The following is a 46,968-nucleotide window of genomic DNA, read 5'->3' on the forward strand; positions in this document are numbered from 1 at the left end:
CTACCGATCCGCGGCGGCCGTCGCCGTTTCCGGGTCAGGCCGCGGCGCCGGGGAGCACCCCGCGCAGGACGTCGTCGAGTGTGGAGGCGGTGACGCCGAAGGTGGTGCGCAGCGCGGCATCGTCGGCGACGAATTCGCGGTGCGACATGTGCTTGGTCTCGAACAGTTCCGCCCAGAACGGGTCGTCCTTGGCCAGCGCGGTGATCTCGGCGTCGGACAGCACGGCCAGCTCGGGCTCGGGCGCACCGGCCAGGGCCGCGAGCCTGCTCGCGACCGCGCGCACGGTGGTGGTGATGACCGGCGCGTGCCAGGCGCGGCCCCACGCGCGGTCGTCGCGGGCCACGGCGACCAGGGCAGCCGCCGCGTCGTCGATGGCGGTGAACGAATGCGCCAGGTCCAGTTCCTGCGGCACCTTCGCCTGCGCGCCCGCCAGTACCGCGGGCTGCACCAGCAGGGAGAAGATCGACACCGCGCCCGCGCCGAGGAACTGCCCGGCGCGCACCTCGGTGACGCGCAACCGGCCCGCCTCGTGCGCGGCCAGTGCCTCGGTCCACATCCTGGCCCTGACCTCGCCCTTGCCGCCGGTGGCTGCCAGCGGGGTCGTCTCGGTGACGACGCCGTCGACGGGTCCGTAGCCGTAGAGGTTGCCCATCATCACCAGGTTCGCGCCGACGGCTTCGGTGGCTGTCAGGATCGAACCGAACAGTGGCGGAACGGTTTCCGGCCATGTGTGGTAAGGCGGCATGGCCAGGTTGAAGACGGTCGCCGCCCCGGTGGCGTGCCCGATCAGGGCGTCGGTGTCGAGGGCGTCGAGCGCGACCAGGTCGACGCCGGAGTGTTCGGGGCCGAGTCCGCTGCGGCTGATCACCGTCACGTGGTCGCCGGACTCGGCCAGTGCCAGTGCGGTGGCGGACGCGGTGCCGCCGCGACCGATCACGACATGCTTGGTCATGCGAATTACCTTTCCCAGCAACATATTTCATGCTCCCTCCGGCGACCTCGCCGGGCACACAGGAAACAATGCCGCGCGGGCGGGGGCTAGACTAGTGGCCGGAATGCCAGCTATCCCAAGGATCAGGCCATGAAGACTGTTGCCGTCGTCGCCGTGCCGCCGGTGAAGTCGTTCGATCTGGCGATGCCGGGCTCGCTGATGGAGTCGGTGCTGGTCGACGGCGAACCCGCCTACCGGGTGCTCGTATGCACCGCCGACCCCGGTGTGGTGCTTGCCAATTCGGGTGGCTTCGATGTGGTGATCCCGCACGGGCTCGACGTGCTCGAGTCGGCCGACACCGTGATCGTGCCAAGCACCGGCAGCCGGACGGGCGCCGACCCGGTGATCCTGGCCGCCCTGCGCGCGGCGGTCGAGCGCGGCACCCTGGTCACCTCGATCTGCAGCGGCGCGTTCGTCCTGGCCCAGGCCGGACTGCTCGACGGGCGGACCGCGACCACGCACTGGGCGCTGGCCGACGAACTGGCACGTGCGCACCCGTCGGTCCGCGTGCGCACCGACGCGCTGTTCGTCGAGGACGGCCCGGTGACCACTTCGGCGGGCGCTGCCGCGGGAATCGACCTGTGCCTGCACCTGATTCGCGTGGACTACGGCGCCACCGTGGCCAACGAGGCGGCGCGGGCCGCCGTGGTCACCCCGGTGCGCCCCGGCGGGCAGGCCCAGTTCGTCGACACCGCACTACCGCCCGACGACGACCTGTCGCTCTCGGCCACCCGCAGCTGGGCGCTGGCCCGGCTCGACACTCCCCTGTCGCTGCGGGAACTCGCCGAGCACGCCAACACCAGCGTGCGAACGCTGACCCGGCGATTCCATGAGGAGACCGGGCTCAGCCCGCAGAAATGGCTGCTGCATCAGCGCATCCACCGGGCCAGGGAACTGCTGGAATCGACATCACTGCCGATCGATCAGGTCGCCAGGCACAGCGGCATCGGGTCGGCGGAATCGTTGCGCCAGCACATGATCCGTCAGCTGGGTGTTCCGCCGAGCGTTTACCGGGCGAACTTCACCACGGCCCGTTAGCCTGCGGGCCGGGATACGGCTGGAAGCCCGGCGGCAGGGCCGGGGCGAAGTAGGCCTTGGACTTGGGGTTCCACAGCAGGATCACCGCGGCCAGGCCGATGACGACGCCGACCACGGTGAAGGCCAGTGACTGCAGGTCGGCCTCGGGCGCGGCGAGCGTGCTGATCACGGCGACGACGGAGAACAACACATTGATGCCGAAGAACACCGTGCCGGTGACGCGGGCCCAGTTCTTTCCCGCACGGCAGGCGAAGGCCAGCCACACCCACAGCCCCGCCGTCACCAGTGAGGTGAGGATCCCGGCCGCGAGACCCGCGTACACGAGGATGTCGAGGTCGTCGCCACGGAACACCCCACCCGACGCTTCGAGCGCGTCCGAGCGGATCTGATCGATCGTGGTCAGCATGTAGGCGGCGCCGAGAACCGTGACCACCGCGCCGGTCAGCATCACGTAAAACGCCATCAGCACGTTCTGGGGCACGACCCGGGGACCGGCCTCGACCGGGACTCCAGGCGCCGCCGGATAAGGACTGCCGAGCGGGTTCGGCTGGGCGCCCGGATAGGCGCCCGCCTGCGGATAGGGCGACGCCCCGCCGGCCGGGCCTGGCATCGCCTGCGACGCCGCCGCATTCGAGTACGGCGCCCCAGCCGCACTCGGGTACGACGGCTGGGACGCGGCCGGATTCGGGTACGGCACTTCGCTCGCCTGCGGGTACGGCGGCTGGGGCGCGGCCGGATTCGCGTACGGCGGCTGTGGCACCACCGCATTCGGGTAGGGCACCGGCACTCCGGCCGCGTGCGGATACGGCGACTGGGGCGCGGCCGGATTCGCGTACGGAGCACCAGCCGCGTTCGGATACGGCGCAGGCCCCCCAGCGGCATTCGGATAGGGCGGTTGCGGCACCGTCGAGCCCGGGTTAGGCGGTGGCTGCGGAACCGCGTCGGGATATGACGTCAGCTCATCATCCTGCTGCCGCGGGATTCCGTGATCTGCGGACGAATCTGGCACGGTGTCTGCCCCCTCCATGTGAAGTCGGGCCAACTCTAGTCGCCGTGACCGAAACCGACCGGTCGACTATCCGAGCGTTCACCGGCCGGACAGCGCGAGCTCAGCGCACCTCGGCGCGCACCAGTTCCTGTGCGGCCGTGCGGTATCGGTCGGCGATCAGCCGGACCACCGCGGGATGCACACCGATCGGCTCGGCGACACCGTCGGCGCCCGCGTCGTGCAGACGCTGGTGGAACAGTCCGTGCGCGAGCAGGTACGAGGCGATGAAGACCCGCCCGGAGCCGGATTCCCGCAGGGACGCGACGACTTCGGGAACCCGCGGGGTACCGGTCGCGACATAGGCGATGCGCACCGGCGCACCGAGCTGTTCGGCCAGCATGCCCGCCGCGCGGCGGACATCCTGGCGTGCCCGCGCGTCCGAGGAACCCGCGGCGGCGAAGACCACCGCGTCACCGGGCCGCCAGCCCGCGGCGCGCAACCGCACCGCCATGATCCTGGTCAGCGCCGGATCCGGGCCCATGGCCGCGGTGACCGCGACCGAGGGATGGCCGCTCTCTTCGACCTCACGCGGCACATCCTGATAGACGTGATAGCCCGAGGCGAGGAACGCGGGCACGACAACCGCCGGTCCGTCGAGATCGCGCAGTACCTCCGACGGCGACGGCCCGAGCACGTCGACGAACGCGGTGCGCAGGGCCGTATTGGGCGCTGCCCCTTGCGCTTCGGCGCCGGGCTCGGACACCGTGGCGCCGAGTTCGGCCGCCACCGCGTCGGCGAGCGCGGCGATCATCTCGACGCCACGCGCGCTGCGGGTGCCGTGCGCGACGAGCACCAGAGCCGGATCACCCGGCCGGGCGGTGCTCACCACACCCCGATCGGTTGCGCGGGACGCGGCGAGCGGGCCGGCGTGCCGATGCCTGCCTGGTGCGGCGGCTGCACCGGCGGACGGGCCGGGGTGTCGGCGCAGTCGGCGGCGTCGAGCGCGAGCCGGTAGCCACGCTTGACCACGGTCTGGATCGCCTTGGGCGTGCCGAGACCGGCCCGCAGTCGCGCGATCGCGGTCTCCACCGCGTGGGTGTCGTCACCGCCGCCGGGCAGCGCCGACAGCAGGTCCTCGCGAGAGACGACCCGGCCGGGCTGACGGGCCAGCGAGCGCATCAACGCCATCGGCGCCGGCGCCAGCTGACGCACCTCACCGTCGACGACGACACAGCCACCACGCACGCTGATCAGATGACCGGCGGCGTAGATCCGGCTCGCCCGGCGCGGCAGTTCCTCGGCGACATGGCGGGCCAGCGCACCGAGGCGCGCGCGGCCGGGCATGGTGGTCGGCACGCCGAGTTCTTCCAGCGGCGCCGCGGTGATCGGGCCGACGCAGGCCGCGAGCACCCGCCCGCGCAGTGCGTGCAGCACCGACTCGAGCAGGCCGGTCTCCTTGGCGCGCATCAGCAGCGAGGCAACGGCGGGGGCGCTGGTGAAGGTGACGCAGTCGAGGCTGCCGGAGATGATCGACTCGATCATGGCGTCCATCGGGCCGCGATCGGCGGGCGGCTCCCAGCGGTACACCGGCACCGGGACCACGTCGGCGCCCGCGCAGCGCAGCACCTCGCAGAAGTCGGGAACCGGCTCCCACTCGGTGGTCGCGCCGTGCAGCTGCACGGCGATCCGCACGCCTTCGACGCCCTCGGCGAGCAGGTGATCGAGCACCTCGGCCGAGGACTCCGAGGCGGGCGACCATTCTTCGCGCAGTTCGGCGGCGCGGATCGCGCCCTTGGCCTTGGGGCCACGGGCCAGCATCCGGGTCGAGGCCAGCGTGTCACGCAGCACCTCGGCCAGACCCCAGCCCTCGGCCGCTTCCATCCAGCCGCGGAAACCGATGCCGGTGGTGGCGACGGTGATCTGCGGCGGATCGGCGATCAGCAGCTCGGTGACACGTTCGAGCTCGGTGTCGTCGGCCAGCGGGATGATGCGGATGGCGGGGGCGGACACCACGTTCGCGCCCTTGCGGGTGAGCAGAGTGCCGAATTCCTCGGCACGGCGGGCGGCGGTGACGCCGATGGTGAAGCCGGCAAGGCAGGGGCCACTGTCGGTGGGAGCAGTCATGGAATCAGCCGTCCGAGGATTCGAGGGCCGCGACCTGCACGGGCTCGTTGGATACCGCGACGACGCCACCGTCGAGCTGCACGGCGTAGACCGGGATGGACTGCGTCTCGTCGTCGAGACAGCGTCCGTCGATCAGCGAGAAAGCCTGCTTGAGCAGCGGCGACGCGACGACGGGGACACCGCCACGGTCACCGACGATGCCGCGCGACATCACCGCGGCCCGGCCGAACGGATCGATGTTGCCGACGGCGGCCAGCGTGCCGTCCGTGAGCAGGAACAGCGCGGCCTGCCGGCCACCCTGGAGTAGGACAGCAACGCCGCGGCCCGGGATCAGGAAGTCGAGTCGGCATGCCTGGGTCCAGGTCGCCGTCTCCGTGGTGATGGTGGGTGTGTCGATAACGGTCATCGTCGGTTCCTCCTCCGAACGCCTTACCTATTGGTACAGGCGCCCTGTTTCCGCAGGGTTAAGCGCTTATTTCCCGGCTGCTGCTGTGTCCGAGGCAACACCAACCGGCATGCCGGGCAGGCCGAGAAGCACGGGAACCTTGCGCTCGCCGCTGTCGTCGAACGAGATGGTCGGGTCGGCTTCGTCAGGGGCATTGACGAAGGAGACGAAGCGCGAGAGCTTGTTCTCGTCCTCGAGCACGGCTGCCCACTCGTCCTTGTAGCCGTCGACATGCTTGGCCATCGCGGCTTCCAGGTCCGCGGCGATGCCGAGGCTGTCGTCGCAGACGACGGCCTTCAGGTAGTCCATGCCACCCTCGAGCGCTTCCTGCCACGGCGCGGTGCGCTGCAGGCGGTCGGCGGTGCGGATGTAGAACATCAGGTAGCGGTCGATGTACTTGATCAGCGTCTCGTCGTCCAGGTCGCCGGCCAGCAGTACCGCGTGCTTGGGGGTCAGACCGCCGTTGCCGCCGACGTAGAGGTTCCAGCCGTGCTCGGTGGCGATCACGCCGACGTCCTTGCCGCGGGCCTCGGCGCACTCACGGGCGCAGCCCGAGACGGCCAGCTTCAGCTTGTGCGGCGAGCGCAGGCCGCGGTAGCGCTTCTCCAGCAGCACGGCCATGCCGACCGAGTCCTGCTGGCCGTAGCGGCACCAGGTGGAACCGACGCAGCTCTTGACGGTGCGCAGCGACTTGCCGTACGCGTGGCCCGACTCCATGCCCGCGTCGACCAGGCGCTTCCAGATCAGCGGCAGCTGCTCCACGGTCGCGCCGAACAGGTCGATGCGCTGGCCACCGGTGACCTTGACGTAGAGGTCGAACTCCTTGGCGACCTCACCGATGACGATCAGCTGCTCGGCGGTGACCTCACCACCGGGCATCCGCGGCACCACCGAGTAGGTGCCGTTCTTCTGCATGTTGGCCAGGAAGTGGTCGTTGGTGTCCTGCAGGGCCGCCTGCTCGCCGTCGAGGATGTGGTCGCTCGAGGTCGACGCCAGGATCGAGGCGACGGTCGGCTTGCAGATGTCGCAGCCGGTGCCCTTGCCGTGCTTGGCGATCAGCTCGGAGAAGGTGCGGATACCGGTGACGGCGACGACATCGAACAGCTCGGCGCGCGACTGCTCGAAGTGCTCGCAGAGCGCCTTGGACATCGCCACGCCGGACTGCTCGAGCAGCTTCTTGATCATCGGCACACAGCCACCGCAGGAGGTACCGGCGTTGGTGCAGCTCTTGATGCCGGGGATGTCGCAGGCGCCCTCGGCGATCGCGCCGCAGATCGCACCCTTGCTGACGTTGTTGCAGGAGCAGATCTGGGCATCGTCGGGCAGCGCGTCGGCACCGAGTTCGGCGCCGGCCGGGGAGATCAGCGCGGCGGCGTCGGCGGGCAGCGGGCGACCGACCAGCGGGCGCAGGGCCGCGTACTGGCTGGCGTCACCGACCAGGATGCCGCCGAGCAGGGTCTGCGCGTCGTCGGAGACGACCAGCTTGGCGTAGGTGCCCTTGGCCGCGTCGTGCAGCACGACCTCGAGCGCGCCCTCGGTGGTGCCGTGCGCGTCACCGAAGGACGCCACGTCGACGCCCATCAGCTTCAGCTTGGTGGACATGTCGGCGCCGGGGAACTCCCCCGCGCCGCCGAGCAGGCGATCGGCGACGATCTCGGCGGTGGTGTAACCGGGCGCGACCAGGCCGTAGCAGACGCCCTCGACCGCGGCGCACTCACCGATCGCATAGACGCTGGGGTCCGAGGTCTGCAGGCTGAGGTCGGTCAGGATGCCGCCGCGGGCGCCGATCTCCAGGCCCGCCGCCTTGGCCAGCGCGTCGTGCGGGCGGATACCGGCCGAGAACACCACCAGCGAGGCGTGGATCTCGGACTCGTCCGACAGGTGCAGGGTGACGTTGTTCGCCCCCTCCTCCTCGATCGAGACGATCTTGGCGGTGCCGACGCCGGTGTGCACGTTGAGGCCGATGTCGGTGACCAGCTTCTCCAGGATCGCGCCACCACCGGCGTCGACCTGGGCGGGCATCAGGCGGTCGTTGTACTCGATGACGTGCGGGGTCATGCCCATCAGCCGCAGCGCGTTGGCGGCTTCCAGGCCGAGCAGACCACCACCGACGACGACGCCGTGCGCGCCGGGACCGGCCGCGTCGGCGGCGGCACGGATGCCGTCGAGGTCGTCGATGGTGCGGTAGACGAAGCACTCGGGCAGATCGTGGCCGGGCACCGGCGGGACGAACGGGTACGAGCCGGTGGCCATGACGAGCGCGTCGTAGGCGATGACGTCACCGGTGGAGCTGGTGACGGTCTTGGCCGCGGTGTCGATGGACTCGCCGCGCTGGCCCAGCCGCAGGTCGACCAGGGCGTCGCCGTCGTAGGTGTTACCGGGCAGCGCCAGCTCCTCGGCCTTCCAGCTGCCGACGTAGTAGGACAGACCGACGCGGTCGTAGGCGGGCAGCTTCTCCTCGGAGAGGATGACGATCTGCCACTGACCGGCCTCGTCGCGCGAGCGCAGGGCCTCGACGAAGCGGTGACCGACCATGCCGTGGCCGACCACGACCACTGTCTTGCGAGTGCTGTTCATGAGAGTGACCTCCTTGGTAGTGGTCGGGTAGTCAGCGAGCCGACGTATTGGCCGACGAAGCGTTGGTTTCGGCCTCGAGGACCAGGGACTCGGCCTCGACCACGACATCGGAGTCGGTAGGCACGGTGGACAGGCGGGGACGGCGCAGGAACACCGTCCAGGTGACGGCCGCGCAGACCACGTAGAAGGCGAGGAACACCCAGAACGCGGTGGTGGCCGAGGCGGTGCTCGCGTAGGAACTGCGCAGCACCATGTTGATGCCGACGCCACCCAGGGAGCCGATCGCGCCGACGAAGCCGATCAGGGCGCCTCCGGCGTTCTGCGACCACGCGGCCTGCTCGGTGCGCGAGACCGGCAGGCTCTTGGACTTGGCCTCGAACACCGACGGGATGATCTTGGTGACGGCGCCGTTGCCGAAACCGGAGAGCACGAACAGGGCGATGAAGCCGACGACCAGCAAGGCCATGGTGGCGCCGGAGGCGACCCCGTTGTTGCGGTCGGCCATCGTCGAGGCGACGATCACGATCAGCGCGGCGGCCATCATGGCGCCGAAGGTGCCGAGCGCGACCCTGCTGCCACCGATCCGGTCGGCCATCTTGCCGCCGTACGGGCGGGCCAGCGAACCGAGCAGCGGGCCGATGAACGCGATCGAGGCGGCGTGCACGGCGGCCTGGGCGGCGGTGTCGCCACCGGCCTTGAAGCTGATCTGCAGGATCTGGCCGAAGGCGAAGCTGTAGCCGATGAACGAACCGAAGGTGCCGATGTAGAGGAAGGCGATCGCCCAGGACTGCGGCACCCGCAGGGCCTTGCCCATGTAGGACAGGTCGGCCTTCTGGTTGGTCAGGTTGTCCATGTACAGCGCCGCGCCGACCGCGGTGAGACCGACGAGGACCAGGTAGATCGCGCAGATGAGGTAGGCGTAGTCGCCGCCGAGGGTGACCAGCACCAGCAGGCCGAGCAGCTGGATCACCGGGACACCGATATTGCCGCCGCCCGCGTTCATGCCCAGCGCCCAGCCCTTGAGCCGCTGCGGGTAGAAGGCGTTGATGTTGGTCATCGACGAGGCGAAGTTGCCGCCACCGACACCGGCGAACGCGGCGACGACCAGGAAGGTCGTGTACGAGGTGCCCGGCTGGGTGACGAAGTACAGCGTCAGCAGCAGCGGGACCACCAGCAGCAGCGCGCTGAAGATCGTCCAGTTGCGACCGCCGAAGCGAGCGGTGGCCACGGTGTAGGGGATCCGCAGGAACCCGCCGACCAGGGTCGGCATGGCGACCAGGAAGAACTTGCCCGCCGGGTCGATGCCGAACTTGTCGGCGGGCATGAACAGCACCATCACCGACCAGATCGACCACACCGAGAACCCGATGTGTTCGGCGAACACCGACCAGATCAGGTTGCGCTTGGCAACATCCTTGCCGCCGGCCTCCCAGGCCGCGACATCTTCCGCATCCCAGTGCTCGATGTCGTGGTTACGCTTCAGCGTGCTCAAGTTGGGCCTCCCAAAAGTGCGATGGCCCAACGGTAGGAAATGGGTATTGCCGAAATGCTGCGGGAAATTGCGCCCGAATCAACGGTTTCTCACCGAGGCCCGGTCAGAGGGGTGAGATTGAGGCCTTTGTTTCCGGCATGTGACGCAGCGATTTCAACAGGTAAGGAACCTGCCAGAAATTGCCAGAAACCCCAGTGAGGTGTGACCTACACAGCATTACTCTCGACGCACACCCGCGCAACTCGAACGGTGAGATTCCGCGATCAATTCCAGGTGTCCTCGAGCATCCGCGGCTTGCAGGCCTGCCAGGCGCCCGCGAGCAGCACGCCCAGCGCCACGAGCAGCATGGCGAACGGGGCCGACCAGCCGCCGGTCCAGGTGTGCAGCATGCCGAACAGCAACGGGCCGGCGCAGGCGACGGCGTAACCGACGCCCTGGGTGAACCCGGACAGCGCGGCCGAGCCCCGTGGGGTGCGGGTGCGCAGGTTGATCAGGGTCAGCGCCATCGGGAAGGTGCTCGGGCCGAGGCCGAGCAGCACCACCCACAGCACCGGCACGCTCATGGGCGCGATCAGCAGACCGGCGAAGGCGATGACGAACAGCACCATGCAGCCGACGACGACGGGGAACGGATTGCGCATCCGCGAGACCACGGTCGGCGCGCCGAGCGCGGGGATCAGGCCCATCAGCGCGAACAGCCCGACCATGCTGCCGCCGAAACCGGCGCTCGCGCCCGCGTCGGACAGGATCTTGGGCAGCCAGGCGAACATCGCGTAGGTGGTCAGCGAGGTCATGCCGAACATCGCGGCCATCCCCCAGGCCACCGGCGACCGCCAGACTTTGCCTGCGGCCGTTGACGATTCGGCGGGCAACGCGGTGACGTCGACCCGGTCGCGACCCTTGCGGTCACGCAGCACGAACAGCCACGGCACCGCGGCGGCGAAGCCGACCAGCGCCCACACACCCATCGAGATCCGCCACCCATGGTCCTGCGCCAGCGGCACCGCGACGAACGCGGGCACGACGGTGCTCAACTGCACCATCACGATGTAAAGGGAGCTGATCGCCGCCAGCTGATCGGCGAAATACCGCTTCACCAGCGGCGGGATCACGACATTGCCGATACCCATACCGAGCAGCACCACGCCGGAGAAGGCCAGCAGCTCGCCGGTCCCGGCGGCGAACACGCGGGTGAGCGACCCCGTCCCGGCCAGCAGCATCGCGATGAGCACCGTGCGCTCCAGCCCGAAACGGCGCACCAGCAGCGGCGTGACCAGCCCCGCGACAGCGAACATCGCGGTCGGCAGCATGCCGAACACGCCGACGATCGCGGTCCCGTACCCGATATCAGCGCCGATCTCCTCCGCCAGCGGACTGAACGCGGTCACCGCGGACCGCAACGTGAGCGCAGACATAACGATGGCCGCCAACACGAGCAGGCGGCCGCGAATCAGCGCCGACAGTCGACTACTGGTCTCCGGAGCACATGGGTAACTCGCCGGGGACGGGCTGACCTGGCCAACCGCATCCCGCCGGTCGCCTAGCACGGTCGACCCGGAGCTCGAGTCTGGCTTGAATTCGCGGAGAGGCGGCATCAGCAAATCATAGGATGACCCCATGATCGGTGCAATAATTTGTGAGCAGCGGTACCCTTGCTGACGTGCAACCCGTCCGGCGAACCAGCCTCATCGCCCAGGTCACCGAGCAGCTTCGGGCCGAAATCCGTTCCGGCCGTTGGCCTGTCGGTCAACGGATCCCCACCGAACCGGAGCTCACCGAGCTCACCGGGACCGGGCGCAATACCGTGCGCGAAGGCGTCCAAGCCCTCGTGCACGCGGGGATGCTCGAACGGCGCCAGGGCTCGGGCACCTATGTGATCGCCACCTCCGAGGTCGGCGGCACCCTGGCCAAGTACTTCGCCGACGCCGAGGAGCGCGACATCCTCGAACTCCGCCAAGCCCTCGACACCACCGCCGCGGGCCTGGCCGCCCGCCGCCGCGACGACACCGACATCGCCAATCTGCGCCGTCTGCTCGCCGAACGCAGCAACCGCAACTGGTCCGAGCCCGACCCGGTCGCCATCGCCGCCGACGTGGAACTGCACCGGGCGATCGTCGTCGCCAGCCACAACGCGGTGTATCTGGAGTTCTACGATTCGCTGCTGCCGATCATCGAGCACGTGATCCACGCGCGCACCGCCCGCTCCGACGACGCCTACGACACCGAGCACGCCGAGCTCGTGCAGGCCGTCATCGACGGCGACGCCGACAAGGCCATGCAGGCGACCCGCTGCTTCCTCGATTCACTCATCGCGCAGTACCCGGACCGCTGATGTAACCAGGCAGTCACCAGCGGCCGTTTTCGGCGGTGAGGCCGAGTTGGCTGGAACTTCACCTGAGGCCATTGCCACGCAACAACCGGCTTCTACCTTTATCTCGACCCCGCAAGAGGCGCATCGAACACCACGAAAGACGATGCGCCTCTATCGAGCCCGATCGAGAGGAAGCCGATGACCGCAATCGCCGCCACCGGCCAGGAGACGGAAGCCCCGTCCTTCGAATATCAGAAGAAGGGTCGCTGGCTGACCCAGTGGAACCCCGACAATCCGGAGTTCTGGGAAGCCGGCGGCAAGCAGACGGCCCGCAAGAACCTCTGGTTCTCGGTCTTCGCCGAGAACCTCGGCTTCAGCATCTGGGTGATCTGGGGCTCCATCGTCACCACCATGGGTTTGGCCGGCTTCGACTTTCTGGCCGGCCTGGGCAAGGGCAACCCGACCGCTGTCAGCAACGCCCTGCTGCTGACCTCCATCCCGACCCTGGTCGGCGCCGCCCTGCGCATCCCCTACACCTTCGCCGTCCCGAAATTCGGTGGTCGCGCCTTCACCGCGTTCAGCGCGGCGATGCTGTTCATCCCGACCCTCGGCATCCTGTACTTCGTCAACCAGCCGAGCACGCCCATGTGGGTGTTCCTCGTGCTGGCCTCGCTGGCCGGTGTCGGTGGCGGTAACTTCTCGTCGTCGATGGCCAACATCTCGTTCTTCTTCCCGGAGGGCAAGAAGGGCGCCGCACTGGGCCTCAACGCCGCGGGCGGCAACCTCGGTGTCGCGCAGACCCAGCTGATCGTGCCGCTGCTGATCACCTTCGGCACCCACCTGATGGCCAAGGACGCGGGCGGCTACCGCTTCGGTATCACCCTCGCCGTGCTGTTCTGGCTGCCGTTCATCGTCGTCGCCACCGTCGGCGCGCTGTACTTCATGGATTCCATCGCCGAGGCGAAGTCCGACGGCAAGTCCTACAAGCTGGCCCTGACCAACCGGCACACCTGGATCATGGCCTTCCTCTACATCGGCACCTTCGGTTCGTTCATCGGCTTCTCCTTCGCCTTCCCGACGCTGATCAAGGCCACCTTCCCCGACCTGGCCAAGATCGGCTGGATCACCACCCTCGGTAACCTCGCCTTCCTCGGCGCGCTGGTCGGTTCGTTCAGCCGTCCGTTCGGCGGCTGGGTCTCCGACAAGATCGGCGGCGGCGCCAAGATCACCGTCTACGTCTTCGGCGGCATGTCGATCTCGGTCGCGTTCATCGTCCTCGCGGTGGACCTGAAGAGCTTCCCGCTCTACCTGGCCGCCTTCCTGGCACTGTTCGTCCTGGCAGGCATCGGCAACGGCTCCACCTACCGGATGATCCCGTCGATCTTCAACGCCACCGCCAAGAAGTACGCCTCCGAGCACGGCATCGACATCGCCGAGGCCGCCATCTCGGCCAAGCGCCAGGCAGGCGCCGCCATCGGCGTCATCGGCGCCGTCGGTGCGGCGGGCGGCTTCGTCGTCCAGCAGGCGCTGCGCCTGTCCAACGTCCACCTGAAGACCATGGCCCCCGCCTTCTGGGCCTACGCCGTCGTGTTCCTGGTGATGGCCGCGGTCACCTGGTGGTGCTACCTGCGCACCAGCTTCGCCGCCGACCGGGCACCCTCGCTGGCCTACGCCAGCGTCTGAGCCAACCACCGAAACCCGAGAGCCACGTTCGGATTCCCCTCTCCGAACGTGGCTCTCGGCTGTGTGGCAACACATCTCGGCCACAACGTCCCTGAACCCCGAAACGTATTCCGCCGCAACCGATGACAGCGACGTGGACGAGCGTCCACACTGTAGGGGGCGTACGGAGGGGTCATCGATGAGAATTCGTCCACGGCAACAACTTCTGGATCTGTGGCGCGCGCACCTGCGGACCTCGTTCCGCGAGGACAGGTGGGTCTGGGGCGGACGTGACGGACGCAATTCGATCAGCGACGCCGAGCAGTTGATGTGTCTGCTGTATCCGTCGACCGAATTGACAAGCTTCGCCCTCGACCCCGACAGCATCGCGACGGCCGACGACGTCGCCGCCACCGTGGCGGTGCTCGGCGGCGACATCCAGGTCGGCGCCACCCTGGTGACCAAGATCGAGGAGTTCTTCGACACCTATACCGACGCCGACGGGGAGCCGCTTTTCGCGGGTGGCAGCTACTTTCGTGATGTGGGCTTCGGCGAACCGTCGGCCGCGCAGCGTCAGCTCGAAGTGGTCGACTCGTACTCGATGTCGCTGAGTCTGTGTATCGCGTCGTTGCGCTTCCTGCGCGGTCTCCAGCGGTACCTGGTGCACGAGGTACGCCGCGACGCTCGGCGGCTCGACGATCGCATCGCCGCGCTGACACCACGGGTGAGCATCCGGCTGACCGCCGCGATGGCCGGTTTGATCCGCAGTTTCGTGATCCACACGCCGGCGTTCTCCGCCCCCGCCGGGCAGGAGATCCTGAAACTGGTCAACCAGACCGGCGCGCCGGTCAAGGATGTCATCGCCGAGTTCTCCGCCGCCCTCGAGCAGATCCGCGTGCAAGCCGAGAATGACGTGCGCAGCGGCCACGCCGCCGATATCGACCTGCGCGATGACAACCTTGCCTTCGAATGCGGCTGGTCGTGGGGCGTCGACGCGAACGCGGGCGACCTCCCCGGGGTCACCCACCGTGTGGCGACCCAGCCGGGTTACGCGGTCACCGAGCCGTACCTCTATTTCACCCTCGTCGCCCTCGACGGCATCAAAGACCTCTACTCCCAGCGCACCCAGGAACCGGCGTTGCTCGAGCCACATCAGCTGCAGCTCGCGGAATCGCTCAAGCGCCGTGCGGAACTGACCCAGCGCTACTGGTCGACGATCTCGCGCTTCGGAACCGGGCGCTGGCCGCTGGAGGACCTGCCCTGGCGCACCTCCGACGGAAAGCAGTCGGACTACTACAGCCTGGCCGTGACCGCATTCCTCATCCAGGACCTGCTGGAACGAGAATCCACCACCGATCTGGCGCGAACCGTCGCGGTGCTGCGGCAGCTGGCGCAGCGGGCGCGGATCACCAACCGGGAGATTCCCGACGATCCCGCCGCTCTGCTGCACTATCCCGGAGTCACCTTGACACTCAAGGGATCCCAGGCCGTCGAATCTGGTCCGCTCCTGGGCTACCACGTCGGTGACTTCGCGACACTGCTCCTCAAACGCAGTCTGCAGGCCGCGCGGCTGGCGCTCGACGTGGATACCCGCGAGCAACTGCTCGACCTGGCAGCCTCGGCCATGGAGCATATGAATAACCGGGCTATCTCCGGTGGCCCCGCCGCGGGCCTGTGGGACAACCTCGCGCCGGCCGACGACGACAGCGGGGCGGCGCCCTCGTGGTTCCTGACCGAACGCATGATGGAGTGCCTGGTTGTCGCGTACAACACCTACATTCGTCCCCCGCTGGCGACCACGAGGATGGTAGACGCCGCGATCGGCAGGATCAGCGAGGCCGAGCACCTGCTCAATCAGGAGTTTCTCCAGGTCAGCGACGCCATGTACTCATCGCGCTTCAAGGAGCTCGAGGCGATCCAGCAGGCGCTGGACCGGGCCGGTGCGATCCGGGCCAAACGGCCGCACACCGCCGAGGCACTGGCCGCCGACGCACTGCTGCGCCTCGACGCGCTCGCCTACGCCCGGGAGGACGCCACCCGATGAGTTCGGACAACGCCGACTCGATGCTGGTCTTCGTGACCTCCGACAAAGGAGGGACGGGGCGCTCGGTCACCAGCTGCAACATCGCCTACCGGCTGTATCTGCGGGGCATGGATGTCGCGTATGTCGACTTCGATTTCGGGTCTCCGACGGCGGGCGCGCTGTTCGAGATCGGTCACGCCGAACGTGGCATCGCCGAAGGCCACGGGCTGCATTCGTATCTACTCGGCGACATCGGTGAGCCACAGCGACTGACCATCGGCCGCGAAACCGACCGCCCGCAGCTGCGCCGCGACGCACCAGGAGCAAGACAGCTGGTGCTGCTGCCCGGTGACGCGGGCGGCGGCGAATTCAGTTGCGACGACGCCATGATAGAGCGCGGCACCATCTTGCTCGCCGATCTGCTGACCGTCTTCGACGTGGTGATAGTCGATCTCAGCGCTGGACGCTCGGTCGCGCTCGAGATCGCGTTGCGAGCCACCGCCTCGCGGATGCTGCGGCACCGCGCGCATCGCTGGCTGGTCTTCCACCGCTGGACGCGCCAGCACGTGCTGGCGGCAGGCGGACTGATCCACGGACCGCACGGGTTGCTCAATGCCGCCGCGCAGTGGGATCACAACCCCGACGAGCTGCTGGCATCGACGCGCTGTGTGCGCACGGCGGTCGCCGCATCGGACTGGACCCGAACCGCGGACCACCCGCCCCAGGCAGCCTGGCTGAAAGAGCAGGCCAACGCATTGCGGGAACTCGCCATCGCCAATGGCATCGGCGCGGCCATGGTGCTGGGCCAGACGCCGATCGAGCCGATGCTGCAGTGGCGCGAACAGCTCATCCTCGACGCCGACGTCAACGCCCGGCTAGCCAATCCAGCGACCGTCGAGGCATACACCGATCTCGCGCGGCGACTGACCGATTCCGCAACATGGGATGTCGACTGAATGAACGTGCCGACCTATCGGGAGGCGTCGGAGGAATCCGCCCTCGCACCGCTACCCATGGCCCACCTGTCGATCGAGGTGGGCCACTTCCGCCACGAGGAAATCGTCTACGACACCGATCTGGTCCGCGCGCAATTCCGGCGAGCGGTGCCGCTGGTCGCCGCGTTCATCGAGTCGGCGCGCATCGAGTTCGGACCTGATACCCGGGTGAGCACCTGCTATCTCACCGACGACTACTTCCAACCCCGCTTCGAACCGGCGAAAGTGCTCGACCGGCTGTTGCAGGCGGCCGCGGACGCGGGACTGACCATCGACTATCTGGCCCGCGAATCCAGCTGCCACCAAGCTCCCGTGTTCGCGGGCGGGGTGGCCGTCGGTGAACCGATCCCGGTCGCGGAGATGGTCGCCGCCCGGCTGATCGCTCAGCCCGAGGACGAGGAAGTCGCCAACGGCCGCCGGCCACCGACCACCGAATCCGGGTGGTTGTGCAACGGACGCCGGGAGCAGAACGGCTCGTCGCGCTCCGCCATGCATCCGCAGCCATATCGGCCGCCACAGGAGTACGGACGCGGCGAGCATTCGATCTTCCTCGACGTGGAGTTATGGCACGACCGCGATGCGACCCGACGCTGGTCCTGCCCGTTCCTGGCCGGTGTGTGGCAACTGTTGCGCCTCGGCATGCTGCGCTATCACGGTGCGCCCGTGGTGGATCCGCAGCCTTGGCCCGCCGACCGGGAGTGGCCCGACCACTGGGCGGACCTACCGCCGGTGATCCGGCTCAATCCGGACGCGGCGCCCTTCACCGCGTATCGGACACTATCGATGCTGCCCAAGCGCTATCTGCTGATCGAATCGGCGGTGCGGGTCATCCTCGAGCATCTCGCACCGGATGACGATGTCACCGCCCAGATCGCGCTTCAAAGCATCGCCGAGCAGGTCCCGGTCTCGGCCAAAGTCGTTGAGCGAGTGGGACATCTGCTCCTGGATGGAACCTGAGCGTGTCGAGCCGACAACCGCAGGCGCCCATCGTCGTACTCGGTGAGATCCGCACCTGCCTGCTGCCGCATTCGGTGACGCTGGACGGCCAGGGAACCGATGAGCTGCTCGCGACGGTAGCCGGTGCGACCGTCCTGCGCCGTGAACGTCCTGGGCCGCTTGCCTTTTCACCGCGGCACGCGACCGGCGTCGACTGCCATCTCGGCTGGGGTACGACGGCGACCGCGCGCGTGGTGGGGACCATCGCCTCGACGGCGGTGCTGGTGGGCGGCCGGTTGGCGCAGTTGTCGTCGCACACCACCGTGGTGCGGGCTCAGCAGAAGAGGCGCAGGCCGTGGTCGCACTACATCAGCCGGATCGGGGTGACCGAGGCGATCGGTGAGCTGCCCGATCGCGAGGGAGCTGACACAGCGCTGGTCGCGGGCTATTTCGCGCCGCCAGGCCCGAACACCTTGGATCTCGCCTCGATCTGCGCCAGACATCTCGACGACCTGCGGTCCTCGCCGGTGCTGGATCAGCGCCCGCCGCTGCGGGCGCCGACCACGCGGCTGCGGTGGACCGCCATCATCGGTCGCGGCGCCGGGCCGGCGGCGTCGCTTCGCCTCGAAGACGAGCTGTACCGGGCGCTGCGGGTGACGGTGCGGGAGACGGACGATATTCCGGACGCCGTGCGGTTCTGCCAGGACGTCGCTGTGCACGATTGGCTGTTGACGGTCATCGACACGAAGGTGCGCGCGGCCGAGGGCTTCGGCGACGAGCGGCAGATGGCGGTGCTCGCACCGGTGTTGGAGCATCTGGCCCACCTGTGGATGCCAGGAGCCCAGGTCCCCGCCGGGATGCGCGCGCCGTGGCGAGACCTGCAGTCCGCTGCCGGCTTCTCGAAACAGTGGACCGCCCGCGTCGAACAGGTACAGCGCCGGATTCAGGTGGCGACGTACTACGCCGCACGCGGCGGACGCCCGACCGGTGACTGGTGACTACAACCGGAACCAGCGACGGACCAGCAGCGCGAAGAACACCGACATCGAGACCGCGCCCATCCATGCCTCGACCGCGAACAGAACCCGCGCCTGCGGTGCCATACCCGTGATGTTCCCCGGATCGAGCGGATTGAGAAAGGTCAGGGTGCTCAGGTAGACGACCTCGGACCACGACTTGTTCCCGGCCCATAACAGGGCGAGTGCGGTACACACCACGATCTGCAGGACAACCCAGCCGAGCAGCCGAAACGGCCGATACCCGTAGCCACACAGCAGATCCGAGACCACACCGACCCCACGCTGCCAGCCCGGCGCCATCGTGCGGCGGCGAGCCCGGGACAACGCCAGCCCGCACCGATCCTCGTCCTCGGTGTTCTGGGCGCGGCGGTGCAGTTCGACGGCGCCGCTCCAGGCGCGCACCGCGTGCGCGGGCAGCCCACAGCGGGACAGCGCGATGGCTGTCGTCTCGTATCGGTCGGCGAGCAGTGCGTTCTGGGTCGGGCTCAGTCGCAGTGGTCCACGGAATTCGACTTCGGCGGCGATCAGTCCAGCGAGCAACGGCGCGCGCCAGCCCTCCTCGCGCGGCACCGCCGCGTCCTCTTCGTCCGGCACCGCGCTCGGCACCTGCCCGTACAGAGTGTCGAATCGCAGCTTGTTGTTCTGCCGTCCTCGGGTGAACAGTTCCGGACGATCGAGCAGGGCCTCGATGTGGGTATCCAGGTCATTCACGATGTCGGTTTCCGCGACTCCGGGGGAATCGAGTCTCTTGGTGTAGCGCAGTGCGCGGTCGCCGATATCCTTGGTGACCGCATCGTGCTGCGAAGAAGGCGCCCCACCCCTGGACATCCGATTACCCCTGTGTCATGCCGACCCGATCATGTTCCAGGGTAACCCTTTTCGTCGATGCCGACCGGTTCCTCATCGAGCACGCGGTGCAGTTTGTAGACCAGCACGTCGCGCGGCTCGTTGTCGCCGAAGTACCGTTCGTCGTGCTCGCGCAGGACGAAACCGAAATCCTTGAACAGCGTGTAGGCGGAGGCATTCTTCGGGTCTACGGTCAACCAGACCTCGTCCACGTCTCCCTTTTGCTGACACACCCCCACGCTGCGCCGCAGCAGCCCTCGCCCGTAGCCGCAGCCGCGCCGATCGGGCGAGACCGCCAGGCTTATCAGCCATGCCCGCCCGCCGTCGCCCATGATGGTCAGCGCGTACCCGACCAGTTTGTCCTCGTCGTCGCCGGGTTCGACAGCGACCACACAGCGGGAACTGTCCGCCTCCAACAACTGCCGGAGAACGAAGAAGGGATACCGGTCACGAAAAGCCGCGCCGTCAATCACCTGGATATCGGGCAGATCGGCCCGCGTCGGGGCCCGGTACCGCACAGTTTCCGCGATGGTGGTCATCTGCTCCCTTGCGTTCGCGCACAAGAACCCTGAGGTCAAGCCTAGTCGCCCCCACCTGATCCCCGACATCGAAACCAGGGGAAGTGTACTCAGCGTTTACCTGCCACCGGCGCACCTCGCGATCGGCGCAATTCACCCTTACAACGCCAACCGGACCATGTCCGCCGTGCGGGCCAGGCCGGGAAAGGCTTCCGGGGTGGAACGCGGGTGCAGTGCGTGCACGGCCAGGCGGAATATCAACGCGCGCAACAACATCTGCGGCCATTCCGGCAGACTGGACCAGCGGTCCAGGAGTCCGTCGTCGCCGCCGCCCCAGGCCAGCGCGTCGATGACGACAACGCCGGCGGCCCAGATGGCGGGGCGCCAGTAGGGGGTGATGTCGGTGAGGCCGGGGGTGTGCGCGCCTGCGAACAGGACGGTGCCGAAGAGGTCGCCGTGGACGAGCTGGTCGGGGCTGCGGACCGGCTTGCGCAGGGTCGAGAGCTGGCCGATCAGTTCCAGGCTGCGCTGGGCGTCGGGGGTCGTGGAGATCGGGACGCCGCCGGTGCGCAGGCTGCGCATGCGCAGGCTGCGCAGTGGTACCGCTTCCCAGGCGGCGCGGTCGGCGGCGACGAACACGTCGACGTCGACCCAGGGCGCGACCGGGGGCTGGACCAGGAAACGGGGGCGGTCCAATTGTGCCGTCGCCTTGTGCAACCGCAGCGACACCGACACCACCTCGTCGTAGCGCGCTTCCGGCGCGCCGTCGACGTAGGTGTCGGCGCGCCAGCCCGAGACCACATACCGGCCGTCGGTGGCCCGCACCGGGCGCGCCACCCGCAGGCCGTCGACCGCGAGCGTCTCGCGTATCTTCGCCGACCACGCGGCCCGCGCGTGATCGGCCACCGGACTCAGCACCACGTCACCCATTCGCCAGCCACCGTCCCAGTCGCCGAGGCAGACCGGTGTCACTTCGCGAAGTCCGAATGTGGCGCGCACATGCTCGGGAGGTTCGACTGAGGTCACGGCCGTACCGTAACCCCGCCGCGGCGCCGCAACCCCGAAGGCACGCTGGCACACTCCACTTTGCGACCTCGCCGCAACCTTGGGCGAGGTCGGCAACAGTGCAGCTACCCGATCAGTAGACCGGCAGCGACGGATCGACCTGCTTGGCCCAGGCGACGACGCCGCCCTGCAGGTGCGTGGCGTCGGCGAAACCGGCGCGCTTGAGCGCGGCCAGCGCCTCGGCCGAGCGGATACCTGTCTTGCAGTGCAGCACGATCGGCTTGTTCTGCGGCAGTTCGGCCAGCGCCTCGCCGGAGAGGATGCGGTCCTTGGGGATCAGCGTCGCGCCCTTGATGTGGACGATGTCCCACTCGACCGGCTCACGGACGTCGATCAGTTCGACCTTGTCCGCGTCGAGCAGATCCTTCAGCTCGGCGGCGGTGATCGTCGACCCGGCCGCGGCGGCCATGCCCTCCTCCGACACCACACCGCAGAACGCCTCGTAGTCGATCAGTTCGGTGATCGGCTGACGCTCGGGATCGCGGCGCAGCTTGATGGTGCGGTAGTTCATGTCCAGTGCGTCGTAGACCATCAGACGGCCGAGCAGCGTCTCACCGATGCCGGTGATCAGCTTGATCGCCTCGGTCACCATCACCGAACCGATCGACGCGCACAGCACGCCGAGCACGCCACCCTCGGCGCAGGACGGGACCATGCCCGGCGGCGGGGCCTCCGGGTACAGGTCGCGGTAGTTGATGCCGCGGCCGTCGGGGGCGTCCTCCCAGAACACCGAGACCTGGCCCTCGAAGCGGTAGATCGAGCCCCACACGTAGGGCTTGCCCGCGAGGACGGCGGCGTCGTTGACGAGGTAGCGGGTTGCGAAATTGTCGGTGCCGTCGACGATCAGGTCGTACTCACGGAACAGTTCGACGGCGTTGTCCGGCTCCAGCCGGATCTTGTGCAGCCGCACGTCGATCCCGGAATTGATCTCCAGGACGGAATCGCGGGCGCTGTCGGCCTTGGGGCGGCCGATGTCGGACTCGCCGTGGATGACCTGGCGCTGCAGGTTCGACATGTCGACCTCGTCGAACTCGACGATGCCGAGCGTGCCGACACCGGCCGCGGCCAGATACAGCAGGGCGGGCGAACCCAGCCCGCCCGCGCCGATCACGAGCACCTTGGCGTTCTTCAACCGCTTCTGACCGTCGACGCCCAGATCGGGGATGATCAGGTGCCTGCTGTAGCGAGCGACCTCGTCCTTGGTCAGTTCCGCGGCCGGCTCGACGAGCGGCGGCAGGGACCCGTTGAATGACACGTCAGAGCTCCTGTGTTTATCGGCGGCATTCCTGGTACATGCAACGTGGGAAGCCGCGCTGTTCTTCCCACCCATGGTCCCGCATGGGCCACCGCACTATCCGCGCGGGTACGGCCAGGGGTTGAAGCGGCAGGTCTTGCCGTCGGCGGGCACCACGCCGTCCGGATCGAGCAACGCGATGTCGTTGTTCTTGGTGCCGAAGGTCTGCTGCATCATGATCGGCGCGAGCCCGCCGTCGGTCTCGCACGGCTGATGCCCGTGGTAGCCGATGGCGTGACCGACCTCGTGGTTGATCTGGTACTGCCGGTAGGAGCCGATGTCGCCGTCGAAGGCGAGCGCGCCACGCACCCAGCGCACCTCGGAGAGCACGACGCGGTCGATGTCGGCGTTGTAGCAGGACGAGTCGATCGGGATCTCGAATCCGCAGGCGGCGCGGGTGCTCTCACGCGACGTGAGCGAGAGGCGGAAATCGGGTTCGCCGGTGTCGATGCGCTGGAAGCCGAAGCGGGGGTCGTGGGTCCAGCTCTTCGGGTTGGCCAGGGTCGTCTCGACCATCTTGGCCACGGCGACGTCACCGCCGAACGGCGCGGTGTCGATGCCGTCCTCCACCTCGACGGTGTAGCGGAAGACGCGTTCGGTGCCGGTGCCGACCTGGGCGCTGGTGCCCGGCACCACATGCCAGGTGCCCGCCGCGCGGTCGACGTAGTCGCCGCCCTCCGGCAGTGCGCCGAGCGGCAGGTCGGGCGGGAACTTCCCGTCGCCGGGTGGTGCGCCGATGATGCCGGACTGGGCCACCTTGGGGCTGAGCGCGCCGAAACCGGGATCGTTCACGGAGGGCATCGGGTTCGCGCGCAGGGCGTCGACGACCACCAGCACGGTGACGGCCAGCAACACCGGCAGCGCGTAGGCCCGCCAGCCGTAGCGGCGCACGAACCGGCCGATCGCGCTCTGCTTCTTCGCGTCGCGCTGCGGGCTGCGCGGCCTGCCGTTGTCGGTGTCGGTGGGGTTCCAGTGGGCGCGCAACGGCTGCCGGGATCGGTCGGCGGGCTGATACAGCCCGAGCGGGTCGTAGACCTGCAGTTCTCGCCCTTCTGGCGCCGACGTCACAGAACCGGACTCGGTGGGTTGCGTGGGGCGAGCGACATCGCGCCCGCCGCCGGATGGTCGTTCCGGTCGGTCGGTCACCCCACCAGATTCTCACAGTGCGCAACCCCGCCCTCGCGGCGGCCGCAGCAGATCGCACGGTTACGGCCCGGCGAACCCTGAGGCCTGGTACTACATTTCCAGGGCGAAACTTCATGGGAACACCGTGCGGGTATCGTTCGTGGGATACCGGACCGAACACCCCTGGGCCGGGGTAATCGACAAAGAGAGCCGAGATGACAGACCTCGTGGACCGCATGACCTCGCGCCGATCGGTGCCGGAAACGGTCCCGGCCAAGCGCGGCACCCGGCTGCCCCGTGACGAGCGGCGCCAGCAGCTGCTCCTCGCGGCCAGCGAAGTGTTCGTGCAGCGCGGCTACCACGCCGCGGGCATGGACGAGATCTCCCAGGTGGCAGGCGTCAGCAAGCCGGTGCTCTACCAGCACTTCGCGAGCAAGCTGGAGCTGTACCTGGCGGTGCTGCAGAACTATGTCGACATCCTGGTGTCGAGCGTGCGCCAGGCGCTGCGCTCCACCACCGACAACAAGCAGCGTGTGCGCGCCGCCGTCAACGCCTACTTCGATTTCGTCGACAACGAGATGCAGGGCTTCCGCCTCGTCTTCGAATCCGACCTGACCAGCGAGCCGCAGGTGCAGCGCCGGGTCGAGCAGGCCACCGAGGCCTGCGTCGACGCGGTCTTCGACCTGGTCGCCCACGACTCCGGCCTCGATCCCTACCGCGCCCGCATCCTGGCCGTCGGCCTGGTCGGCGCGAGCCAGTTCACCGCCCGCTACTGGCTCGAGGCCGACCGCCCGATCCCCAAGGACGAAGCGGTCGACACCACCGTCGCCCTCGCCTGGGGCGGCCTCAAGCACGTCCCGCTGCACCCGATCGGCTAGTCCGCCTCTCCGGGACTTCGGCCGATCATTGAGGGGACAGTGGGTTCCTGATCGGGCTCGCGGTGCCGTCTCGGCCGAGTTTTGGGCGTGCCCGGTGAGTTACCCATGTTCGATCGAAATCTGTTGTCACGCTGCGAAACGCAAACGCCCCGCCATCCGATGGCGGGGCGTTCTACGTGTCAGGACTCAGACCGTGGCGAAGCCGACGCGGCCGGTAGCGGTCGAGCCGATCTCCACGTAGGCCACCTTGGCCGCCTGGATCAGGAACTTGCGGCCCTTCTCATCGGTCAGCGAGACGACGCCACTCGCGCCGCCCAGCGCCTCGGTCACCAGCGCCTCGATCTCCTCAGGGCTCTGCGCGCTGTTGATCACGAGCTCACGCGGGCTATCCGAAATACCGATCTTGACCTCCACGGCCAACCTCCGAACGTAAGAGTCCTGTGTTGTCGCCTATCAGGCTAGTCGAGCGAGAAGGCCGCCGTCGCTGTGCCCAGCTGCGCTGTGAGCGAACGACACGACGGCGAGTACCGGACGGACTGGTCTCGCACGAACATGGGTAACTTCACCGGGGACGCCCAGAACGCGACCGATGACTACCCGCAAGCCCGATCGTGAGCCAACCAGCCGCTTACTGGTCGGCCGAAGTCGCGGAGAGGCGGTCTGCCGGCTCGACCAGCTCGATGTCGAGTTCGATCTTGACGGCATCCGACAGCATGCCCGGCATGGGGACACCGACGCCGAAGTCGGTGCGCTTGATGGTGCCGGTCGCGGAGAAACCGGCGTGGCGGGTGCCGTCCATGTAGTCGGCGACCCCACCCCATTCGACGTCGAGCGTCACCGGCTTGGTGACGGTACCGAGGGTGGCCTCGCCGGTGACGGTGAACGACTCGGCGACCCGGACCGGCCCGGTGGCACGGAAGCTCAGGGTCGGGCGGTTGGCGACGTCGAGGAAGTCGGCATTGCGGACGTGGGCGTCACGGTCGGCGTTGCCGGTGTCGAAGGAGTCGAGGTCGATGGTGGCGCCGATGGTCGCGGCGCCGGTCTCGTCGACGACGAACTCGGTCTCGAAGCGGGTGAAACCGCCGCGGACCTTGGCGATGCCCAGGTGGCGCACGGTGAAGGCGACCGTGGAGTGGCTGGCGTCGAGCGCCCAGGATCCGGTCTTGAGCTGCTGGGTCTGTGTCGAGGAAGTCATGACTCCACCCTGATCGGACCGCGGTCCGCTAGCCAGACCGCGGTTATCCTGGACCCGGCAGGGCGTGGCTGCGGGAACCAGGACCGGGCACTATCGAGACATGGCAGGCGAAGACATGGCAGATCGACCGGGTGCCCGTCCGGCATTCGCGGAGCTTCTCGTCGCCCGCCGCGCCGAGCTGCGCCCCGAGGACGTCGGTCTGCCCGGCGGCGGCAGGCGCCGCACTCCCGGCCTGCGCCGCGAGGAGGTGGCGGTGCTCGCCGGCGTCAGCGCCGACTATCTGGCCAGGCTCGAACAGGGCCGCGACACCAATCCGTCGATGGCGGTGGTCGACGCGCTCGCCACCGCGCTGCGGTTCAACGAGACCGAACGCGCCCACTTCGGCTGGATGGCGTTGACCACCGGCAGCGAATCCCGGTGCCCGAGTACCGCTTTCGATCCGGTCCTGGATCAGGTGCCCGCCGCGTTGCGCGGCGTCATCGACGCGCTCGCGCCGACGCCGGCGTTCGCGCTCGGCCCGCGCGCCAATGTGCTGGCCTGGAACTCCGCGTGGGAAGACCTGGTCGGCCCGCTCGGCCTGCTCGACGACCCGGATCAGGTCAACCTGGCCGTCTGGACCTTCCGTCATCCACTGGCCCGCACCACGGTCACCGACTGGGCCCAGTTCGCCGATCACCTCGCCGACCAGCTCGCCAGGACCCGGCTGCGCAGACCCGACGACGAACGCATCGCGTCGATCATCGCGTTCCTGTGCACCGAACCGGAATTCGCCCGCCGCTGGCAACCACACCGCCTGGCCGAGGACATCCCCAGCCTCCTCGGCTTCGAACACCCGAGCCGGGGCACGCTCACGTTCACCGTGCAGACCCTGTCCGCCGATCGCGATCAGCAGGTCGTGATCTGGCTACCGCGCCAGGCTGCCGCCCGCGCACCGGAACTGCGCCTGGTGCCGGGCCGCGTGATCGGCGGGTAATTTACAAGCCGAGTTCGGCCATGCGGGCGGCGTGACGCTCCTGCATGCGGTCGAACAGGGTCGCGATGCCGTTGAGGTCGCCGGTCGCGGCGAGGACCAGTTCGGCCAGCTCGTCGCGCTGGGCCATCACGTACTGCGCCTGGGTGATCGCCTCGCCGAGGAGCCTGCGGCCCCACAGGGTGAGCCGGTCGCGCTCGGAGCGGCTGGCCGCCACCGCGCTGCGGACCTCGTCGACCACGAACTGCGAATGGTCCGTCTCGGCGAGCACATCGCGCACGACATCGGCGACCTCGGCGGGGAGCACGCCGACGATCTCGGAGTAGAAGTCGGCGGCCAGACCGTCGCCGACATAGAACTTCACCATCGACTCGAGCCAGGTCGAGGGGTCGGTGGAGGCATGGTAGGAGTCCAGCGCGCTCTGGTATTGCGCCATCGACATCTCGGGATCGGCGCCCCGCGCGGACAGGGCGGCCTCGAGGGTCTCGAAGTGCGCCAGCTCGGCGGCGGCCATCTTGGCGACCGCCACCCGGCCGCGCAGCGACGGCGCCAGCTTGGCCTCTTCGGCAAGTCGATAGAACGCGGAGATCTCACCGTAGGCGACGACGGCGAACAGCTCGGTCACCCCCGGGTGATCCGCGGCGAGCGGTTCGGTCGAGACAACATCCGGCGCGGCAGAGGTCTGTGCTCCCATGGGTATCAACCTTAGTCCCGATCGATGATCAGTCGCGCTCCGCCAGGAACTTGTCGAGGTAGGTCCATGTCGTGTCGCGCGCGTCCGGCCCGGCGAGGATGCCGAGATGGCTGCCGGGGGCGATCTCGTAGGTGACCGACGGGGAGCCGGTGAGGGTGCGCAGGCCCGCCTCGACGGCGGCCTTCGGCGTGATCACGTCGGCGGTGCCGCCGACCAGCAGCACCGGCACCCGCACGTCGGCGAGTTCGACGGTGCGGTCACGCAGCTGGAGCCTGCCCTGGCCGATGTCGTTGGCCAGAATGAACCGGCCCCAGATCTGGCCGTAGAAGCGGCCGGGGTAACCGGGCATCGCGGACTGGAACCGGTCGATGGATTCCATCTTGGCCAGCGTCTCGGTGCGCGCGATATTGCTCGCGAGGAACATCGGCCGCGCCAGTTCCCGCTCGAAGGCGGCGAGCCGGTAGCCGATCTTGACCAGCGGCGCGGGGATGCCGCCCGCGGCCCGCACCAGCGCGGTGGTGGCCTGGCCGCCGGTGAGGCTCGCGACCGCGCGCAGCTGCGGCATGCCGAGCATCTTGTTGTAGTCCAGCGGCGAGCCGACGCCGGTCACCGAGCGGATCGGCAGTTCCGGGTTGGCTGCCGCGGTGAGCAAGGAGAACACGCCGCCGATGGACCAGCCGACCAGGTCGACGGGCGCGCCGCCGCGATCGGCGCTGGTGCGCAGGATCGCCTCCGGCAGGATGTCGGTGACCCAGTCCTCGAAGCCCATCCGGCGATCGGCGAAGGAGATGTCGCCGTAGTCGACGAGGTAGGTCGAACGGCCGGTCGAGACCAGGTGCCGCGCCAGGCTCTGGTCGGGACGCAGGTCGAAGCAGGTCGCGGGCGCGGCCAGCGGCGGCACCAGCAGCACCGCGGAATCCGTTGTGGTGGAAACGGATTCGGATTCGTAGCGACGCAGCAAGCGATGCGGCTCGTCCCACAGCACGGTCGAGGGGGCCGGGTTCGGCGGTTCGATACCCGCGCCGAAGCTCAGCGCCCACGCGTTGCGCGCGGCGGTGGTGACGGTGTCGGTGATGCTCACGACAAGAATGTCTCACACCCGGTACCGGCGGTACCAAGTGAGTTCTGTTACACGCGACAGACACGCGCGAAATCAGGGCCGTCGAATTGTGCTGTGCCACACGGCCGGACCACGGGAATGTGCTGCCGAACAGGTATTCGCGGCGATGTGCGCCGCGCCGAAATTCGGGTTGCGAACAATATCACGCTACAATCACCGTGGACAACGCTAGTTTCCTCGCCCCGGCAGACCCTGCGGGCGCGACTCTCCCGCTCTCGCGGGCGCTGCGCTCCACCGGCGTTCAGCGCGGGCGGACGGCGGCGATGTCCACGGAAAATGTGCGCGCACCGAATCCGCATCACCGATGTGCCGCGCCGATGACGCGATAGCGATCGGTGCAGGCCCGGTGAATATCACAGGCGGATATGTGGTCGTCGCGGGCCGACCGGCCCGCCCCACCTCGTGCGTGCGAGATGCAATGACGAGGAAGGCACGAACCCTGAGCAAGATCACTGTCGAACAGGAACCCGGTTTGACCGACACCCTCCTGACGGCCGAACTGGACAACACCCATATCCCGCCGAGTTTCGCCGAATTGGGCGTGCGCGAAGAAATCGTGCGCGCGCTCGGCGAGATCGGGATCGAACGCACCTTCGCGATTCAGGAACTGACCCTGCCGCTGGCACTGGCCGGCGAGGATCTCATCGGTCAGGCCCGCACCGGCATGGGCAAGACCTTCGGTTTCGGCGTGCCGCTGCTGCACCGCATCGCCACCGCCGACACCGGAACCACCCCGCTCGACGGCACCCCGCGCGCGCTGGTCATCGTGCCGACGCGAGAGCTGTGCATCCAGGTCACCAAGGACCTGGAGAACGCGAGCAAGTACCTGACCAACCACCAGGGTTCGCTGAAGGTCGCCGCCATCTACGGTGGCCGCCCCTACGACACCCAGATCGCCGCGCTGCGCGACGGCGTCGATGTGGTCGTCGGCACCCCCGGCCGTCTGCTCGACCTGGCCAACCAGAACCACCTGATCCTCGGCAAGATCGGCGTGCTGGTCCTGGACGAGGCCGACGAGATGCTCGACCTGGGCTTCCTGCCCGATATCGAGCGCATCCTGTCGATGGTCCCCGACGCGCGGCAGACGATGCTGTTCTCGGCGACCATGCCCGGTCCGATCATCACCCTGGCCCGCACCTTCCTGAGCCGCCCGACCCACATCAGGGCCGAGGAGCCCAGCGATTCGGCGGTGCACGATCGCACCGCGCAGTTCGTCTACCGCGCGCACGCGCTGGACAAGAGCGAGCTGGTCGCCCGCGTGCTGCAGGCCGAGAGCCGGGGCGCCACGATGATCTTCACCCGTACCAAGCGCACCGCGCAGAAGGTGGCCGACGACCTGGCCGAGCGCGGCTTCGCGGTCGGCGCCGTGCACGGCGACCTCGGCCAGATCGCCCGCGAGAAGGCGCTGACCAAGTTCCGCAAGGGCACCATCGACGTGCTCGTCGCCACCGATGTCGCCGCGCGCGGTATCGACATCGACGACGTCACCCACGTCATCAACTACCAGTGCCCCGAGGACGAGAAGACCTACGTGCACCGGATCGGTCGCACCGGTCGCGCCGGGCGCACCGGCGTCGCGATCACCCTGATCGACTGGGACGAGCTGCACCGCTGGGCCTCCATCGACAAGGCGCTCGGCCTCGGCATCCCCGATCCGGCCGAGACCTACTCGCGCTCGCCGCACCTGTACTCCGATCTCGGCATCCCGGAGGGCATCACCGGCGTCGTCCGCAAGCCGAAGCCGGTGCGCGAGGAAGGCGATGTGGTCGAGGAGCGCGCCGAGCGTCCCAAGTCGACCCGCAGCCGTCGCCGCACCCGTGGTGGCAAGGCCGACAGCGCCGCGGGCACCGAATCGGGCACGACCGAAGCGGGCGCCGAGGACGCGGTCCAGGCCGAGGACACCACCGAGGGCGACAAGCCGGCTCGCCGCAGGCGCCGTCGCCGCAAGCCCGCCGAGTCGGGCGAGGCAGGCGAGGCGACCGCGACCGAGTCCGCCACCGAATCGGCACCGGCGGATCCGGCACCGGCCGCGGCGGACGACACGTCCGCGGAGGCGAAGCCCGCCCGCCGTCGCCGTCGGCGCAAGCCCGCCGATGCCGCGGCCACCGACAGCCCGGTGACGGTCGACGCTTAGTCGGCCACAACCCGGCACTGCGTACACTCCTTCTCGTGCTCGCACCCGAACGGCGGACGCGCGCCGATATCTTTGCCGCAGTAGCGATCGCCGTCACCCTCGTGGTGGCGGCGATCGTGGTGTGGGCGCGGGCCGATGTCACCGGGACCGATTCGGTCACCGCGTCCTCGCCCGCGCCGACGGTGACCGCGGCGACGCAGCTGCCCGCCACGCTCAGCGAGCTGTGGCATGCGGCCGACGGGGCGAGCCGCCGGGCGCTCACGTCCGGCAATGTCGCGGTGACCGGCGACGACGGCACCGTCAGCGGCCGGGATCCGGTCACCGGCAAGCAGCTGTGGTGGTATCGCCGCGATATGCCGCTGTGCGCGGTGGAATCCCAGTTCGGCGCCGTGATCGCCACCTACCGCGATCAGCGCGGGTGCAGCCAGACCACGATGCTCGAAGCCGATACCGGGGAGCGCAGGGTCGCCCGCAGCAGCTACATGGACGACGAGATCCGGGTCTCCGGTGACGGCACCTACCTGCTCGCCCTCGGCTCCGACCGGCTGGAGATGTGGCGTTCCGACTTGGTGCGCACCCTCGAATACGGCTACGTCGACGCCCCGGTCAACCCGAACACCCAGCCGCGCACCGGGTGCACGCTGTACTCGGCCGCGTCGAGTTCGTCCCGGCTGGCGGTGCTCGAGCGCTGCCCGTCCGACCCGTCCGCCCGGCTGACCGTGCTCAACCCCGCGCCCAAGGAGTCGACCAATCCCGAGGAGCACGGCTCGCGCGTGCTCACCGCGCCGGGCGCCGACTCCCCCGAGGTCCGCGTGATCGCGGTGTCGGACACCAAGATCGCGGTCTACTACCCGCCCACCCCGGCCACCGCCACCGGTCTCGGCCAACCGGCCAGGATCGCCGTGCACGACGGCACCGGCAACGAGATCGCGGTGCATCAGCTGACCGCGCCGTGGAACGAGCGCACCACGACGGTGACCCGGCTCGGTTCGGCGATCTACGTCTTCACCGGCGACAGCCTGATCGCGTTGAGCGCGGGCTCATTGCAGCCGGTGTGGACGGTCCGTGACGCGCTGGGCACCCCCGCGCTGATGGCGGGCAGGCTGCTCGTCCCGGTCGCCGACGGCCTGCTCGCGGTGGATACCGCCAACGGCGGGACCGTCGCCCGGATTCCGCTCCAGCGCAGCGACTACGACGGCGGCACCATCTCCACCGCGGTCCTCGGCCCGACGGTGTTCGAGCGCCGCGGCGGCCAGCTCTACGCCCTCGGCTGACGACGACCCCGCCTGCCATGATGGACCCATGTCCACACCCGACGCCCGAGTGGTCCTGCTGCGCCACGGCGAAACCACCTGGTCCAGTCAGCGACGGCACACCAGCCACACCGACCTGCCGCTGACGCCGCTCGGCGAGACGCAGGCCCGCTCGGCCGGGCTGGTGCTGAAGTCGCTCGACCTGCGCGATCCGCTCGTCTTCACCAGCCCGCGCCTGCGCGCCAGGCAGACCGCCGAACTGGCCGGCCTCGCGCACGCCGAGATCGACGACGACCTCACCGAATGGGACTACGGCGACTACGAGGGCCTGACCACCGCGCAGATCCGCGAATCCGTCCCCGGCTGGACGGTGTGGACCGCGCCGGTGCCCGGCGGCGAGACGGCCGAGCAGGTCGGCGCCAGAGCCGACCGCGTACTGAGCCGGGTCGAACCGGCGCTGTCCGAGCGCGATGTGGTGCTGGTCGGCCACGGGCACTTCTCCCGGGTGCTGATCGCGCGCTGGGCGGAATTCGCGGTGACCGAGGGCCGCCGGTTCGCGATGTCGACCGGCGCGATCAGCGAACTCGGCTACGACCACGACGCCCGCACCATCTGGGGCCACAACCTGACCACCCGCACCGAACCGATCGAGGGAGCCACCCGATGAGCGCGCTGGTCCGCCGCGCCACGCCCGCCGACGTCCCCGCGCTGGTCGGGCTCGTGCACGATCTGGCCGAATACGAGAAGGCGCCCGAGGAGTGCACCCTCACCGCCGAGCAGCTGGACTCGGCCCTGTTCGGCACCGCGCCCGCGCTGTTCGCCCATGTCGCCGAGAACGACGGTGTCGTCGTCGGTTGCGCGATCTGGTTCCTGAACTACTCCACCTGGGACGGCGTGCACGGGATCTACCTGGAAGACCTGTACGTGCGGCCGGAGACCCGCGGCACCGGCCTCGGCCGGGCACTGGTCGCCGCGCTGGCGGCCGAGGCGGTCGAACACGGCTACAGCAGGGTGTCCTGGTCGGTGCTCACCTGGAACACACCGTCCATCGCGTTCTACGAGTCCCTCGGCGCCGCACCGCAGGACGAGTGGGTCGGCTACCGGCTCGCCGGCGCCGAACTGACGGCGCTGGCGGCGACCGCGAGCTGAGCCGATGCGCATCGCATTACCGCACGAGTGGCCGCGCACGCCGGACGAGGCGATCGCCCTGCAGGACGAACTGCGCCCGCTGGTGCGCGCGGAAAACCCTGGGCCACCGCAATTCTCGACGGTGGCGGGAATTGATTCGGCCTATGCCGAGGACGGCACCGTCGCTACCGCGGCGGTAATTCTCGACATCGCCACGCTCGAAACCATGGAATCGACAGTGGCACAGGGAATTTCGACTTTTCCTTATGTGCCTGGCCTGCTCGCGTTCCGGGAGCTTCCCGCCACGGTCGCGGCATTGGAAATGCTCACCCGCACACCGGATCTGCTCGTCTGCGACGCCCAGGGCATCGCGCATCCGCGCCGATTCGGGCTGGCCTGTCATGTCGGGTTGCTGACCGGAATTCCCACCATCGGTGTCGCCAAATCGGTGTGGGGTGAATTCGCGGAACCGGGGCCGCGGCGCGGGGACGCCGGTGACGTCACCATCGACGGCGAGGTCGTCGGCCGGGCACTGCGCACCCGCGACGAAGTGAAGCCACTGTTCGTCTCGGTCGGACATCTGATCGACCTCGACACCGCCTGCGCGCAGATACTCGCCCTCACCCGGGGCTTCCGGCAACCGGAGACCACCCGCAGAGCCGACCACCTGTGCCGCGAGGCGCTGCGCGCGGCGACTGCCTGACTACGCCTTGTGACTACGCCTTGTGCTCGGCGTCGGGGAGCTCGCCGTAGTCCAATGCCATGAACCGGCTCGTCGCGGGCGCGAACAGCGCACCGAGCCCGCCGAGCACCACGATCGCCAGCAAGCTACCCCACAGCGGCTGGTGCGAATCGGTCAGCAGCGACCACGCCACCGGCAGCAGCAGCACCTGGGCGATGACCGCGATCGCGCGGCCCCAGCGCTTGCCGCGCAGCAGGGCGATGCCTGCGGCGAGCACACCACCGAACAGCACGCCGAACCAGATCGCGGTGCCGACGCCGCTGGCCACCGACTGGTCGTGACCGGTCAGCGCCCGCACCACCAGCACGATCGCGGTGACGACACCGGCCAGGCCCTCCAGCATCACCACCGCGCCCGCCACCCGCACCGTCGCCGGAACGCCGGTCGTCACCGGTTCGTCCTCGCGCTGTTCGCCACCGTCAGTCACGTCGTGCTCCGCCACGCGCCCCAGCCTACGACGACCTGTCGTGGCGACCCGGCGCGCGCCGTGTGTTCACGGTCTCCCATTACCCTCGACACCGTGCGGACGCTGCTCATCGTCAATCCGAATGCCACCTCGACCACCCCGGCGACCCGGGATTTGCTCGCCCACGCCCTGGAGAGCCGAACGCAGCTGACCGTTGCGCACACCCAGCATCGCGGCCACGCGGCCGAACTCGCCCAGTGGGCATCCACGCAGGAGATGGACCTGATCGTCGTGCACGGTGGCGATGGGACGGTCAACGAGACGATCAACGGCTTCCTGCCGCTGCCGCAGGTCGGCGACGACCAGGTCTGGCGACCACGTCTCGGCATCATCCCCGGCGGCTCCGCCAACGTCTTCGCCCGCGCCCTCGGCATCTCCCCCGATCCGGTCACAGCAACCAACCAGCTCATCGATCTGCTCGCCCGCGACGCCGACCGCAGAATCGGGCTCGGGCTGGCCGATGACCGATGGTTCACTTTCAGCGCAGGCGTCGGCCTCGACGCCGATGTGTGCGAGGCGATCGACACCGCCCGCGCCAAAGGTCGCAAGGCCACTCCGACGCGCTATCTGCGGACAACGGTGCGCCAGTTCTTCCGCGCCCGGCGGCGAGAACCGAGCGTCACCGTCGAGGTTCCAGGACACGATCCGGTGGAGGCCGTTCATTACGCCTTTGTCACGAATTCGAGCCCGTGGACCTATCTCGAGGACCGCCCGATTCGCACCAATCCGGGAACGACCTTCGAAGCCGGACTCGGGGTGTTCGCGGTCCGTTCGATGAGCGTGACCCGCACACTGCTGCTTGCCAGGCAGTTGCTGGCCGAGAATGGAAACCCCAAGGCCGACGCGCTCTTTCGGGTCGACGACGTGCCGTCGGTGCACATCGAGACGGCCGCGGAGATCGGCCTGCAAATCGATGGCGACTTCATCGGAAAACGCAAGATGGTGCATTTCACATCGGTGCCCGGCATCCTCGATGTAGTCGCTCCGAAACCTTCCTGAGCTCCGGACACGCGGAAAAATCTCCCGGTTGCGCTGCGAAAACCAGGAGACGCGAGTACAAAGGACCGGGCAGGTCCCCCTTGCGGGTCCTCTAGAGCGTGATCTCCCCCACGGTGCGCCGGACACCTATTGACATCTACGGTGTTCGTGAAAGCATTCACAAGCAACCGTGCGGAAACATTCGAGTCGCACAAGTGAACGATCCACTAACCAGAGGTGCCCTTTGTGGCGCCCGCGCAAAGGAGCAGAGGAATGGACTGGCGCCACAAGGCCATCTGTCGCGATGAGGACCCCGAGCTGTTCTTCCCGGTGGGTAACAGTGGTCCTGCGCTCGCGCAGATTGCCGATGCCAAGCTGGTCTGCGCCCGCTGCCCCGTCACTGCCGATTGCCTGTCATGGGCCCTGAAGTCCGGACAGGATGCCGGCGTGTGGGGTGGAATGAGCGAAGACGAGCGTCGCGCGCTGAAGCGGCGCAACGCGCGCACCCGTACGCGTACCTCCGTCTAGTCGACGAAGGAGGCGTTACCGGGCCATTCAGCCCGGCCCGGTAACGCATGTGAGAACCCGGCACCTCGCGGTGCCGGGTTTATTGTTGCCTACCTGCGGTTTCGAAGGTTCTCAGCGTCCGGCGCGACGGCCGAGCGGGACCCGGAGCACCGCGTCGGTGCCCACGTCGGCGCCGGGGTGCAGGCCGATCGAACCACCCAGTTCCGAGGTCACCAGGGTCCGCACGATCTGCAGGCCGAGGCGGTCGGAACCCTCCAGACTGAACCCGGACGGCAGGCCACGACCGTCGTCACTGATGATCACGTCGAGCCAGCGGGCCGACCGTTCCGACCGAATCGTCACGGTACCGTTCTGCCCCGCGTCGAAGGCGTGCTCGATCGCGTTCTGCACCAGCTCGGTCAGCACCATCACCAGCGGCGTCGCCCGCTCCGCGGAGAACACCCCGAGCGAGCCCGCCCGGCGGACCTTGATCCGCGCGGTGTGCACCGTGGCCACATCGGCCATGATCGGCAGCAGCCGGTCGACGACCTCGTCGAGGTCGACCTCTTCGTCCACCGACATCGACAGCATCTCGTGCACCGAGGCGATCGAGGTCACCCGGCGCACCGATTCCGTCAGTGCCACTTGGGCTTCCGGGTTCTCGGTGCGGCGGGCCTGCAGGCGCAGCAGCGCCGCGACGGTCTGCAGATTGTTCTTCACCCGGTGGTGGATCTCGCGGATCGTCGCGTCCTTGCTCAGCAGCGCGCGGTCGCGCCGCTTCACCTCGGTGACGTCGCGCACCAGCACCGCGGGCCCGGCCAGTTCACCGCCGGGCCGCATCACCAGCGTGCGCAGCAGCACGGTCGCGCCGCGCGCCTCGACCTCCATCCGGCGGCCGGTGCGCCCGGCCAGCGCGGCCTGGATGTCGGCGACGACTTCCTGCGCGTCGAACGGATCGGTGATCAGCGAGCGGGTCGTCACCGCGAGATCCTGGCCGACCAGATCGGCCTGCATCCCCATCCGGTGATAGGCCGACAGCGCGTTCGGGCTCGCGTAGACCACGATGCCCTCGGTGTCGAGCCGGATGAAACCGTCACCCGCGCGCGGGCTGGAGTGCGTCGCCGCGCGATCCTCCGGTGTCGGGAAACTGCCGTCGGCGATCATCTGGCACAGATCGTCGGCACACGCGACGTAGGCCCGCTCCAGCGTGCTGCGCACCCGTGAGCGCTGCAGATCGGAGTCGCGGCTGAGCACCGCGATCACGTCCTCGCCGCAGCGCACCGGAATCGCCTCGCGCACGGCGTGGGCGGGTGTCGGATGGTAGACCCCGCTGACCTCCACCTCGGTGTCGGTGCGCACCGTCTGCCCGCTCAGCAGGGCGTCGAACACCTGCGGGAAGTCCGCGCGCGACGCGGTGGTGTCCACCTTGTCGTCGAGGTGGACGGTGGGCGCTGTGGTCGGGCGGATCTGGGCGACACACACGACATCGGCGCCCTCGGAGACCGGGCCCGCCCCCACCCACAGCAGCAGATCCGAGAACGAGAGGTCGGCGAGCAACTGCCAATCGCCCACCACCCGTTGCAGATGATCCACGGCGGTGCCGGGAAGGTCGGTGTGTTCGGCCAGGAGCTCGCTCAGTGTTGCCACGTTGGATCTACCGCTTCGCTTCCCCGTGCGCCCTAGGCGATGGTGGCGATCAGGTCGCCTGCCTGGAGGACCTGGCCGGGCGCCACGTCGATCGAGGTGACATCGCCCTCGACTTCGGTGAGCACCGGGATCTCCATCTTCATGGACTCGAGCAGCACCAGGGTCTGGTCGACCCGCACATGCTCACCGACAGCGACCTCGACAGCGAGCACGGTCGAGACCATCTCCGCGCGCACTTCTTCAGACATGGCACCTCGTTCAATAGTCGTATCCGGCGAAGCTACAGCCAACCACACATGAAACAATGGCTCTCGATCAGATCGTGCTCCGCGCTGCGGCGGGGAGGACCCACAGAAGGGAGCTACCTATGGGTAAGCGTGGACGTAAGAAGCGCAGCCGTAAGGGCAACGCAGCCAACCACGGCAAGCGGCCCAACGCCTGAGCTCTGCTCGGAACGTGAAAAGGGGCACCCGATCGGGTGCCCCTTTTCTGTGTCCTGACCCAGGTGCTCAGCCCTCGGTGGTCTCGATCCTGGTGACCGAGATCGAGCGGTGGATCTCCAGCTTCAGCCGGTCGCGCAGACTCTCCGGAGCGTGCTCACCACCGCATTTGCGGCTGAGCAGGCCCTTCAGCTTCTCCTCGATGCCGTAGGCCTCGATGCACGGACTGCAGTGGTCCATGTGCTCTTGGAGCCGGTCACGAGTAGCCTCATCACATTCGCCGTCGAGCATGAGCCACACATCCGCAAGTACAGCGGTGCAGTCCATCTCCATATCGGGGTCGCTCACTTCGTAACCTCCTGGCGTTCCCCACGGTCGAATCCACGTTCGCGCGCCACACCGGCGAGCAAACCCTTGAGTTGCTTGCGGCCGCGATGCAGCCGGGACATCACGGTACCGATCGGGGTGCCCATGATGTCGGCGATTTCCTTGTACGGGAAACCTTCGACGTCCGCGTAGTACACCGCCATCCGGAATTCCTCCGGCAGCTGCTGCAGCGCGGCCTTGATCTCGTCGTCGGGCAGGGCGTCCAGTGCCTCCACCTCGGCCGAGCGCAGGCCCGTCGAGGAATGCTCGGCGGTGGCCGCCAGCTGCCAGTCGGTGATCTCGTCGGTCGGGTACTGCGCGGGCTGGCGCTGCTTCTTGCGGTAGGAGTTGATGTAGGTGTTGGTCAGGATCCGGTACAGCCAGGCACGCAGATTGGTGCCCTCCTTGAAGGACTTGAATCCCTGGAACGCCTTCACATACGTCTCCTGCACCAGGTCCTCGGCATCGGCCGGGTTCCTGGTCATCCGCAGGGCGGCGCCGTAGAGCTGGTCGAGCATCGGGAGCGCATCGCGCTCGAACCGCGCAGCCAGCTCGGCTTCGTCGACTCCTGAGCCGGATGCCTCGGCAGGCACCACGTCATCGTCGCTCGTCACACCAATCCCTTCGATCGCCGTAGTTACCGAATCTACCGGCACCACGGATTCGAAAGGCAATCGCGCACCCTGCGGCGAGATGGGACGCTCCTCGAGCAGCAGTGTCACTATCTCTCCTTCACGGCAATCGGGCGGGTGGCTTGTCACTTGTGTGCAACATGCACCCGCGGATCCGTGTTCCCGCACCGCCGGAAATATGTTTGCCGACCGGGGGCCCGCGATGGTTAGGGTGACGCCCATGGCAGCCGCGTCGACGCCCGCGATCAAAGTCCTCACCGGTGCGGGGATCGCGCACCGTGTGCACGCCTACGCCCACGATCCCCGCGCGGAGTCCTACGGCGACGAGGCCGTGGACGCGCTCGGCGCGGAACTCGGCGTGCGGGCGGCGCAGATCTTCAAGACGCTGGTGATCGAACTCTCGACCGGCGCGCTGGCGGTCGCGGTGCTGCCGGTGCCGGCCAAGTTGTCGTTGAAGGCGGCCGCCGCCGCGCTGGGCGCGCCGAAGGCGAGCATGGCCGACAAGACCAAGGCCGAACGCACCACCGGATATGTCCTGGGCGGGGTCTCCCCGCTCGGCCAGCGCAAGAAGCTGCCGACGGTTCTCGACGCGTCCGCGCTGGACTGGGACCGGGTGCTGTGCAGTGCGGGCAAGCGCGGCCTGGAAATCGAGCTCGCACCGGCTGATCTGGCTCGTGCGGCGAATGCCGTGACGGCGCCGATCACCGCCTGAACCGGCGGGTAGCCATCCGATCGGGGTCTCGTTCCGAATTCACTGCGACGCATTCCGCGCCCGGTACGACCTATTCGACCCGAGGATGTGATGCGAGAAATGTCCGCTCGTTCGACGATCGCCACCCTGTCCGGTGCTCTAGTCCTGACCTTCGGCGCCCTCGCCGTCGCCGCGCCCGCCACCGCCATTCCGCCGGTTGCCCCGTCGGCGCCGACCGACTCGAGCGACTTCCCGCTCAACGGCCAAGGCACCAAGAAGAACTCACCGAAGGCCGCGCCCGAGAAGAGCGAAAAGGCCGAGAAGATGGAGAAGCTCGGCGGCGGGGTCGCCACCGTGCTGATCGACCTGACCTCCGGAATCATCAAGTGCAGCTTGAACATCGTCACCGATTCGGTGAAGTGCAAATTCTGACGACAACTCCGGGGCCGGGCACGATCACAGCAAGCTGATCTGCCCGGCTCCGCCGTCGGTGGCCTCGGCGGGCGCCAGCAGTTCCGGTCCGTTGTTGCGGACACTGTTCACCAGCGTCGACACCGGCCGCGCGACGATCGCGGACACTTCCGCCGGCGACACCCCGGCCAGCAGCTCCGTCGGCGCGGGATGATCGGGGTCGAGCCAGGCGTCCCAGTGCTCGCGCGGCAGCGGCAGCGGCATCCGGTCGTGGATGCGCGCCAGATCGCCGATGGCGTCGGTGGTGAGGATCGTGCACGACAGCAGCGGCTCGGCGCCGGGCACCTCGCGATCGCGCCACACCGACCACAGCCCGGCCATGTACAGCCGCGAACCGTCCGCGTGCGACATGTAGAACGGCCGCTTGACGGCCTTGCCCTTGCCGGTCGGCGCCGACTCGACCAGCCATTCGTACCAGCCGTCCATCGGCACGAGGCAGCGCTTGTGCTTGGCGGAGTCGCGGAACGACGGCGCGGTGACCGCCTTGTCGGCGCGGGCGTTGAACAGCGGCTTGCCCTTCGCGGGCAGCCCCGGCTCACCCGCCTTCGTCCAGGACGGGATCAGCCCCCAGCGCATGCGCCGCACCCGCAGTTTCGGGTCGTCGCCGGGCTCGCCGTGCTCGTGCCGTTCCACCACGGTCAGCACCTGGGTGGTCGGCGCCACGTTGTAGCTCACCGTCGATTCCTGCTGGTCCGCGTCGAGGTCGGTCTCGTCGATCGCGTCGAGTTCGGCCGCCAGCCGACCCGGATTCGTGGTCGTCGCATATCGTCCGCACATAGGGCCATCGTCTCACCGGAGTCCGACACCCGGCGGCGACGCGACCACACCTAATTCCACACCACCCGTGTGTCCGGACCGCACATGCGCGAAGATGGGCGGGTGAGTTTCTGGCCAGCGCCCCATATCGAGGTCCCCGTCCACGCGACCGTGACCCTGCCCGGTTCGAAATCCATCACCAATCGCGCGCTCATCCTCGCCGCACTGGCCGATGGCCCGTCCACCCTCACCGGTGCGCTGCGCAGCCGTGACACCGACCTGATGATCAAGGCACTGCAGGGCCTCGGCACCGAGATCCTCGGTGACGCCGAGACCCTCGAGGTCACCCCGGCGCCGCTGCGCAGCACGGCGGTCGACTGCGGCCTGGCAGGCACCATCATGCGGTTCCTGCCGCCCGCCGCCGCGCTGGCGACCGGCGATGTGGCGTTCTTCGGTGACGAGCAGGCCAAGCTCCGCCCGCTGACCACCATCCTGGACGCGCTGCGCAAGCTCGGCCTCGACGTCGACGGCGACGCGCTGCCGTTCGTCGTGCACGGCACCGGCCGCCTGCGCGGCGGCGCGGTCACCATCGACGCGTCGGGTTCCTCGCAGTTCGTCTCCGGGCTGCTGCTCTCGGCCGCCCGCTTCGACGAGGGCATCACCGTGCAGCACGACGGCAAACCGCTGCCGTCCATGCCGCACATCGAGATGACGGTGGAGATGCTGCGCCGCGCCGACGTGGTGGTGCACACCCCCGCCGACTCGCGCAGCCCCCAGACCTGGACCGTGGAGCCCGGCCCCATCCGCGCGGTCGACTGGGAGATCGAACCCGACCTGTCCAATGCCACGCCGTTCCTGGCGGCGGCCGCCGTCACCGGTGGCGAGGTGAGCATCCCGATGTGGCCGCGCGGCACCACCCAGCCCGGTGACGTGATTCGCGAGATCCTGGTCAGGATGGGCGCCGAGGCGCGCATCTTCGACGGCGTGCTCACCGTGCGCGGCCCGGAGCGCCTGGCGGGCATCGACATCGACCTGCACGACGTCGGCGAGCTCACCCCGACCGTCGCCGCGCTGGCCGCCCTGGCCGACTCGCCCTCGGTTCTGCGCGGCATCGCGCACTTGCGCGGGCACGAAACCGACCGGCTCGCAGCGCTTTCCGCCGAGATCAACCGGCTGGGCGGCAATGTCACCGAGACCGAGGACGGCCTCGAGATCGTGCCTGCCCCGCTGCACGGCGGCCGGTGGCACTCCTACGCCGATCACCGGATGGCCACCGCCGGTGCGATTCTCGGCCTGCGGGTGCCCGGGGTGGAGATCGAGGACATCGGCACCACGGCCAAGACGCTGCCGACCTTCGTCGCCCTGTGGGAGCAGATGCTGGCCCCCGCCTTATCGGGTGAGGGAGCGTCGCACTGAGCCGCCGAGGCCGCTCCACAGGCAGCTACGACGAATCCGATGTCCGGGTCCGCCCTGGCAAGGCCTCGCGTCCGCGCACCAAGACCCGGCCCCAGCACAACGACGCCGAGGCCGCGATGGTGGTCTCGGTGGACCGCGGCCGCTGGGGGTGTGTGCTCGACGGTGACGCCGACCGGCGCATCGTCGCCATGCGGGCCAGGGAACTGGGCCGCACGCCGATCGTGGTCGGCGACCAGGTCGACGTCGTCGGTGACCTGACCGGCAAGCCCGACACGCTCGCCAGGATCGTGCGGGTCGCCGAGCGCGGCACCGTGCTGCGCCGCACCGCCGACGACACCGATCCGTTCGAACGCATCGTCGTCGCCAATGCCGAACAGCTGTTCATCGTGGTCGCGCTGGCCGATCCGCCGCCGCGCACCGGTTTCGTCGAGCGGGCCATGGTGGCCGCGTATGCCGGTGGGCTGGAACCGATTCTGGTACTCACCAAACGCGATCTCGTCGCGGAATCCGAATTCGCCGCCGCCTTCGAGGGTTTGGACCTGAAGATCCTCTACGCGGGGATCGACGATCCGATGGAGCCGGTGCTCGAGCTGCTCGACGACCGGCTCACCGCGCTGATCGGGCACTCCGGTGTAGGCAAGTCGACGATGGTGAATCGTCTTGTGCCCGACGCGTATCGGGCCGTGGGCGAGGTGTCCGGCGTCGGCAAGGGCAAGCACACCTCCACCCAGTCGGTGGCGTTACCGCTGCCCGAGGGCGGCTGGGTGATCGACACCCCCGGCGTGCGCTCGTTCGGTCTGGCCCACATCACGCCCGACGACGTGATCGCCTCGTTCACCGACCTCGCCGACGCCATCGAGGACTGCCCACGCGGCTGCACGCATCTGGGTCCGCCCGCCGACCCCGAGTGCGCGCTGGACCAGCTCCCCGGCACGGAACGGCGGGTCGCCGCGATTCGTCAGCTGCTGACCGCGCTGATCTCCAACGAGACCTGGTAGCAACCGATTCCGTGCCGGGAAGGGTGATCAGAACCCGAAGGATCCGGTGCCGGTGCCGCCGCCGTCACCCGGGCCGGGATCGGTCGGCACGTCGGCCACGGTGACCACCTTGGTGGTCGACGAGCTGGCCACGCCGCTGCGGCCGGAGAACGTCGCGCCGATGGTGTACGCGCCCGCGGCGCCCGGCGTCCACACGATGGAGGCCTTGCCGTTCGCGGCGACGGGGATGTCGCCGAGGACGTTGTCGCCCGCCTTGAACTGGACCGTGCCGCCCGCCGCCGCCGGGGACACGGTCGCCTCCAGGGTGACGGCCTTGCCGACCTGCGCGCCGGTCACGTCGGTGATGACGGTGCTCGATACCGCGTCGCTGGACACCGTGATGTTCGGGCCCTTGCCCTGGTAGGTGCCGTCGCCGAGCGAACCGCCGTAGTGCATCGAGGTCGGCAGCGGGGTGTCGCGGGCGCAGTTGACGCCCACCTTGTACTGCACCTCGAAGGTCTGCGATTTCGGCTCGATATTCGGGTACACCGGGTACTTGGTGATGCCGAACTCGGCGCGGACCCAATCCGAGGACGACGTGTCGAGCTGGACCGGGTCACCGCCCATCTTCGCCGAGCCCGCGACCGGGGTCAGGCAGGCGGGGTGCAGGTCCTTGATGTTGTAGATGTACTCCACCGGAATGCCGGTCCGCTCGAACTTCGTCGTCACGGTCACCGTGTCGCCGACGACCGGGTTGGTGTTCGACACCGTCCTGGTGAACTTGCTGTTCCCGTCGTTCCAGGTGATCGTTCCCGGTGCCGCCGCCGCCGTGCCGGGAACCGCTGCCACCGCGAAACCCGCTGCCACCGCGAACGCGGCCATCGAACCGGCCACCCGCTGCATTCTTCTGTCCACCATCGTTGTCTCCTGCGTACACCGGGCGCCGCTCGACATCGTCGTCGAGACCTCGTTCCACCCGAGTTGGCGAGCAGTAGATCACGGCGGCGCACCCTCGCGGACGAGATTCCGAAATGATCATCAGTCAGATTGCGAATTCGACTCACGTTCGTCCGCGTTCACGGCAACGGACACCCTGCGCCGGTAGCGTCTCCCCCATGAAGCCACCGGCGATCGGATACCTGCGCCGCGACATCTCGGGTGTCGCCCAGTCCTGGGACGAAACGCAGATCCGCTCGCTAGCCGAGCGCCTCGGCTACCGCTTCACCAAGACCGTCGTCTTCAGCGACCGCACCACCGACCCCATCGGCCGCCTCCTCGACGTGGTCACCACTACCCAGGCCGCCGCCGTAGTCACCCCCAGCCTCACCCACCTCGGCCCCGACCTCCCCGACGCCCTCCTCGCCGCCTGCGACGTCATCACGGTCTCCCCCGAGATCACCAACGCCCGCACCATCCCCGCCTTACCCGCCTAGGCGGAATCAGCACCTGCACCGGCTGACCATGGACGTTCCTATCGCCTGATCGACGTGGGTGGCGCCGGGCGTTCGGGCAGGGGTGGGGGCGCGACGATGGAGCTCGCAGAACGCCCATTGTTTGCGCACCTCGGAGGCTGTGCCATGTGTTCCGACATACTCGATCTGGACGCTGTCGACGTCGATCCCGACGACTACGTCCGGGCGTTGATGAGCTGGCATTTCGGTGCCGAGACGGGGAGCTCGTACTGGTTGCGGCGGGCGGAGCGGCTCGACTTCGATCCGGTCGCCGACGTGCGGACCTTCGACGATCTGCGGTTGTTCCCCAACGTGATCGACGAGTTCAGGGATGTCGCGGTGGAGGATCTGATTCCGCGGGGATTGCGTGGGACGGATCGGGAGATCGCGGGGATCTACGAGAGCGGCGGGACGACGGGGGCGCCGAAGCGGTTCGTGATGTTCGAGCGGTGGATGGAATTCGCGCTGTCGTGGGACGAGCACCACTACGCGGATCTGGGGACCATGAACACCCTCGCCATCGCGCCCAGCGGCCCGCATATGTTCGGCGAGTTCGCTTCCCGGCGCGCGCGCAGGCACAACGGGGTGAAGTTCACCGTCGATCTGGACCCGCGGTGGATCAAGCAGCTCATCGGCTCCGGTGATACCGAGGGCGCCGATCGCTACGCCGAGCACCTGATCGACCAGGCGGCCGCGATCCTGACGACCCAGTCGGTCGGCATCATCATCGCCACCCCGCCGCTGCTCGAGCGGCTGGCCCGACGCGAGGAACTGGTCGACGCGGTGCGCAAGCAGGTGAAGTTCCTGTGCTGGAGCGGCGCGCACATGGACGCCGACACCCGGGACATCTTGCGCCAGGAGGTCTTTCCCGGCATTCCGCTCAAAGGCCTCTACGGCAGCACCACCATCCTCGGCATGTCGCGCGAGCGGGACTCCGAGCGCGAGGACGGACTCGCCGTGTTCGACACCCCGAGCCCCTACATCGCGTTCCGGGTGGTCGACCCGGCCACCGGCGACGATGTCGCGGTCGGCGAACGCGGGCAGGTGGTGATGAACCACCTCACCAAATACGCGCTGCTGCCGAACAATCTGGAGCGCGACACCGCGCTGCGGGCCGAGCCAGCGCCGAACACGCTGGGCTGCGCGGTCGCCGATGTGCGCCCGGTGTCGACCTTCGCCGACAAGTCCGTCATCGAGGGTGTGTACTGATGATCGAGATCGACGCCCTCGGCCCCGCCGGCTCCTACCACGCCAGGCAGCGCATCCCGATCACCGCGCTCGACGGCACGGAAGTCGGTGAGCTGGGCCAGGTTCCGGCGCTGTTCGTGCGACGCGCCATCGCGGCGATGCGGTCGGCGCCGACCGTCCCCGCCGAGGAACGCCTCGCCCTGATGAAGAAGGCCGCCGAGCTGTTCACCACCGCGACGATCGGCGGGCTCGACCCCGAGGAGTACATCCGGATCGTCTCGACGGTGTCGGGCGTGCCGCAGCAGGTGGTGCGCCAGTCGGTCGAGTGGGTGGCCGAGGTCCTGCGATCCCAGTGCGACACACTGGCTTTGGCGATGCCCCACGGCGCCGTCGCCGAATGGTCCGACGAGCGCACCCGCGACGGCGCGGCCGTGTGGGTCCGCAAGGGCGACGTCTTCGCGGTACACGCGGCGGGCAACACCCCCGCGGTACACGGACTCTGGCCGGAGGCGCTGGCGCTGGGCTACAAAGTCGTGGTGCGGCCGTCGGCGCGCGAGCCCTTCACCGCCTTCCGGCTGGTGAGCGCCCTGCGGATGGCGGGCTTCCCGCCCGCGACGATCACCCTGCTGCCCACCGACTACGCCGCCGCCGATGTGATCATCGCCGAGGCCGACTACGCGATCGTCTACGGCGGTCAGGACGTCGTCGACAAGTACGGCGCGAGCCCGCGCGTGCTCACCCAGGGTCCCGGCCGGTCGAAGATCCTGATCACCGCCGACGTCGACTGGCGTGACCACATCGACGTGATCGCCGATTCGGTGAGCCACCTGGGCGGCACCGCGTGCACCTGCACCACCGCGGTGCTGGTCGAAGGCGATCCGGAGCCGGTGGCGCTGGCGCTCGCCGAGCACCTCGCCCGCATCCCGAGCCTGCCCGCCGATCACCCCGACGCCATCCTCACCGTGCAACCGGTGCCGACGGTGACCGCGATCGACGAGTACCTGCACGAGGTCGCCGGCACGGCGAAGCCCCTGCTCGGCGGCGACACCATCGTCGACGAACTCCCCTCCGGCGGCGCGGTACTGCGCCCGGCCGTACACCTGGTCGACTCCGCGACCGCACCGCAGCTCGGCGTCGAACTGGCCTTCCCTTGCGTCTGGGTCGGCCCCTGGCGCCCCACCGATGGCATTGTGCCCCTGCGGAATTCACTCGTCCTCACCGCGATGACCACACGCGGCGAACTGGTCGAGGCCCTCCTGAACGACCCTACGATCACCAACCTCTACCTCGGCGACAACCCGACCACCTGGCTGCGCCCCGGCGTACCGCACGACGGCTACCTGGCCGAATTCCTCATGCGCTGCAAGGGCATGATCCGCTCCGGCATCTGATCCGGCGCGCCCGCGCCCGGCCTGTCAT

Annotated in this window: 48 protein-coding genes; 24 read left to right on the forward strand and 24 right to left on the reverse strand. The window is 68.6% G+C overall.

Annotated elements, in window-relative coordinates; translation table 11 throughout:
- Positions 1–34 precede the first annotated feature (34 nt).
- On the reverse strand, positions 35–952 hold the full coding sequence (locus ACWF9G_RS30640) for an NAD-dependent epimerase (RefSeq protein ID WP_452519595.1): 918 nt from the start codon (positions 950–952) through the stop codon (positions 35–37).
- Positions 953–1,081: 129 nt separating this feature from the next.
- Between ACWF9G_RS30640 and ACWF9G_RS30645 the strand changes: the two genes are divergently transcribed.
- Positions 1,082–2,029 carry a GlxA family transcriptional regulator gene (locus tag ACWF9G_RS30645; protein ID WP_379307850.1) on the forward strand — a complete coding sequence of 316 codons (948 nt, stop codon included), beginning with the start codon at positions 1,082–1,084 and terminating at the stop codon, positions 2,027–2,029.
- On the opposite strand, the gene ACWF9G_RS30650 is transcribed toward ACWF9G_RS30645, so the two are convergent.
- The 7 genes from ACWF9G_RS30650 to ACWF9G_RS30680 form a co-directional block, all read right to left on the reverse strand.
- Entirely contained in the window at positions 2,013–2,810 is a 798-nt protein-coding gene (locus ACWF9G_RS30650) for a hypothetical protein (RefSeq protein ID WP_379307851.1), read from the reverse strand. The two genes, ACWF9G_RS30645 and ACWF9G_RS30650, sit on opposite strands and share 17 nt — an antisense overlap.
- A 328-nt stretch (positions 2,811–3,138) precedes the next feature.
- Positions 3,139–3,828: a sirohydrochlorin chelatase gene (locus tag ACWF9G_RS30655; RefSeq protein WP_379307906.1), complete on the reverse strand. Its 690-nt coding sequence runs from the start codon at positions 3,826–3,828 to the stop codon at positions 3,139–3,141.
- A 71-nt stretch (positions 3,829–3,899) separates the two neighbouring features.
- Complete coding sequence (locus ACWF9G_RS30660; RefSeq protein WP_452519596.1) at positions 3,900–5,141, reverse strand: uroporphyrinogen-III synthase; 1,242 nt, start codon at positions 5,139–5,141, stop codon at positions 3,900–3,902.
- A gap of 4 nt (positions 5,142–5,145) precedes the next feature.
- Entirely contained in the window at positions 5,146–5,547 is a 402-nt protein-coding gene (nirD, locus tag ACWF9G_RS30665; RefSeq protein ID WP_379307853.1) for a nitrite reductase small subunit NirD, read from the reverse strand.
- A 66-nt stretch (positions 5,548–5,613) separates the two neighbouring features.
- Complete coding sequence (nirB, locus tag ACWF9G_RS30670; RefSeq protein WP_452519598.1) at positions 5,614–8,163, reverse strand: nitrite reductase large subunit NirB; 2,550 nt, start codon at positions 8,161–8,163, stop codon at positions 5,614–5,616.
- Between the two features lie 31 nt (positions 8,164–8,194).
- On the reverse strand, positions 8,195–9,655 hold the full coding sequence (locus ACWF9G_RS30675; RefSeq protein WP_452519600.1) for a nitrate/nitrite transporter: 1,461 nt from the start codon (positions 9,653–9,655) through the stop codon (positions 8,195–8,197).
- A gap of 263 nt (positions 9,656–9,918) precedes the next feature.
- Positions 9,919–11,070: an MFS transporter gene (locus ACWF9G_RS30680; protein WP_379307856.1), complete on the reverse strand. Its 1,152-nt coding sequence runs from the start codon at positions 11,068–11,070 to the stop codon at positions 9,919–9,921.
- Positions 11,071–11,315: 245 nt separating this feature from the next.
- On the opposite strand from ACWF9G_RS30680, the gene ACWF9G_RS30685 reads away from it, so the two are divergent.
- From ACWF9G_RS30685 to ACWF9G_RS30710, 6 genes are all read left to right on the forward strand, one after another.
- A complete protein-coding gene (locus tag ACWF9G_RS30685) occupies positions 11,316–11,987 on the forward strand; it encodes a FadR/GntR family transcriptional regulator (RefSeq protein ID WP_379038097.1) in 672 nt (223 codons plus the stop codon).
- Positions 11,988–12,164: 177 nt separating this feature from the next.
- On the forward strand, positions 12,165–13,649 hold the full coding sequence (locus ACWF9G_RS30690; RefSeq protein ID WP_379307857.1) for an MFS transporter: 1,485 nt from the start codon (positions 12,165–12,167) through the stop codon (positions 13,647–13,649).
- 178 nt (positions 13,650–13,827) lie between these two features.
- Positions 13,828–15,672, forward strand: coding sequence for an SCO2524 family protein (locus ACWF9G_RS30695; RefSeq protein ID WP_452519602.1), 1,845 nt, complete (start codon positions 13,828–13,830; stop codon positions 15,670–15,672).
- Positions 15,669–16,607 carry an SCO2523 family variant P-loop protein gene (locus tag ACWF9G_RS30700; protein WP_452519603.1) on the forward strand — a complete coding sequence of 313 codons (939 nt, stop codon included), beginning with the start codon at positions 15,669–15,671 and terminating at the stop codon, positions 16,605–16,607. The genes ACWF9G_RS30695 and ACWF9G_RS30700 overlap by 4 nt, the downstream gene beginning before the upstream one ends.
- Positions 16,608–17,603: an SCO2522 family protein gene (locus ACWF9G_RS30705; RefSeq protein ID WP_452519604.1), complete on the forward strand. Its 996-nt coding sequence runs from the start codon at positions 16,608–16,610 to the stop codon at positions 17,601–17,603.
- A gap of 2 nt (positions 17,604–17,605) precedes the next feature.
- A complete protein-coding gene (locus tag ACWF9G_RS30710; RefSeq protein ID WP_452519605.1) occupies positions 17,606–18,580 on the forward strand; it encodes an SCO2521 family protein in 975 nt (324 codons plus the stop codon).
- On the opposite strand, the gene ACWF9G_RS30715 is transcribed toward ACWF9G_RS30710, so the two are convergent.
- The 5 genes from ACWF9G_RS30715 to ACWF9G_RS30735 all read right to left on the reverse strand — a co-directional run bounded on the left by ACWF9G_RS30715 (position 18,581) and on the right by ACWF9G_RS30735 (position 23,365).
- Entirely contained in the window at positions 18,581–19,429 is an 849-nt protein-coding gene (locus ACWF9G_RS30715; protein ID WP_452519606.1) for a hypothetical protein, read from the reverse strand.
- A gap of 29 nt (positions 19,430–19,458) precedes the next feature.
- A complete protein-coding gene (locus ACWF9G_RS30720) occupies positions 19,459–19,986 on the reverse strand; it encodes a GNAT family N-acetyltransferase (protein ID WP_452519608.1) in 528 nt (175 codons plus the stop codon).
- Between the two features lie 138 nt (positions 19,987–20,124).
- The gene (locus tag ACWF9G_RS30725; protein WP_452519609.1) at positions 20,125–20,991 is read right to left on the reverse strand and encodes a TIGR02569 family protein; all 867 of its coding nucleotides are present in this window, start codon (positions 20,989–20,991) and stop codon (positions 20,125–20,127) included.
- 112 nt (positions 20,992–21,103) lie between these two features.
- Positions 21,104–22,285, reverse strand: coding sequence for an adenylyltransferase/sulfurtransferase MoeZ (gene moeZ / locus ACWF9G_RS30730; RefSeq protein ID WP_378855626.1), 1,182 nt, complete (start codon positions 22,283–22,285; stop codon positions 21,104–21,106).
- Positions 22,286–22,381: 96 nt separating this feature from the next.
- A complete protein-coding gene (locus ACWF9G_RS30735; protein WP_452519629.1) occupies positions 22,382–23,365 on the reverse strand; it encodes a DUF3152 domain-containing protein in 984 nt (327 codons plus the stop codon).
- Between the two features lie 299 nt (positions 23,366–23,664).
- Here ACWF9G_RS30735 and ACWF9G_RS30740 point away from each other — a divergent pair, with 299 nt between their 5' ends.
- A complete protein-coding gene (locus ACWF9G_RS30740) occupies positions 23,665–24,327 on the forward strand; it encodes a TetR/AcrR family transcriptional regulator (protein WP_379038081.1) in 663 nt (220 codons plus the stop codon).
- Positions 24,328–24,513: 186 nt separating this feature from the next.
- Here ACWF9G_RS30740 and ACWF9G_RS30745 read toward each other — a convergent pair whose 3' ends face one another.
- On the reverse strand, positions 24,514–24,741 hold the full coding sequence (locus tag ACWF9G_RS30745) for a DUF3107 domain-containing protein (protein WP_379307868.1): 228 nt from the start codon (positions 24,739–24,741) through the stop codon (positions 24,514–24,516).
- Between the two features lie 214 nt (positions 24,742–24,955).
- Positions 24,956–25,522 (reverse strand): YceI family protein, encoded by a 567-nt coding sequence (locus ACWF9G_RS30750; RefSeq protein ID WP_452519611.1) that lies wholly within the window; start codon positions 25,520–25,522, stop codon positions 24,956–24,958.
- Positions 25,523–25,622: 100 nt separating this feature from the next.
- On the opposite strand from ACWF9G_RS30750, the gene ACWF9G_RS30755 reads away from it, so the two are divergent.
- The gene (locus ACWF9G_RS30755; RefSeq protein WP_452519612.1) at positions 25,623–26,495 is read left to right on the forward strand and encodes a helix-turn-helix transcriptional regulator; all 873 of its coding nucleotides are present in this window, start codon (positions 25,623–25,625) and stop codon (positions 26,493–26,495) included.
- A 1-nt stretch (position 26,496) separates the two neighbouring features.
- On the opposite strand, the gene ACWF9G_RS30760 is transcribed toward ACWF9G_RS30755, so the two are convergent.
- Together ACWF9G_RS30760 and ACWF9G_RS30765 are read right to left on the reverse strand one after the other, a co-directional pair.
- A complete protein-coding gene (locus ACWF9G_RS30760; RefSeq protein WP_452519613.1) occupies positions 26,497–27,186 on the reverse strand; it encodes a ferritin-like fold-containing protein in 690 nt (229 codons plus the stop codon).
- Between the two features lie 28 nt (positions 27,187–27,214).
- A complete protein-coding gene (locus tag ACWF9G_RS30765) occupies positions 27,215–28,267 on the reverse strand; it encodes an alpha/beta fold hydrolase (RefSeq protein ID WP_452519614.1) in 1,053 nt (350 codons plus the stop codon).
- 457 nt (positions 28,268–28,724) lie between these two features.
- Between ACWF9G_RS30765 and ACWF9G_RS30770 the strand changes: the two genes are divergently transcribed.
- From ACWF9G_RS30770 to ACWF9G_RS30790, 5 genes are read left to right on the forward strand one after another with little or no spacing between them, the layout of a single operon-like run.
- Entirely contained in the window at positions 28,725–30,440 is a 1,716-nt protein-coding gene (locus tag ACWF9G_RS30770) for a DEAD/DEAH box helicase (protein WP_379307873.1), read from the forward strand.
- A gap of 35 nt (positions 30,441–30,475) precedes the next feature.
- A complete protein-coding gene (locus tag ACWF9G_RS30775; protein ID WP_452519615.1) occupies positions 30,476–31,714 on the forward strand; it encodes an Rv3212 family protein in 1,239 nt (412 codons plus the stop codon).
- Positions 31,715–31,742: 28 nt separating this feature from the next.
- Positions 31,743–32,360, forward strand: a complete 618-nt coding sequence (locus ACWF9G_RS30780; protein WP_452519617.1) for an acid phosphatase — start codon at positions 31,743–31,745, stop codon at positions 32,358–32,360.
- Positions 32,357–32,842: an N-acetyltransferase family protein gene (locus ACWF9G_RS30785; protein ID WP_452519618.1), complete on the forward strand. Its 486-nt coding sequence runs from the start codon at positions 32,357–32,359 to the stop codon at positions 32,840–32,842. Before ACWF9G_RS30780 ends, ACWF9G_RS30785 begins: the two co-directional genes overlap by 4 nt.
- Before the next feature lie 4 nt (positions 32,843–32,846).
- Positions 32,847–33,524, forward strand: a complete 678-nt coding sequence (locus tag ACWF9G_RS30790) for an endonuclease V (RefSeq protein ID WP_452519619.1) — start codon at positions 32,847–32,849, stop codon at positions 33,522–33,524.
- Positions 33,525–33,537: 13 nt separating this feature from the next.
- Here the strand turns inward: ACWF9G_RS30790 and ACWF9G_RS30795 are convergent, their stop codons facing one another.
- Entirely contained in the window at positions 33,538–33,906 is a 369-nt protein-coding gene (locus ACWF9G_RS30795) for a hypothetical protein (RefSeq protein ID WP_379307908.1), read from the reverse strand.
- Positions 33,907–34,083: 177 nt separating this feature from the next.
- Between ACWF9G_RS30795 and ACWF9G_RS30800 the strand changes: the two genes are divergently transcribed.
- Positions 34,084–35,028: a diacylglycerol/lipid kinase family protein gene (locus ACWF9G_RS30800; RefSeq protein WP_452519620.1), complete on the forward strand. Its 945-nt coding sequence runs from the start codon at positions 34,084–34,086 to the stop codon at positions 35,026–35,028.
- A 252-nt stretch (positions 35,029–35,280) separates the two neighbouring features.
- Positions 35,281–35,535: a WhiB family transcriptional regulator gene (locus ACWF9G_RS30805; protein WP_022567051.1), complete on the forward strand. Its 255-nt coding sequence runs from the start codon at positions 35,281–35,283 to the stop codon at positions 35,533–35,535.
- 111 nt (positions 35,536–35,646) lie between these two features.
- Here ACWF9G_RS30805 and ACWF9G_RS30810 read toward each other — a convergent pair whose 3' ends face one another.
- A complete protein-coding gene (locus ACWF9G_RS30810) occupies positions 35,647–37,161 on the reverse strand; it encodes a sensor histidine kinase (protein WP_379307879.1) in 1,515 nt (504 codons plus the stop codon).
- 32 nt (positions 37,162–37,193) lie between these two features.
- Positions 37,194–37,409, reverse strand: a complete 216-nt coding sequence (locus ACWF9G_RS30815) for a biotin/lipoyl-binding carrier protein (protein ID WP_378855473.1) — start codon at positions 37,407–37,409, stop codon at positions 37,194–37,196.
- 119 nt (positions 37,410–37,528) lie between these two features.
- On the opposite strand from ACWF9G_RS30815, the gene ACWF9G_RS30820 reads away from it, so the two are divergent.
- Positions 37,529–37,603, forward strand: a complete 75-nt coding sequence (locus ACWF9G_RS30820; RefSeq protein ID WP_022597109.1) for a 50S ribosomal protein bL37 — start codon at positions 37,529–37,531, stop codon at positions 37,601–37,603.
- 67 nt (positions 37,604–37,670) lie between these two features.
- On the opposite strand, the gene rsrA is transcribed toward ACWF9G_RS30820, so the two are convergent.
- Complete coding sequence (rsrA, locus tag ACWF9G_RS30825) at positions 37,671–37,934, reverse strand: mycothiol system anti-sigma-R factor (protein ID WP_452519630.1); 264 nt, start codon at positions 37,932–37,934, stop codon at positions 37,671–37,673.
- 11 nt (positions 37,935–37,945) lie between these two features.
- On the reverse strand, positions 37,946–38,581 hold the full coding sequence (locus ACWF9G_RS30830) for a sigma-70 family RNA polymerase sigma factor (RefSeq protein ID WP_379038060.1): 636 nt from the start codon (positions 38,579–38,581) through the stop codon (positions 37,946–37,948).
- Between the two features lie 238 nt (positions 38,582–38,819).
- Here ACWF9G_RS30830 and ybaK point away from each other — a divergent pair, with 238 nt between their 5' ends.
- Positions 38,820–39,311: a Cys-tRNA(Pro) deacylase gene (ybaK, locus tag ACWF9G_RS30835; RefSeq protein WP_452519622.1), complete on the forward strand. Its 492-nt coding sequence runs from the start codon at positions 38,820–38,822 to the stop codon at positions 39,309–39,311.
- Positions 39,312–39,410: 99 nt separating this feature from the next.
- Entirely contained in the window at positions 39,411–39,722 is a 312-nt protein-coding gene (locus ACWF9G_RS30840; protein ID WP_379307881.1) for a hypothetical protein, read from the forward strand.
- Positions 39,723–39,746: 24 nt separating this feature from the next.
- Here ACWF9G_RS30840 and ACWF9G_RS30845 read toward each other — a convergent pair whose 3' ends face one another.
- Positions 39,747–40,538: an SOS response-associated peptidase gene (locus ACWF9G_RS30845; protein ID WP_452519624.1), complete on the reverse strand. Its 792-nt coding sequence runs from the start codon at positions 40,536–40,538 to the stop codon at positions 39,747–39,749.
- Between the two features lie 84 nt (positions 40,539–40,622).
- Between ACWF9G_RS30845 and aroA the strand changes: the two genes are divergently transcribed.
- Together aroA and rsgA are read left to right on the forward strand one after the other, a co-directional pair.
- Entirely contained in the window at positions 40,623–41,933 is a 1,311-nt protein-coding gene (gene aroA / locus ACWF9G_RS30850; RefSeq protein ID WP_379307883.1) for a 3-phosphoshikimate 1-carboxyvinyltransferase, read from the forward strand.
- A 116-nt stretch (positions 41,934–42,049) separates the two neighbouring features.
- Complete coding sequence (gene rsgA / locus ACWF9G_RS30855; protein ID WP_379307884.1) at positions 42,050–42,931, forward strand: ribosome small subunit-dependent GTPase A; 882 nt, start codon at positions 42,050–42,052, stop codon at positions 42,929–42,931.
- Positions 42,932–42,958: 27 nt separating this feature from the next.
- Here the strand turns inward: rsgA and ACWF9G_RS30860 are convergent, their stop codons facing one another.
- Positions 42,959–43,828: an Ig-like domain-containing protein gene (locus tag ACWF9G_RS30860; protein WP_379307885.1), complete on the reverse strand. Its 870-nt coding sequence runs from the start codon at positions 43,826–43,828 to the stop codon at positions 42,959–42,961.
- Between the two features lie 197 nt (positions 43,829–44,025).
- Between ACWF9G_RS30860 and ACWF9G_RS30865 the strand changes: the two genes are divergently transcribed.
- The 3 genes from ACWF9G_RS30865 (at position 44,026) to ACWF9G_RS30875 (ending at position 46,940) form a co-directional block, all read left to right on the forward strand.
- Entirely contained in the window at positions 44,026–44,343 is a 318-nt protein-coding gene (locus ACWF9G_RS30865; RefSeq protein WP_452519625.1) for a hypothetical protein, read from the forward strand.
- Between the two features lie 144 nt (positions 44,344–44,487).
- Entirely contained in the window at positions 44,488–45,570 is a 1,083-nt protein-coding gene (locus tag ACWF9G_RS30870; protein ID WP_452519626.1) for an AMP-binding protein, read from the forward strand.
- Entirely contained in the window at positions 45,570–46,940 is a 1,371-nt protein-coding gene (locus tag ACWF9G_RS30875) for an aldehyde dehydrogenase family protein (RefSeq protein WP_452519627.1), read from the forward strand. Before ACWF9G_RS30870 ends, ACWF9G_RS30875 begins: the two co-directional genes overlap by 1 nt.
- The last annotated feature ends 28 nt before the right edge of the window (positions 46,941–46,968 follow it).

This window comes from Nocardia sp. NPDC055029, from assembly GCF_053608525.1.

Excerpts from the sequence above, each read along its gene's own strand:
- ACWF9G_RS30640 (WP_452519595.1), bottom strand. The coding sequence starts at position 952 with ATGACCAAGCATGTCGTGATCGGTCGCGGCGGCACCGCGTCCGCCACC.
- ACWF9G_RS30645 (WP_379307850.1), top strand. The coding sequence starts at position 1,082 with ATGAAGACTGTTGCCGTCGTCGCCGTGCCGCCGGTGAAGTCGTTCGAT.
- ACWF9G_RS30655 (WP_379307906.1), bottom strand. The coding sequence starts at position 3,828 with ATGATCGCCGCGCTCGCCGACGCGGTGGCGGCCGAACTCGGCGCCACG.
- ACWF9G_RS30660 (WP_452519596.1), bottom strand. The coding sequence starts at position 5,141 with ATGACTGCTCCCACCGACAGTGGCCCCTGCCTTGCCGGCTTCACCATC.
- nirD (WP_379307853.1), bottom strand. The coding sequence starts at position 5,547 with ATGACCGTTATCGACACACCCACCATCACCACGGAGACGGCGACCTGG.
- nirB (WP_452519598.1), bottom strand. The coding sequence starts at position 8,163 with ATGAACAGCACTCGCAAGACAGTGGTCGTGGTCGGCCACGGCATGGTC.
- ACWF9G_RS30680 (WP_379307856.1), bottom strand. The coding sequence starts at position 11,070 with ATGTCTGCGCTCACGTTGCGGTCCGCGGTGACCGCGTTCAGTCCGCTG.
- ACWF9G_RS30690 (WP_379307857.1), top strand. The coding sequence starts at position 12,165 with ATGACCGCAATCGCCGCCACCGGCCAGGAGACGGAAGCCCCGTCCTTC.
- ACWF9G_RS30695 (WP_452519602.1), top strand. The coding sequence starts at position 13,828 with ATGAGAATTCGTCCACGGCAACAACTTCTGGATCTGTGGCGCGCGCAC.
- ACWF9G_RS30700 (WP_452519603.1), top strand. The coding sequence starts at position 15,669 with ATGAGTTCGGACAACGCCGACTCGATGCTGGTCTTCGTGACCTCCGAC.
- ACWF9G_RS30705 (WP_452519604.1), top strand. The coding sequence starts at position 16,608 with ATGAACGTGCCGACCTATCGGGAGGCGTCGGAGGAATCCGCCCTCGCA.
- ACWF9G_RS30715 (WP_452519606.1), bottom strand. The coding sequence starts at position 19,429 with ATGTCCAGGGGTGGGGCGCCTTCTTCGCAGCACGATGCGGTCACCAAG.
- ACWF9G_RS30720 (WP_452519608.1), bottom strand. The coding sequence starts at position 19,986 with ATGACCACCATCGCGGAAACTGTGCGGTACCGGGCCCCGACGCGGGCC.
- ACWF9G_RS30740 (WP_379038081.1), top strand. The coding sequence starts at position 23,665 with ATGACAGACCTCGTGGACCGCATGACCTCGCGCCGATCGGTGCCGGAA.
- ACWF9G_RS30750 (WP_452519611.1), bottom strand. The coding sequence starts at position 25,522 with ATGACTTCCTCGACACAGACCCAGCAGCTCAAGACCGGATCCTGGGCG.
- ACWF9G_RS30755 (WP_452519612.1), top strand. The coding sequence starts at position 25,623 with ATGGCAGGCGAAGACATGGCAGATCGACCGGGTGCCCGTCCGGCATTC.
- ACWF9G_RS30760 (WP_452519613.1), bottom strand. The coding sequence starts at position 27,186 with ATGGGAGCACAGACCTCTGCCGCGCCGGATGTTGTCTCGACCGAACCG.
- ACWF9G_RS30770 (WP_379307873.1), top strand. The coding sequence starts at position 28,725 with ATGACGAGGAAGGCACGAACCCTGAGCAAGATCACTGTCGAACAGGAA.
- ACWF9G_RS30780 (WP_452519617.1), top strand. The coding sequence starts at position 31,743 with ATGTCCACACCCGACGCCCGAGTGGTCCTGCTGCGCCACGGCGAAACC.
- ACWF9G_RS30785 (WP_452519618.1), top strand. The coding sequence starts at position 32,357 with ATGAGCGCGCTGGTCCGCCGCGCCACGCCCGCCGACGTCCCCGCGCTG.
- ACWF9G_RS30790 (WP_452519619.1), top strand. The coding sequence starts at position 32,847 with ATGCGCATCGCATTACCGCACGAGTGGCCGCGCACGCCGGACGAGGCG.
- ACWF9G_RS30795 (WP_379307908.1), bottom strand. The coding sequence starts at position 33,906 with ATGCTGGAGGGCCTGGCCGGTGTCGTCACCGCGATCGTGCTGGTGGTG.
- ACWF9G_RS30805 (WP_022567051.1), top strand. The coding sequence starts at position 35,281 with ATGGACTGGCGCCACAAGGCCATCTGTCGCGATGAGGACCCCGAGCTG.
- ACWF9G_RS30815 (WP_378855473.1), bottom strand. The coding sequence starts at position 37,409 with ATGTCTGAAGAAGTGCGCGCGGAGATGGTCTCGACCGTGCTCGCTGTC.
- rsrA (WP_452519630.1), bottom strand. The coding sequence starts at position 37,934 with ATGGAGATGGACTGCACCGCTGTACTTGCGGATGTGTGGCTCATGCTC.
- ybaK (WP_452519622.1), top strand. The coding sequence starts at position 38,820 with ATGGCAGCCGCGTCGACGCCCGCGATCAAAGTCCTCACCGGTGCGGGG.
- ACWF9G_RS30840 (WP_379307881.1), top strand. The coding sequence starts at position 39,411 with ATGTCCGCTCGTTCGACGATCGCCACCCTGTCCGGTGCTCTAGTCCTG.
- ACWF9G_RS30845 (WP_452519624.1), bottom strand. The coding sequence starts at position 40,538 with ATGTGCGGACGATATGCGACGACCACGAATCCGGGTCGGCTGGCGGCC.
- aroA (WP_379307883.1), top strand. The coding sequence starts at position 40,623 with ATGCGCGAAGATGGGCGGGTGAGTTTCTGGCCAGCGCCCCATATCGAG.
- rsgA (WP_379307884.1), top strand. The coding sequence starts at position 42,050 with ATGGTGGTCTCGGTGGACCGCGGCCGCTGGGGGTGTGTGCTCGACGGT.
- ACWF9G_RS30860 (WP_379307885.1), bottom strand. The coding sequence starts at position 43,828 with ATGGTGGACAGAAGAATGCAGCGGGTGGCCGGTTCGATGGCCGCGTTC.
- ACWF9G_RS30865 (WP_452519625.1), top strand. The coding sequence starts at position 44,026 with ATGAAGCCACCGGCGATCGGATACCTGCGCCGCGACATCTCGGGTGTC.
- ACWF9G_RS30870 (WP_452519626.1), top strand. The coding sequence starts at position 44,488 with ATGTGTTCCGACATACTCGATCTGGACGCTGTCGACGTCGATCCCGAC.
- ACWF9G_RS30875 (WP_452519627.1), top strand. The coding sequence starts at position 45,570 with ATGATCGAGATCGACGCCCTCGGCCCCGCCGGCTCCTACCACGCCAGG.